62 protein-coding genes, 7 tRNA genes and 7 pseudogenes (1 of these 76 only partly in view) are annotated in these 56,855 nt (G+C 40.7%); 14 read left to right on the plus strand and 62 right to left on the minus strand.

Annotation, left to right across the window (positions count from 1 at the left end):
* Positions 1-55: 55 nt before the first annotated feature.
* Together V6D44_RS17135 and V6D44_RS17140 are read left to right on the plus strand one after the other, a co-directional pair.
* Positions 56-919 carry a DMT family transporter gene (locus V6D44_RS17135; RefSeq protein ID WP_253268849.1) on the plus strand — a complete coding sequence of 288 codons (864 nt, stop codon included), beginning with the start codon at positions 56-58 and terminating at the stop codon, positions 917-919.
* Between the two features lie 297 nt (positions 920-1,216).
* Complete coding sequence (locus V6D44_RS17140; protein ID WP_253268848.1) at positions 1,217-1,891, plus strand: hypothetical protein; 675 nt, start codon at positions 1,217-1,219, stop codon at positions 1,889-1,891.
* A gap of 530 nt (positions 1,892-2,421) precedes the next feature.
* Here V6D44_RS17140 and V6D44_RS17145 read toward each other — a convergent pair.
* The 9 genes and pseudogenes from V6D44_RS17145 to V6D44_RS17185 form a co-directional block, all read right to left on the minus strand.
* Positions 2,422-3,204 (minus strand): sulfite exporter TauE/SafE family protein, encoded by a 783-nt coding sequence (locus tag V6D44_RS17145; protein ID WP_333516765.1) that lies wholly within the window; start codon positions 3,202-3,204, stop codon positions 2,422-2,424.
* A 61-nt stretch (positions 3,205-3,265) separates the two neighbouring features.
* Positions 3,266-3,493: a sulfurtransferase TusA family protein gene (locus V6D44_RS17150; RefSeq protein WP_087993542.1), complete on the minus strand. Its 228-nt coding sequence runs from the start codon at positions 3,491-3,493 to the stop codon at positions 3,266-3,268.
* Between the two features lie 35 nt (positions 3,494-3,528).
* Positions 3,529-4,660, minus strand: a pseudogene (locus tag V6D44_RS17155) (MBL fold metallo-hydrolase); the annotation flags it as partial.
* 15 nt (positions 4,661-4,675) lie between these two features.
* Positions 4,676-5,233, minus strand: a complete 558-nt coding sequence (locus V6D44_RS17160) for a sulfurtransferase TusA family protein (RefSeq protein WP_087993541.1) — start codon at positions 5,231-5,233, stop codon at positions 4,676-4,678.
* Between the two features lie 78 nt (positions 5,234-5,311).
* On the minus strand, positions 5,312-5,680 hold the full coding sequence (locus V6D44_RS17165) for a rhodanese-like domain-containing protein (protein WP_087993540.1): 369 nt from the start codon (positions 5,678-5,680) through the stop codon (positions 5,312-5,314).
* 24 nt (positions 5,681-5,704) lie between these two features.
* Positions 5,705-6,187, minus strand: a complete 483-nt coding sequence (locus tag V6D44_RS17170; protein WP_087993539.1) for a DsrE/DsrF/DrsH-like family protein — start codon at positions 6,185-6,187, stop codon at positions 5,705-5,707.
* Between the two features lie 158 nt (positions 6,188-6,345).
* A complete protein-coding gene (locus tag V6D44_RS17175) occupies positions 6,346-6,606 on the minus strand; it encodes a metal-sensitive transcriptional regulator (protein WP_087993538.1) in 261 nt (86 codons plus the stop codon).
* 567 nt (positions 6,607-7,173) lie between these two features.
* Positions 7,174-7,593, minus strand: coding sequence for a universal stress protein (locus V6D44_RS17180; RefSeq protein ID WP_087993919.1), 420 nt, complete (start codon positions 7,591-7,593; stop codon positions 7,174-7,176).
* 17 nt (positions 7,594-7,610) lie between these two features.
* Entirely contained in the window at positions 7,611-9,077 is a 1,467-nt protein-coding gene (locus V6D44_RS17185; protein WP_087993918.1) for a SulP family inorganic anion transporter, read from the minus strand.
* A 218-nt stretch (positions 9,078-9,295) separates the two neighbouring features.
* Here V6D44_RS17185 and V6D44_RS17190 point away from each other — a divergent pair, with 218 nt between their 5' ends.
* Positions 9,296-9,856 (plus strand): recombinase family protein, encoded by a 561-nt coding sequence (locus V6D44_RS17190; protein WP_253268844.1) that lies wholly within the window; start codon positions 9,296-9,298, stop codon positions 9,854-9,856.
* 163 nt (positions 9,857-10,019) lie between these two features.
* On the opposite strand, the gene V6D44_RS17195 is transcribed toward V6D44_RS17190, so the two are convergent.
* A complete protein-coding gene (locus V6D44_RS17195; RefSeq protein ID WP_087993916.1) occupies positions 10,020-10,562 on the minus strand; it encodes a cupin domain-containing protein in 543 nt (180 codons plus the stop codon).
* 172 nt (positions 10,563-10,734) lie between these two features.
* A pseudogene (locus V6D44_RS17200) lies at positions 10,735-11,114 on the minus strand (hypothetical protein).
* A gap of 868 nt (positions 11,115-11,982) precedes the next feature.
* On the opposite strand from V6D44_RS17200, the gene V6D44_RS17205 reads away from it, so the two are divergent.
* A complete protein-coding gene (locus V6D44_RS17205; RefSeq protein ID WP_087993914.1) occupies positions 11,983-12,444 on the plus strand; it encodes a CarD family transcriptional regulator in 462 nt (153 codons plus the stop codon).
* 914 nt (positions 12,445-13,358) lie between these two features.
* On the opposite strand, the gene cspC is transcribed toward V6D44_RS17205, so the two are convergent.
* Entirely contained in the window at positions 13,359-13,559 is a 201-nt protein-coding gene (gene cspC, locus V6D44_RS17210; protein WP_087993913.1) for a cold shock protein CspC, read from the minus strand.
* A gap of 793 nt (positions 13,560-14,352) precedes the next feature.
* On the opposite strand from cspC, the gene V6D44_RS17215 reads away from it, so the two are divergent.
* Entirely contained in the window at positions 14,353-15,381 is a 1,029-nt protein-coding gene (locus V6D44_RS17215) for a fatty acid desaturase (RefSeq protein WP_253268843.1), read from the plus strand.
* Between the two features lie 495 nt (positions 15,382-15,876).
* On the opposite strand, the gene V6D44_RS17220 is transcribed toward V6D44_RS17215, so the two are convergent.
* Genes V6D44_RS17220 through V6D44_RS17230 form a run of 3 tightly spaced genes read right to left on the minus strand, consistent with a single transcriptional unit; the run spans position 15,877 to position 17,511 of the window.
* Positions 15,877-16,494 (minus strand): FMN-binding negative transcriptional regulator, encoded by a 618-nt coding sequence (locus V6D44_RS17220; protein WP_253268842.1) that lies wholly within the window; start codon positions 16,492-16,494, stop codon positions 15,877-15,879.
* Positions 16,495-16,514: 20 nt separating this feature from the next.
* Positions 16,515-17,033, minus strand: coding sequence for a GNAT family N-acetyltransferase (locus tag V6D44_RS17225; protein WP_087993910.1), 519 nt, complete (start codon positions 17,031-17,033; stop codon positions 16,515-16,517).
* Positions 17,034-17,058: 25 nt separating this feature from the next.
* On the minus strand, positions 17,059-17,511 hold the full coding sequence (locus tag V6D44_RS17230) for a MarR family winged helix-turn-helix transcriptional regulator (RefSeq protein WP_087993909.1): 453 nt from the start codon (positions 17,509-17,511) through the stop codon (positions 17,059-17,061).
* A gap of 117 nt (positions 17,512-17,628) precedes the next feature.
* On the opposite strand from V6D44_RS17230, the gene V6D44_RS17235 reads away from it, so the two are divergent.
* A complete protein-coding gene (locus V6D44_RS17235) occupies positions 17,629-18,273 on the plus strand; it encodes a YczE/YyaS/YitT family protein (protein ID WP_333516766.1) in 645 nt (214 codons plus the stop codon).
* Between the two features lie 745 nt (positions 18,274-19,018).
* The gene (locus tag V6D44_RS17240; RefSeq protein ID WP_087993907.1) at positions 19,019-19,468 is read left to right on the plus strand and encodes a hypothetical protein; all 450 of its coding nucleotides are present in this window, start codon (positions 19,019-19,021) and stop codon (positions 19,466-19,468) included.
* A 665-nt stretch (positions 19,469-20,133) separates the two neighbouring features.
* Here the strand turns inward: V6D44_RS17240 and V6D44_RS17245 are convergent.
* From V6D44_RS17245 to V6D44_RS17270, 6 genes are all read right to left on the minus strand, one after another.
* Positions 20,134-20,814: an ABC transporter ATP-binding protein gene (locus V6D44_RS17245; RefSeq protein ID WP_253268840.1), complete on the minus strand. Its 681-nt coding sequence runs from the start codon at positions 20,812-20,814 to the stop codon at positions 20,134-20,136.
* Positions 20,811-21,914: an ABC transporter permease gene (locus tag V6D44_RS17250; RefSeq protein WP_253268839.1), complete on the minus strand. Its 1,104-nt coding sequence runs from the start codon at positions 21,912-21,914 to the stop codon at positions 20,811-20,813. Before V6D44_RS17250 ends, V6D44_RS17245 begins: the two co-directional genes overlap by 4 nt.
* A 100-nt stretch (positions 21,915-22,014) precedes the next feature.
* Positions 22,015-23,394, minus strand: a complete 1,380-nt coding sequence (locus V6D44_RS17255) for a HAMP domain-containing sensor histidine kinase (protein ID WP_087992945.1) — start codon at positions 23,392-23,394, stop codon at positions 22,015-22,017.
* Positions 23,391-24,065 carry a response regulator transcription factor gene (locus V6D44_RS17260; protein WP_087992946.1) on the minus strand — a complete coding sequence of 225 codons (675 nt, stop codon included), beginning with the start codon at positions 24,063-24,065 and terminating at the stop codon, positions 23,391-23,393. The genes V6D44_RS17255 and V6D44_RS17260 overlap by 4 nt, the downstream gene beginning before the upstream one ends.
* 305 nt (positions 24,066-24,370) lie before the next feature.
* Complete coding sequence (locus V6D44_RS17265) at positions 24,371-24,499, minus strand: hypothetical protein (protein ID WP_277986995.1); 129 nt, start codon at positions 24,497-24,499, stop codon at positions 24,371-24,373.
* Between the two features lie 178 nt (positions 24,500-24,677).
* Positions 24,678-24,959, minus strand: a complete 282-nt coding sequence (locus V6D44_RS17270) for a hypothetical protein (protein ID WP_087992947.1) — start codon at positions 24,957-24,959, stop codon at positions 24,678-24,680.
* Between the two features lie 126 nt (positions 24,960-25,085).
* Here V6D44_RS17270 and V6D44_RS17275 point away from each other — a divergent pair, with 126 nt between their 5' ends.
* Positions 25,086-25,322, plus strand: coding sequence for a hypothetical protein (locus V6D44_RS17275; protein WP_087992948.1), 237 nt, complete (start codon positions 25,086-25,088; stop codon positions 25,320-25,322).
* Between the two features lie 100 nt (positions 25,323-25,422).
* Here V6D44_RS17275 and V6D44_RS17280 read toward each other — a convergent pair.
* A pseudogene (locus tag V6D44_RS17280) lies at positions 25,423-25,687 on the minus strand (hypothetical protein).
* A gap of 265 nt (positions 25,688-25,952) precedes the next feature.
* A pseudogene (locus V6D44_RS17285) lies at positions 25,953-26,042 on the minus strand (Replication initiation factor); the annotation flags it as partial.
* Between V6D44_RS17285 and V6D44_RS21180 the strand changes: the two are divergent.
* A pseudogene (locus tag V6D44_RS21180) lies at positions 26,043-26,120 on the plus strand (hypothetical protein); the annotation flags it as partial.
* Positions 26,121-26,372: 252 nt separating this feature from the next.
* On the opposite strand, the pseudogene V6D44_RS17290 reads toward V6D44_RS21180, so the two are convergent.
* The 11 genes and pseudogenes from V6D44_RS17290 to V6D44_RS17340 form a co-directional block, all read right to left on the minus strand.
* A pseudogene (locus V6D44_RS17290) lies at positions 26,373-26,780 on the minus strand (response regulator aspartate phosphatase); the annotation flags it as partial.
* Between the two features lie 232 nt (positions 26,781-27,012).
* Positions 27,013-28,050, minus strand: a complete 1,038-nt coding sequence (locus V6D44_RS17295; RefSeq protein WP_333516767.1) for a flavin-containing monooxygenase — start codon at positions 28,048-28,050, stop codon at positions 27,013-27,015.
* A gap of 130 nt (positions 28,051-28,180) precedes the next feature.
* Entirely contained in the window at positions 28,181-29,128 is a 948-nt protein-coding gene (gene czcD / locus V6D44_RS17300; RefSeq protein ID WP_087992950.1) for a CDF family zinc transporter CzcD, read from the minus strand.
* A gap of 474 nt (positions 29,129-29,602) precedes the next feature.
* Positions 29,603-29,686: transfer RNA gene (locus tag V6D44_RS17305), tRNA-Leu, on the minus strand.
* 80 nt (positions 29,687-29,766) lie between these two features.
* A tRNA-Leu gene (locus V6D44_RS17310) sits at positions 29,767-29,848 on the minus strand.
* Between the two features lie 11 nt (positions 29,849-29,859).
* Positions 29,860-29,935: transfer RNA gene (locus V6D44_RS17315), tRNA-Lys, on the minus strand.
* Positions 29,936-29,962: 27 nt separating this feature from the next.
* Positions 29,963-30,037: transfer RNA gene (locus tag V6D44_RS17320), tRNA-Gln, on the minus strand.
* 12 nt (positions 30,038-30,049) lie between these two features.
* Positions 30,050-30,121: transfer RNA gene (locus V6D44_RS17325), tRNA-Glu, on the minus strand.
* A 29-nt stretch (positions 30,122-30,150) separates the two neighbouring features.
* A tRNA-Ser gene (locus V6D44_RS17330) sits at positions 30,151-30,241 on the minus strand.
* 4 nt (positions 30,242-30,245) lie between these two features.
* Positions 30,246-30,320, minus strand: a tRNA-Asn gene (locus tag V6D44_RS17335).
* Between the two features lie 123 nt (positions 30,321-30,443).
* Complete coding sequence (locus tag V6D44_RS17340) at positions 30,444-30,896, minus strand: SprT family protein (protein WP_087992951.1); 453 nt, start codon at positions 30,894-30,896, stop codon at positions 30,444-30,446.
* A gap of 103 nt (positions 30,897-30,999) precedes the next feature.
* On the opposite strand from V6D44_RS17340, the gene cmpA reads away from it, so the two are divergent.
* Positions 31,000-31,113, plus strand: coding sequence for a cortex morphogenetic protein CmpA (gene cmpA, locus V6D44_RS17345; RefSeq protein WP_003225207.1), 114 nt, complete (start codon positions 31,000-31,002; stop codon positions 31,111-31,113).
* 9 nt (positions 31,114-31,122) lie between these two features.
* Here the strand turns inward: cmpA and V6D44_RS17350 are convergent, their stop codons facing one another.
* From V6D44_RS17350 to acpS, 17 genes and pseudogenes are all read right to left on the minus strand, one after another.
* Complete coding sequence (locus V6D44_RS17350) at positions 31,123-33,282, minus strand: Tex family protein (RefSeq protein WP_253268835.1); 2,160 nt, start codon at positions 33,280-33,282, stop codon at positions 31,123-31,125.
* Positions 33,283-33,375: 93 nt separating this feature from the next.
* Positions 33,376-33,819 carry a MarR family winged helix-turn-helix transcriptional regulator gene (locus tag V6D44_RS17355; protein WP_087992953.1) on the minus strand — a complete coding sequence of 148 codons (444 nt, stop codon included), beginning with the start codon at positions 33,817-33,819 and terminating at the stop codon, positions 33,376-33,378.
* Positions 33,803-34,242: pseudogene (locus V6D44_RS17360) on the minus strand (EVE domain-containing protein). The gene V6D44_RS17355 and the pseudogene V6D44_RS17360 overlap by 17 nt, the downstream one beginning before the upstream one ends.
* The gene (locus tag V6D44_RS17365) at positions 34,239-34,664 is read right to left on the minus strand and encodes a hypothetical protein (protein WP_038954149.1); all 426 of its coding nucleotides are present in this window, start codon (positions 34,662-34,664) and stop codon (positions 34,239-34,241) included. The pseudogene V6D44_RS17360 and the gene V6D44_RS17365 overlap by 4 nt, the downstream one beginning before the upstream one ends.
* A 111-nt stretch (positions 34,665-34,775) precedes the next feature.
* Positions 34,776-35,375 (minus strand): phosphoserine phosphatase RsbX, encoded by a 600-nt coding sequence (gene rsbX, locus V6D44_RS17370; RefSeq protein WP_087992954.1) that lies wholly within the window; start codon positions 35,373-35,375, stop codon positions 34,776-34,778.
* Positions 35,375-36,163 (minus strand): RNA polymerase sigma factor SigB, encoded by a 789-nt coding sequence (gene sigB / locus V6D44_RS17375; RefSeq protein ID WP_087992955.1) that lies wholly within the window; start codon positions 36,161-36,163, stop codon positions 35,375-35,377. The genes rsbX and sigB overlap by 1 nt, the downstream gene beginning before the upstream one ends.
* Entirely contained in the window at positions 36,129-36,611 is a 483-nt protein-coding gene (gene rsbW, locus V6D44_RS17380) for an anti-sigma B factor RsbW (RefSeq protein ID WP_024714444.1), read from the minus strand. The genes sigB and rsbW overlap by 35 nt, the downstream gene beginning before the upstream one ends.
* Positions 36,608-36,937 carry an anti-sigma factor antagonist RsbV gene (rsbV, locus tag V6D44_RS17385; protein WP_087992956.1) on the minus strand — a complete coding sequence of 110 codons (330 nt, stop codon included), beginning with the start codon at positions 36,935-36,937 and terminating at the stop codon, positions 36,608-36,610. Before rsbV ends, rsbW begins: the two co-directional genes overlap by 4 nt.
* Positions 36,938-36,998: 61 nt before the next feature.
* Positions 36,999-38,006, minus strand: a complete 1,008-nt coding sequence (gene rsbU, locus V6D44_RS17390; RefSeq protein WP_087992957.1) for a phosphoserine phosphatase RsbU — start codon at positions 38,004-38,006, stop codon at positions 36,999-37,001.
* 11 nt (positions 38,007-38,017) lie between these two features.
* The gene (rsbT, locus tag V6D44_RS17395) at positions 38,018-38,419 is read right to left on the minus strand and encodes a serine/threonine-protein kinase RsbT (RefSeq protein ID WP_003240352.1); all 402 of its coding nucleotides are present in this window, start codon (positions 38,417-38,419) and stop codon (positions 38,018-38,020) included.
* 3 nt (positions 38,420-38,422) lie between these two features.
* A complete protein-coding gene (gene rsbS / locus V6D44_RS17400) occupies positions 38,423-38,788 on the minus strand; it encodes an RsbT antagonist protein RsbS (RefSeq protein WP_003225190.1) in 366 nt (121 codons plus the stop codon).
* 3 nt (positions 38,789-38,791) lie between these two features.
* A complete protein-coding gene (gene rsbRA / locus V6D44_RS17405) occupies positions 38,792-39,616 on the minus strand; it encodes an RsbT co-antagonist protein RsbRA (RefSeq protein WP_087992958.1) in 825 nt (274 codons plus the stop codon).
* A 113-nt stretch (positions 39,617-39,729) separates the two neighbouring features.
* The gene (gene ndoA, locus V6D44_RS17410) at positions 39,730-40,080 is read right to left on the minus strand and encodes a type II toxin-antitoxin system endoribonuclease NdoA (protein ID WP_003156187.1); all 351 of its coding nucleotides are present in this window, start codon (positions 40,078-40,080) and stop codon (positions 39,730-39,732) included.
* Between the two features lie 4 nt (positions 40,081-40,084).
* Complete coding sequence (gene endB, locus V6D44_RS17415) at positions 40,085-40,366, minus strand: type II toxin-antitoxin system antitoxin EndoAI (RefSeq protein WP_003225183.1); 282 nt, start codon at positions 40,364-40,366, stop codon at positions 40,085-40,087.
* Positions 40,367-40,483: 117 nt separating this feature from the next.
* Entirely contained in the window at positions 40,484-41,653 is a 1,170-nt protein-coding gene (alr, locus tag V6D44_RS17420) for an alanine racemase (RefSeq protein WP_333516768.1), read from the minus strand.
* 114 nt (positions 41,654-41,767) lie between these two features.
* Positions 41,768-42,784 carry a LolA family protein gene (locus V6D44_RS17425; protein WP_087992960.1) on the minus strand — a complete coding sequence of 339 codons (1,017 nt, stop codon included), beginning with the start codon at positions 42,782-42,784 and terminating at the stop codon, positions 41,768-41,770.
* Positions 42,785-42,948: 164 nt separating this feature from the next.
* A complete protein-coding gene (gene acpS / locus V6D44_RS17430) occupies positions 42,949-43,314 on the minus strand; it encodes a holo-ACP synthase (RefSeq protein ID WP_087992961.1) in 366 nt (121 codons plus the stop codon).
* 94 nt (positions 43,315-43,408) lie between these two features.
* On the opposite strand from acpS, the gene V6D44_RS17435 reads away from it, so the two are divergent.
* Complete coding sequence (locus tag V6D44_RS17435) at positions 43,409-44,008, plus strand: rhomboid family intramembrane serine protease (RefSeq protein WP_087992962.1); 600 nt, start codon at positions 43,409-43,411, stop codon at positions 44,006-44,008.
* Here V6D44_RS17435 and V6D44_RS17440 read toward each other — a convergent pair.
* The 5 genes from V6D44_RS17440 to V6D44_RS17460 all read right to left on the minus strand — a co-directional run bounded on the left by V6D44_RS17440 (position 44,005) and on the right by V6D44_RS17460 (position 50,540).
* Positions 44,005-45,486, minus strand: a complete 1,482-nt coding sequence (locus tag V6D44_RS17440; protein WP_087992963.1) for a PH domain-containing protein — start codon at positions 45,484-45,486, stop codon at positions 44,005-44,007. The two genes, V6D44_RS17435 and V6D44_RS17440, sit on opposite strands and share 4 nt — an antisense overlap.
* On the minus strand, positions 45,476-45,955 hold the full coding sequence (locus V6D44_RS17445) for a PH domain-containing protein (RefSeq protein ID WP_087992964.1): 480 nt from the start codon (positions 45,953-45,955) through the stop codon (positions 45,476-45,478). Before V6D44_RS17445 ends, V6D44_RS17440 begins: the two co-directional genes overlap by 11 nt.
* 171 nt (positions 45,956-46,126) lie before the next feature.
* Positions 46,127-47,611: a degradosome RNA helicase CshA gene (gene cshA, locus V6D44_RS17450; RefSeq protein WP_141113424.1), complete on the minus strand. Its 1,485-nt coding sequence runs from the start codon at positions 47,609-47,611 to the stop codon at positions 46,127-46,129.
* A gap of 399 nt (positions 47,612-48,010) precedes the next feature.
* Entirely contained in the window at positions 48,011-49,384 is a 1,374-nt protein-coding gene (locus tag V6D44_RS17455; protein ID WP_087992965.1) for a UDP-N-acetylmuramoyl-tripeptide--D-alanyl-D-alanine ligase, read from the minus strand.
* Between the two features lie 70 nt (positions 49,385-49,454).
* Complete coding sequence (locus V6D44_RS17460) at positions 49,455-50,540, minus strand: D-alanine--D-alanine ligase (protein WP_087992966.1); 1,086 nt, start codon at positions 50,538-50,540, stop codon at positions 49,455-49,457.
* Between the two features lie 153 nt (positions 50,541-50,693).
* Here V6D44_RS17460 and V6D44_RS17465 point away from each other — a divergent pair, with 153 nt between their 5' ends.
* Entirely contained in the window at positions 50,694-51,014 is a 321-nt protein-coding gene (locus V6D44_RS17465) for a thioredoxin family protein (RefSeq protein ID WP_087992967.1), read from the plus strand.
* A gap of 14 nt (positions 51,015-51,028) precedes the next feature.
* Here V6D44_RS17465 and V6D44_RS17470 read toward each other — a convergent pair whose 3' ends face one another.
* Entirely contained in the window at positions 51,029-51,901 is an 873-nt protein-coding gene (locus V6D44_RS17470; protein WP_087992968.1) for a cation diffusion facilitator family transporter, read from the minus strand.
* A gap of 245 nt (positions 51,902-52,146) precedes the next feature.
* Here V6D44_RS17470 and V6D44_RS17475 point away from each other — a divergent pair, with 245 nt between their 5' ends.
* Both V6D44_RS17475 and fbpB read left to right on the plus strand, forming a co-directional pair.
* Positions 52,147-52,311, plus strand: coding sequence for a Fur-regulated basic protein FbpA (locus tag V6D44_RS17475; RefSeq protein WP_087992969.1), 165 nt, complete (start codon positions 52,147-52,149; stop codon positions 52,309-52,311).
* On the plus strand, positions 52,265-52,444 hold the full coding sequence (gene fbpB / locus V6D44_RS17480; protein ID WP_087992970.1) for a Fur-regulated basic protein FbpB: 180 nt from the start codon (positions 52,265-52,267) through the stop codon (positions 52,442-52,444). The genes V6D44_RS17475 and fbpB overlap by 47 nt, the downstream gene beginning before the upstream one ends.
* A 28-nt stretch (positions 52,445-52,472) precedes the next feature.
* Here the strand turns inward: fbpB and V6D44_RS17485 are convergent, their stop codons facing one another.
* From V6D44_RS17485 to V6D44_RS17505, 5 genes are all read right to left on the minus strand, one after another.
* Positions 52,473-53,615 carry an acyl-CoA dehydrogenase family protein gene (locus V6D44_RS17485; protein WP_087992971.1) on the minus strand — a complete coding sequence of 381 codons (1,143 nt, stop codon included), beginning with the start codon at positions 53,613-53,615 and terminating at the stop codon, positions 52,473-52,475.
* A gap of 131 nt (positions 53,616-53,746) precedes the next feature.
* On the minus strand, positions 53,747-54,082 hold the full coding sequence (locus V6D44_RS17490; protein ID WP_019257527.1) for a hypothetical protein: 336 nt from the start codon (positions 54,080-54,082) through the stop codon (positions 53,747-53,749).
* A gap of 94 nt (positions 54,083-54,176) precedes the next feature.
* Positions 54,177-54,944, minus strand: a complete 768-nt coding sequence (locus V6D44_RS17495) for an ABC transporter permease (protein WP_087992972.1) — start codon at positions 54,942-54,944, stop codon at positions 54,177-54,179.
* A complete protein-coding gene (locus V6D44_RS17500) occupies positions 54,937-55,863 on the minus strand; it encodes an ABC transporter ATP-binding protein (protein ID WP_087992973.1) in 927 nt (308 codons plus the stop codon). Before V6D44_RS17500 ends, V6D44_RS17495 begins: the two co-directional genes overlap by 8 nt.
* A gap of 91 nt (positions 55,864-55,954) precedes the next feature.
* Positions 55,955-56,855, minus strand: partial view of a dicarboxylate/amino acid:cation symporter gene (locus V6D44_RS17505; protein WP_087992974.1) — the 3' portion only. It continues 338 nt past the right edge of the window; the window shows 901 of its 1,239 coding nt (coding positions 339-1,239); its start codon lies off the right edge, out of view; the stop codon is at positions 55,955-55,957.

The raw sequence follows: 56,855 nt of genomic DNA on the forward strand, positions 1-56,855 counted from the left end.
GAAAATTCAGATTAACAGTTAAAGAATGAAAAGAATCCTATTTGGAGTGATTATAATGAACAAAACAACAAATGGCTGGATAAATGGTTTTATAGGCGTCCTTATTTTCAGCGGCTCACTGCCAGCAACCCGCTTGGCTGTGGCGTACTTCACCCCATTGTTCCTCACCGTATGCCGCGCTGCGATAGCTGGTGTATTGGCTGGAGGCCTCCTTCTCATCTTTCGGCAACAGCATCCTGCCAAAAGCGACATCATTTCATTATTGGTGGTAGCGTTCGGCGTGGTGATCGGGTTCCCATTGCTGACAGCTTTGGCGCTTCAGTATGTCACCTCCGCACATGCCATTGTCTTCCTTGGGCTTCTTCCGCTTGCGACAGCGGTCTTCGGCGTACTCCGCGGAGGTGAACGTCCCCGGCCAGTCTTCTGGATGTTCTCAGCGGCTGGCAGCTTACTAGTAGCAGGCTTCGCCCTATTCCAGGGAGGTGGATCATCCCCGCTTGGAGACGCGTACATGCTGGCTTCTATCATCGTATGCGGGCTTGGTTATGCAGAAGGCGCTAGGCTTTCTCGACGTCTGGGGAACTGGCAGGTGATCTCTTGGGCACTCGTTCTGTCGCTTCCTCTTATGCTGCCTTTGTCGTTCTTTTTTACACCGGACTCATGGTCGAGCATCGGGGTACCAGCGCTGCTCAGTCTTGCCTATGTATCCTTATTCAGCATGCTGATCGGCTTCGTCTTCTGGTATCGAGGTCTCGCCCAAGGCGGAATTGCGGCGGTTGGGCAGTTGCAGCTTCTTCAGCCATTCTTTGGACTGCTGCTTGCCTCAGTGATTCTGCACGAGAAAGTAGGCTGGGCACTCGTGGCAGTGAATATCGCCGTTATCATGTGCGTGGCTGCTGCTCGGCGATTTGCAAAGTAAGGCGAGGTAAACATCAAAAGTACCAAGAGTTTGCTGTCCTCGATATTTTTCATGCGGCCGGAGAACTCGAAGCTGTTCTTCATTTGCCACTTCCAAAGATACGTTTTTTCTCTATTGCGCTCATAGATTGAAAACCTGAAGAAAAAGGGGCAAAAGTTCTTAAGAATTCTTAAGTACGAAGCTAACCATAAATCTCTTTTCAAACAAATTTCAAACGATCATATCTATTGTATGGTAATATTTAGATCCATGACTTTTACATGAAGATGAAACCTAGTTGATGAGAGGAATGAAAGAATGAGGAAACTCGGAAAGATATTTTACTGCAATGCCGCCTTCCTGCTGCTCGCCTTATTGCTTGCTGGGTGCGCGGGCAGTAAGAACGTAGAATCAAAACAAACTTCAAATGATGATACTGCTATACAAACTGACGAAGATCATAATGATAATGAAGACAGCAACAAAATAAGCAAAGATGAATCAGAGCCAACAACGGGATTAGAAGAATCCGCAACAGTTGAATCAGATGACACCTCTTCAGAAAAAGCAAAAAATGAGGAGAAAGGCAAAGAAGACGATGTATTGGCAGCGTATTCTTCTGAGAAAATCGAATATGCCCGTGTTTGGCTGCAGCTTGGACCTAATCAAGAGATAGATGAATTGAATGTTCGGCACATTTCGGCTGGCGAACCCATCAATCCTAATGATGACACCAGTGCCAGCTACCCAGAAGATGTGATCCAGTTAGCTGGTTCTCGATTAGTGGATGGATCAGTCACTTACCATGGTAACGGAGATGGCACGATTCATGTATACAATGTCCCTTTACGCTGGGATTCCGCTGATGATTTAGATCAAGGCGTAATGCGGGAAGTGACTGAGAATATCATTAAAAATAAAAAAACAGTGTACGTCGATACAGGAGACGATGCAAAAATCAAACGACTCATTGACATCATGGTGATTCATTAATCAGTTATCGCCAAACTTTTTGCACCTGAGTTCCTTTCTATAAATAATGGCTTTTAAGGAAAAAAGTATGATATATTCATATTGAACAAAGTTTGGAGTGTGATCACTTGCTAAAAAATCTACCTATTCTATTAGCTCTCCTATCAGTTGGAAACATTCTAAATGTGGTGAGCAATACCATTGAATTATCCGGTGCTTTTCATTGGATCATATTATTACTGGGTGTGGCATTAGTATTTTATAGCGCCGTATGTCTAGTGGCATACACTATTAATCAAAAGAAACATCTCACAGTAAGTGAATGATTCTTTAGAAAAACAAGCATTTCACATGATGCTTGTTTTTCTTTTACATGTAGCAGTTTGTCAGACTCATACCTCCACATCTAAGAGGTTAAACACGGTTAAATTTTTGCATTCACGTAAACAGTATAGGGTATAATCATTATTCTTTTGAGCAACATCACAGTAATAATCGCCTTCCGCCATTTGTTCGCTTGGGCCTTATTCAAAAGATTGACGCTCAACATTTTATCCCCAAAGGAACCCTATCCAGATTTTAATGGCTGTCGCTGATATTAATAGCGCTAAAATCCATTGCAGGAATTTTGTATTTACCTTTTGTCCAACTTTTGCGCCAATAGGAGAAGCAATTAAACTAGCGATCATAAGAACCAAAGCTGGTACAAAAAGCACCTGTCCTGTGATTACCTTTCCAACTGTTGCGCCAATAGATGATAGAAATGTAACCGCAAGAGATGAAGCGACGGTGATTCTTACAGGAATATTTAAAATTGATAACATAATAGGAACGAGGACAAAGGCGCCGCCAGCTCCTAAAATACCTGATACCCCGCCAATGATAAAGGCTAAGGATGAAGCTAACCATTTATGAAATATGACTTCTTCGCCTTCCCTATGTTCTTGTCCTTTTTTAGGTATAAACATTAATATAACAGCTATAATAGCCAAAATACCGTATACGAAGTTCATTCCTTGTTCAGATATACGATGAGAAAAGTAACTCCCCAAAACACTCCCTATCAGGATGCTGCTTCCCATGTAAATGATTATTGCTTTATTTAAAAAACCACTCTTACGATAAGCCCAAACACCGCCAAGTGTCGCAAAGAAGACTTGAATCGCTCCTATCCCTGAAACTTCATGAGCGGTTAATGACATCACTCCCACTAAAGAAGGAATGTACAATAGCATTGGATAATTAACAACAGATCCGCCAATACCAATCATTCCGGAAATAAAGGCACCAATAAACCCTATAATGAAAAGCGTGATCATAAAGGCAATATCCATTCGGGTTTCCTCCTTTTCAAAGAAAAAGGGTATCTGTTTATTCGATACCCTTTCACATTCATTAGCCTTTTTGAATCCAGAATTTAAGTACATCGCCTTCTTCAGTATGCTCTAAAAGGTCATGCCCGCCGGATTTAGACCAAGCTGCCAGATCACTTTTAGCTCCCTTATCTGTTACATGCACTTCTAATATTTGACCTGAATCCAGTTCATTCATCGCTTTCTTCGTTCTGACGATTGGCATAGGGCATGCCAGTCCTTTTGCGTCTAATACTTTAGCTGATTTCATGTTCATCTCTCTCCTCTTTTAATAGAATGGTTGTGTTACCGAATTGCACAACGGTTTGGCCCAATCTCCATTTCACGCTGTTTTTCTTCATCTGGATTGATTTTCCCCATATTTGTTTCGCGAATCTCTTGATATGCATTTGGCTGCGGAGGCAAATGATTTGTCACTAGGTGTCTAAATTCTGTTTCATCCGCAATGTTCAAACCATGATTCTCGGTAAATAATGTACTTAATTTTTTACCTACACTTCCATCCTCATTTAACTCATCAATGATCATAAAGTGTGCCGGTAATACGATTAAATCCTTTGATAACGCTTTGTAACGGTTATAAAGCGTTTTTCTTAAATCTCCTACCCAATCTTCTGCCATACCGGCTAAATCCGGTCTGCCGATTGAATCGATAAACAAGATATCACCTGAAAGGAGATACCGATCATCTATAATGAAAGAAGTGGAGCCAATTGTATGCCCAGGAGAATAAATTGGTTGAATTCTAATCGTTGTTTTTCCAATGACAACGTCATTTCCTTCTTCCAACGGCTGATAATCGAATACCACTTCTTCAGCATCTTTAGGCGGTAACCAGTAGGTTGCTTTTGTTTTTTCGGCAATCACTCTGCCGCCTGAAATATGGTCTGCGTGAAGGTGTGTATCAAATACGTGGGTAATCGCCGCACCCTTTTCCTTTGCAAAATCCATAAAGACACCCGCCATACGTGTCGCATCAATAATCGCCGCTTCACCATTGGAAATCACCATGTATGACAGACAGCCTTTGCCGATTCTCACAAACTGATACATCTCACCGCCGTCTTTTAAATCGCCGACTTTTACCGGCTCTAAATGCTCGCTCCACGCTTTCATACCACCTTTAAGATACGATACAGAAAGACCGGCTTCTGAAAGCATCTCGGATACCATTACAGATGAACCTTCTTTTGCGCATACGACTAGCACTTCTTTATCGGAAGGAATTTCCCCTAAGATATCTTCCACGCCATCTAAAAGGTCGAAATAAGGCACATTCAAATGTTCAAAATCATGTCCTTCAATTTTCCAATCGCTAAAATCATTTTCATTACGCACATCAAGAATGTATAAAGGTTCTTTGTTAAAAATTTTTTGTGACACTTCTTTTGCGGTAGTTGCCTGTACAGTCATGTTTAAATCCCTCCTTTAATTACTCTGTTTTCCCTGTCCAATCACGCATACCGGGGACAACGTTGATTACCTTTTTAAAACCTTGTTTTTTCATCGTTTGGGCTGCCATTTCACTTCTTCTTCCTGAATGGCAAATGATATAAATTTCATCATCTTTATTTAACTCGCTAGAGCGTTTTTCCACTTCACCAAGAGGGATATGCACAACACCCGGAATATGGGCTTCTTCATACTCCTCCACCTCCCGAACATCTAAAATGTGAAGAGGCTCGTCACTTTCTACTTTCTGTTTGAAAGTGTCTAATGAAATGTCCGGAATGGAAGATGCGTTCTCTGATGCAGGCTCGCCTCCTCTGCGAAGAAAATGGCGAAATAGATCTCCCTCTGTTTCAGTACCTAGATATTGATGACCTGTGCTTTTTGCCCATGCTTGCAAATCTGCCGTAAAGCCTTTGTCTGTTGCTTGAATTTCTAATACTTCACCAGCTTTTAAATCCTTCATTTTCTTCTTCGTTTTGACGATAGGCATCGGACATGCTAAACCTTTAGCATCTAATACAACATTTGCTTGTATCATGTTATTTCCTCCTTTTATCTAATAGGGGTAGGGGTATATGATCCGTCAAAAAAAGAGATCTTCTTCCTTTCACCGACATTAATGCCATGCATTCATGCCGCCTTTTACATTTGTAACACTTTTAAATCCTTGTTTTTTCAATACCTTACTCGCCTTCATACTTCTCATGCCGCTTTGGCAAATAACGAAAATCTCCCTGTCTTTTGAAAGTTGATTTGTTTGTTGAGGCAGTATTGACAAGGGAATATTCTTAAAACCTTTAATATGCTTTGTACGAAACTCAAAAGGTGTTCTGACATCTATAAACTGTTTCCCTTGACTTTTCAGCTCTGATTTTAAAACTGTCGTTGTCATTTGTTTCACACCTTTTACTGGTGAAACATTCCGAATCAATATCCATAGAAAAAACAAAATGAGTATGGTATAGATGATGACTCTGCTATCCATCGGATTCGATTCACCTCTCTTCAATTAAATAAATAAGTTAACAGCACCTTCTTCAGCATCAGCTAAATAAGCTGCTACACCAGCATAGTCGATATCATCTAATAGTTCTTTTTCCTGCAAACCAAGCAGATCCATTGTCATCGTACAAGCTACGAGCTTTACACCTTGTTCTTGAGCCATCTCAATTAACTGAGGCAATGTTAGCGCATTATGCTTTTTCATCACATTTTTGATCATTTTAGGGCCCATACCTGCAAAGTTCATTTTAGATAAGCCCATCTTATCAGCGCCTCGAGGCATCATTTTTCCAAACATGTTTTCAAGAAATCCTTTTTTTACAGGGACCAGCTCTTCTTTACGTAAAGCGTTTAATCCCCAAAACGTATGGAAGATGGTCACTTCATGGTCATAGGCGGCTGCACCATTTGCAATAATGTAAGCTGCCATCGCTTTATCATAATCCCCGCTGAATAAGACAATCGTTGTGCGTTTTGTTTGTTCTGTCATGTTTATCCTCCTAAACCCCCAATTACCCATAGGGGTATATCGAAAGCAAAATTTTTTAAAAGTTAAGGCTATAATTCAATCAATTGAATACCGGTAGGGGTATATTATAACACATATAAAAATTCGTCAACCTTAAAAATGATAGGTTGATGAATTTTTTATCGGCTCTTCACCAGTAAGTCGACTGCTTCTTTTACTAAATTGGATGTGTCTTCTCCCTGATCCAAGCTTTCACGAATACAAAGTTCAAGATTTGTGCCAACAATAACACCTAATGCTCTATCAATTGCATTGCGTGAGGCTGCCAATTGAGTCACAACTTCTCTGCAGTCTTTTCCTTGCTCCATCATCGTCAATACACCTTTAATTTGCCCTTCTATCCGGCGTAAGCGATTTTTAACCTTTTGATCATACTCCATATCGTTGAAATCCTTTCTTTCATTAATTTTTGCAATTCATAACTGTTCACATGAATACCTTCTTTAGAAAACACACTCCCACATTTAATTCTGCCTTATCATAAACTATTATGTGTATTTTATCACGCGGAATCTCTAAATAAAAACGTTTTAGATACGCATATGGAATGTTTAAAATAAAATCATTTTGAAAAATTGGTTACATCGTTAAAATGACGATATCTAATATGGTCACATCCATGGCTACTAATTCTTCTTTATTGAGACAAAAATACCTGCAGAATAATAACGTCTAGACATGGCATAGATCAATATCAAAATAAGCAGGAATGCGACAGCCAAGTAAGAAATTTATTTACAGCGCCTTTTTAACTGCTTCTTATTTATGAACCAATAATATACCCCCGTAGGTATAAAGTCAAGTGCGTGAAAATTAGATTTCGGATCGTTTTGATACGAAGTGCTGTTTTGAGACTGTAAATAAAACCACCTATCACTTTTGCCCAGCTAAATTAACAACAGTAAAAAAACAAGCCGATTTTATATAAAATCGGCTTGTTCCATCCATCACTTTACAATCAGCACAGGACAATTTACTCGCTTAGCCACTTTATGGCTTACACTGCCCAGCACCATCTCCTGCAGCGAATTCAATCCCCTGCTGCCTACTACGAGCATATCAAATTGATTTTCATTTGCATAAGCAACAATGGCCGGTCCTGGTTCTCCGTGTTTCATCATTACATCATGCCGGACACCAGCTTGCTCAAATTTTTCTAAAATCGGCTCTAACTTTTTACACCTTTCCATTTCTAACTCTGCAGAACTCGCAGTATGAAGCACTTCGGTTTTCGTTTTTGAATAATCTTTAACAAAAATGATTTCCACTCTTGCATCAGGCACCAGTTTCGCTATACGAATTGCATGTTCTGCTGACCGAATGGAATGATCTGATCCATCAGCTGCCAACAAAATATTTTGATACATACCCCTTCACCTTCCCCTTAGTGGCTTGACGGCTGTGCGTTAGGATGATTGTAAGTAGCCAGCTTTTCAATCAAATGTTGGCTTGATTCGTTTAAGCCAACCAATGTAACATCTGCATGATTTTCTTTGAATTTCAAAACAACCTTATCCACTGCGGCAACACCAGAATCATCCCAAATATGCGCCTCTGAAAAGTTCATCACAACACGCTCTTTTACATCTTCATATGAAAATGAATTCACAAAATCTTGAACAGAAGCAAAGAACACTTGGCCCTTAATGTCATAAACAGCCTCTTTCTCAGAAACAGAAGACAAATCCACCTTTACTCGTGAAATTTTAGAAGCGAAGAAAATAGCACTTAACAGGACACCTACGATTACGCCAATGGATAAGTTATCTGTTGCCACTACAGTAATTACTGTGACAACCATGACAACAGAATCAGTGAACGGAACTTTTTTAAGGGTCCGGATTGAAGACCAATCGAATGTTCCAATTGAAACCATAATCATAACGCCAACCAATGCAGGCATAGGAACTTGAACAACCCATTCACCCAAAACGAGTATTAAAAACATGAGGAACATACCAGCCGTAAAGGTTGACAGTCTCCCTCTCCCTCCAGACTTTACGTTAATAACAGATTGACCGATCATGGCACACCCTGCCATACCGCCGAAAAATCCGGCAACGATATTGGCAATCCCTTGCCCTCGGCTTTCCCTGTTTTTATTACTATCTGTGTCAGTCATGTCATCAACAATGGAAGACGTCAGCAGCGACTCAAGCAGACCAACGACAGCTAGAGCAATAGAAGTCGGGAAGATAATTGACAGCGTCTCAAAGTTTAATGGAACATCGGGAATCAAAAAGTTCGGCAAAGCTTGTTTGATTGTTCCTAAATCTCCAACTGTTTGAACATTAAAGTGACCCCAAATAGAAATGACCGTGAGAAATACAATTGCTATTAAAGGACTTGGAACAGCTTTTGTAATAAACGGGAACAAATAAATGATGACTAAGGTTATGCCGACAAACACATATGTCAGACCGGATATTCCAACAAAATGAGGAACTTGTGCCATGAAAATTAAAATGGCCAGCGCATTAACAAAACCTACCATGACCGATCGAGGTACAAATTTCATTAATCGCGCCACTTTCAGAACCCCAAATATGATTTGGATGATACCCGTCAGGATCGTAGCAGCAAACAGATACTGTAATCCGTGATCCTTTACCAGCGTTCCCATTAACAACGCCATAGCCCCTGTAGCCGCAGAAATCATCGCAGGCCTTCCGCCCGCAAAAGAAATCACCACCGCAATACAAAATGAGGCATACAATCCCACCATCGGGTCAACACCTGCAATAATAGAAAAACCAATGGCTTCAGGAATTAGTGCCAAAGCAACGACAATCCCGGCTAATAAGTCCCCTCTTATATTTGAGAACCACTCTATATTTAATTTTTTTAACATAAAATACAGTACACCTCTTTATGATTATTTTTTGTTGACTTCTAACTCTCATAGAAGCCAGGGTCGTTTGTAACTATTTAGAATGTAACAAACAAGAATTCAAATGTCTACAATTTTTCGTTCCAAAATAGATCTTTTTTGGAACTGACGGCGCATTCTGCGCTATCCATCTTATTTTGTTATAATGAAATATACAAAATTCATCAGGAGTTGATGATTTGATTTTTGGATATGCGCGTCCGTTTAGTCAAGATCAGGATGTAACAAAACAGATAACTGCACTTAAAGGGTTCAACTGTGAAAAAATATATATTGAACAAACAAATTCAGCAAAAAACAGACCAGAATTTGAGTCATTATGCAACAGTTTAAATACCGGAGATACCGTAATCATTTATAAGTTATACAGCATTGCGGACTCTACAAAAAACCTAATCGATATCATAGATTTTTTCAAAAGGAAACAAATCCACTTTATTTCAATATTAGACAAAGTGGACACCACAAAGAAAAACGGTTCCATATTCTTCGATTTTTTAGAAAGAGTCGGCAAATTTCAATTTGACATGATTAGTGAAAACACAAAGCTTGGAATTCAAGAGGCGAAATTAAAGGGGAAAAATACAGGACGTCCGAGAAAACCAGACCATAATGTCCGGCGCGCGATGGAAATGTATCAAAGCAAAACGTATACCATTCAGCAAATTACCAAAGAGACGGGCATCAGTAAAACAACACTGTACCGTTATTTAGATAATTGGAATGATTTTGATTCATAATAAACACGAATAAAAAACATACCGCTATTTTGGGTATGTTTTTTATTCGTGATTCATTCCCTCTCAAAAATGATCCACATAAACAACGCCGGAAATGGTCTGTGTTAAAACCGGAAAAGATAAATGTTGGGAAATATCTTGTGAAACAGTCTCATTAACCCGCTCAATTTTTGTATGAATTGTTCTCCTTTTCCGCAGCTTCTGCATCCGCTTTAGTCACATGGACCGTGCCAAATGGATGGTTAGGCGGGGCATAAATGGAGTATAGTTTTAGCGGCGTATTGCCTGTATTGATCAGGTTGTGCCATGTGCCGGCAGGTATGACGATGGCTGAATCATCATAGACATTTCGCTGAAAGTTTACCTGATCTTTACTCTTGCCCATTTTAACGATCCCGCGGCCTTGCTCAATCCGCAAAAATTGATCGAGGTTAGAATGCATTTCCAAACCGATATCTTCTCCAATATCAATACTCATGACAGTAACTTGCAGGTGCGCTCCTGTCCATAGCGCAGTACGGAACGTATTGTTTTGTTTTGTTGCTTTATTGATATTAATAACAAATGGTTTCGGCCCATAATCTGTCAAGTGAAGGTTTTGGCCTGCGTTTTCATGCTTCATTTTATATGGATTCATCCAATAAACCGACCTTCCACCGCAGCACACATAATAAGGGTATTGATGTGTAACAGGTATATAATACATTTTCAGATCCCCACATTTTTTTATTTTATGATATTACCCTATGCGTTTGTTGTGGGAATGTGCCACTTACATAACTTCTTAATAAAGAAAAGCTGTTGTATTGGTCACCTTATTTGAAAAACCCATGATTTCAAGCATTTGAGTTCTTCACTACACTCATTTACCATAAAAGTTATAATTTAACTTCTCTATTGCGATCAATGAATAAGGTTACTACAACACTAGCTATACTAACGAACGTTCCTGCAATAGAAACAAGAATTGTCCAAAAGCCATCGGGAATAAGAAAGCCGATTGGGATTAGCCCCATAAAAGTCAAAACGATAAAACATTGGTATACTGCAGATATGATTCTTACAACACAAGGTTGCCAAAAAAGGACATGGCTAATGGAGGGATGAATAAAAATACAACGATCCCAATTGATATCATTAAAATAATAGGCTCATCAAATGAAATGACATGCTCTCCAGGTGAATTTTCAGCAGCCACTAGCATTACAACTATAGACATTATCAGTGTAAGTAAAACCAGAAAAAACCTTTTAAACAACATTATGACTCCTTTTTTAAAATGTACCTATAACGGGTCCTTTCCATAACCATTTTATGTGATTCAATAAAGAATATGCAGTTTTAACACAGCCGCCACAAGCACTATTTATCATTAAGACATAACAGATACCAGTGGTAACTAACCACATAAAATGTCGTATTTATAGCGGCTTAGCTGTGGTATACCCTTCTTTTTTTGCTGAGATGATGAAATTACCTTCCTCCTTTTTTACCAATTATGATAAAACCTTTATCTAACAGCTTATCAAATATATAGAAATTAAACAATTTTGTATTCTAACTCCCCTGTAATTGTATGATCACTTCCTTCATCATAAGTATCATCTTCATTAATTGAATAGATAGGTATTCCCGTCATTTCAACTACCGCTTAAATATCTCAATTTCATTTTGCCTACTAACATTTCTTTGTTCCGGTTATAGGACAAAAAATACCAAGGGTCTACAATCGTTGGTATCGTTGGTGCGGCCGAGAGGACTTGAACCCCACGGATGATTCACCCACTGAGCCCTCCTCAACATATCACTGATTATGAAAGGATTGTTTTCGTTACACTCTCTATCTTCCATATTCATCATTTCTATAAAAAAAATTGATGGCAAGTCATGAATTCCTATAGGGGATTTAATAACTCAAACTGATTTACTGTAAATTAGTCGGCTTTCAGGATATACACGGACCAATAGACCTCGTTCCCTATTGTTTTGATGTTGTTTGTGCTCGATCTGATTTTTTCAAAAAGTTATTGACAATAAAAAAATAATCATGTTATTATTGAATATTTGATATTACACCTCCATATATGGTAACCTTAAGAAAGGTACCATATATGGAGGTGTATGATATGTTTCAAATTGGCGATCACATTGTTTATCCAATGCACGGCGCAGGTATAATTGAAGCCATAGAAGAAAAAGATTTTTTAGATGAAAAACAACAGTATTATGTCATCAAAATGTCAATCAGTAATATGACAGTTATGATTCCAGCGCGTAAACTATTGAGTTCAAGTATACGACCAGTTACTGATATACTTGCATTAAAACACATTCTACACATTTTTCAGCATGGAGAATCAGATAGGCTACTGCCGTGGAAACAAAGGTATCAAGTAAACACGAACAAAATAAAAACAGGTGAAATACTAGAAGGTGCTGAAGTTGTACGTGATTTAAGGCGTATGAAGAAAGAAAAAGCACTTAATACAAGCGAAAAAAAAATGTTGGATCATGCACAAGAATTTTTGATTAGTGAACTGGAAGTCATTAAAGGAATCACTGAAAACCAAATAAAAAGTTTCTGTTAATATTAATTATTGATCATGTATTTCATTCTGAAAAATATCCTGAATTTTTTGATGATATTATGATTACAAGTAAAGTAAATCATTTCAAATATGTTCAACTTCTTCAACTTACTTTTGGAACATGAACCTCTTTTGTTATTCCTATCATCTATTCCCTTTTTATTATATAAATTTTTCTGCGAACATTTGAAGAAAAAAACGAAATAGTCTTGATTTTTTCAATCCTGATTCACACTGCCACGGACAAGGAGCCGCAAAGATGGAAGAAAGGGAGGGCTTTCATTGTTTTAGGATCTTAGTGATTATTTCTAGGTTTCCCCTCACGAGTTGGTAACATCTAAATATATGGTCAACAATAAAAAATGAAGAAATTTTTTGAAATAAAACAATAAGAGGGTGTGGAGATACGAAACGTATGCCTGCACAAGAATTAAAAAAGCGAAAAAGGGTTGCTTCTATTGTGGAATTCTTGTAGTAGTTGGACCCAGCTGTTATTTTAGCTAATCAAGAGTTCTTAAAAATTGCCGAATGAACGAAGAAAAGGATGATTCTTTACGAGAAGGGATGGTCCTTTTTGTTTACTTTTCGTAATAATAGGATAAACATACATTTCATTTGATCCTGATGAATTTAAAGGAAGAAGAGTGTCGGGATTATCATCGGTACTTCGTTTAGCGTGACGCTTTTGGCAGATGGCACAACACATTTACGCTGGCTTTTTGTTCGTATTGGAAAAGAAAATACATTCCACATATTGTAAATCGAGTATGTTATACTGTAAAAAAACCTTTGAAGCTTTAAATCTTTTTCTATTACCTTGTACCATCTCCCTACTCGAACGTTGAGTGGGTTTTTTTGAGAACATAAAAAAACAGGCCCTATTTAAAGAACCTGTTTGTATAAACGATTGAAGATTAAGCTTTTTGAACGTTAGCAGCTTGAGCTCCACGAGCACCTTGCTCAACGTCAAACGTTACTTTTTCACCTTCGTCTAAAGATTTGAATCCGTCACTTTGGATTGCAGAGAAGTGTACGAATACATCGTCTCCGTTTTCACGTTCGATGAAGCCAAAACCTTTTTCTGCATTAAACCATTTTACTGTACCTTGTTCCATTATTGTTGCCTCCTAGTGTGTTACCACACAGTATATACTATCCTTGCCCATAGTATCATCAAGACGAAAAGTTAATATTCATACTATCCTTTACACCGAACAAAAATAATTCTTCTTTATCATAACACGAAACGGAAATCATTCCAAATTAATATTTTCGTTTTATTCATTATTATTTCTTAAATGTATGGAATCCAGTACAGCAGCAGTAAAAAAACAGAAAATGCCAATCATACTGCACCAATTTTTTAATATGTCTAAGAGGTCTATTCCTAACTATGGTTTGAAAACACCGTGAAAATGAATCACGAGTGTCTTCAAGCCTTTTCTTTGCTCTTTAGCACTTCATTATTGATTATTAAAGATTTCTATCAAAAGCTCAGCTGTTTCTTGCCCAAATGGAGCAGGGCTGTTCACTGGTAGAGCTTTGTTCTGCAGATTTCCAAAGCCTTTATCCTTCTGTCTCTCTTTTTGACACTTATCAATCCATCCAAATTTTCTCTACTATTTCCTCAAACACTCCATGTTCACAGGCTCAATAAACCGATCGCCATAGGGAAGCAGGGAGAGAGTTTGGCCAGATAAATAGCCGGGTATACTCTTCATATCCTTTTGTATCCCGGTTGGCTCTGCTAATAAAGATTTAACTGAACTTGAAACATTTTGATTTCCAATAATTTCACAAATAATTGGGAAAGATACCTTCATATATGGAGTATGACGCTGGGTCTTCAAAGGCAATAAAACATTTTCTATACTCAGAAGATCATCAGGGAAGGGGAACCTTTTAAAAATGAATGAAAAAAACCTCAGGACTTTGAGAAAACTGGTCACACCTTATGAAAAGTCCGATTTACAAAAAAGTATTTGTCAAATCATGAACACATTGGTACCATTTTTCCTGTTATGGTGTTTGGCATATAAGAGCTTGTCGATTTCTTATTTTCTTACATTAGCGATTTCTGTCGTTGCTGCAGGTTTTTTAGTGAGAACATTCATCATCTTTCATGATTGCTGCCACTATTCCTTTTTTAAGAACAGAAAGGCGAATCGAATCCTTGGAACAATCACAGGAATTCTAACTCTGCATCCTTTTGATCATTGGGCACACGACCATTCTGTCCATCATGCGACAAGCAGCAACCTGGACAAACGCGGGACAGGCGATATTTGGGTACTGACCGTTGAGGAATATAAGGAAGCCTCAACTAAGACAAAAATCATGTACCGTTTGTACAGAAATCCGTTTGTTATGTTTGTGGTTGGGCCGCTTTACGTCTTCGGGATTACCAATCGTTTTAATCGTAAAGGGGCCAAACGTAAAGAACGGCTGAATACGTATGTAACGAACCTGGGGATCGTCACTTTGGCAGCACTTTTATGTTGGGTTATTGGCTGGCAAAACTTCCTTCTGGTTCAGGCGCCAATTTTTCTGATATCGGGATCTCTCGGCATTTGGATGTTTTATATTCAGCATACGTTTGAGGACTCTTATTTTGAAGAAGATGAGCATTGGGAATATGTAAAAGCAGCAGTTGAAGGAAGTTCTTATTATAAGCTACCAAAAGTCATGCAATGGCTAACAGGCAATATCGGTTTCCATCATGTTCACCATTTAAGCCCGAGAGTGCCAAACTATAAGCTTGAAAAAGCGCATAACAACGCTGAACCATTGCAAAACGTTCCGACCATTACACTGGCAACAAGTCTTAAGTCGTTAAAGTTCCGCCTATGGGATGAAGAAAGCAAAAAATTTGTCGGTTTTAGCCACTTAAAAAAAGCTTCTAAAAACCAAGTATCACCGCGGCTAGGAGCGGATTAAATAAATCCCCGTAACCGATGATAAGGGGCAGTGTATCTTGCAGAATAAAAGTGCAGTCTCGCGCAACGGTTTTGTGCAGAGGCCAGCACTTTTTTAGTGCCCAATACACTTACAGACTCCACAATCGTATTCCGCCCAAAAAATAATACCAAAGGTGGTTAAACCCTTGATATTATTGGGATGCGGCCGAGAGGACTTGAACCTCCATGGGTTATTAACCCACTAGGATCTCAATAAAGTGAAAGCTTATTATCAGTTACAAAAGCCCGTCATTTCAAGCATTTGAATTCATTTATTACATGTATTTTCATCGTTTTATATTCATTTTGGGCATAAAATGGGCACTGTTTTTAGGCTGTAAGCACACTGATTAATTCAAAGTTCGCATCCCAATCTAATGAAAGAAAGAGCAATGAATAGAAGCTGCAAACATAACTGCTCCAGTTCCATTCTTTAATTCTCGAATCTAAAGGTTTAATAAAAGTGGGCTTATATTTAGTTTTTTAATCTCTTTTCCATCTGTTCTGCCATTTGTTTCGAATTTGGATTTCCTTCATTTTGCAATTGATCAATGATATTCATATAATCCATTTCACTTCGGTTCTGACTTAATTTATATGCAGCCTGAATGTCATCCACCTTAATCTTAAAACCGACAATCGCTTTCAGTTGTCTTTCTAAGAGTTCAGGGGAAAGTTTATCCCATAAAATTGGATTTTCTCGATGTTTTTCGTATTTTTCCATCATTGTTGTTAATTCTTCTATTAATTCATCTCTCTCTAAAATACTTGCTTGACCGTATATATGGACGGCTTGATAATTCCATGTCGGAACATCTTCATGCCCGTACCAAGAAGAAGAAATGTAAGCGTGTGTTCCCTGAAACATAACAAGCACATCTTCACAGGTTTCAAATGTTCTCCACTGCCGATTTCCATAAGCGATATGCCCAGTGATATAGTAATCATCACCTTTTTTATTTAACCCCAAAGGCAAATGCGTGGCAATTGGTTTCCCTTGTTCTGTCGTGACGATCGTGCCAAAAGAGTTTTTTTGAACGAAATCCCAAATTTCATCAACATTTGAGACCTTAAAATATTTTGGAATATACATAATCATCCTCCTTCCAAAAATTATATAAGTGTTTTAGCCATTATAAAGTCCGTTTGTTTTTCATGCCCCATATAAAAAGAATGGGCTCCAGTTTGAACAAACCCCATTTTCTTATAAAAAGCAATAGCATTTTCGTTTTTTTCCCATACGCCCAGCCAGATTTTCTTTTTATTCAGTTCCTTCGCAATTTCCATAGCTTTATTCAACAGATATTTACCAAGTCCATGTTTTTGAAATTTGTTCTTGATATAAATCCTCTCGATTTCAAGTGATTCATCACCCATTTTTTCAGTCTGGGCATCATTGGTATTGACCTTTAAATATCCAGCGACTTCATTATTAAAATATACAAAAAAGAAGCGCGAAGAAATATTGGATAATTCTTTTTCTAATTGTTTTAAGTTAAAAGCCTTTTCCAGATAGGCATTCATATTTTCGGGCGAATTCTGATCCTTAAATGTCTCATTAAATGTTTCATAACTAATGTCTTGAAGTTTGCCCAAGTCTTCAAGTGTGCACTTTTTTATATTGATAGTCATTTAAATATGTCACTCCTTTATAACATCAATAATTTCTCTTGTTCCCTTTTTTTACAAAATCCCAATCTTTTTCTATATTTTTTCTTACTCTTTGAAGAAAATTGAAAATGGTCTCCGCTTCTCTTTCAGAAAATCCCTCTAAAGCGACACGATTCGAATGATCATTTTCTCTTTTTATAAAAGGAAATACCTCATTCCCTTTTTCCGTCGGAAAGAGTTTTTTTATTTTTTTGTTATGTTCATCATCTTTCTTTTCAATAAAGCCCTTCATTTCAAGTTTTTTTATTGCACGAGCTGCGGTTGTTCGGTCTACTTTAATCATCTCAGCTAACTTTTCTTGAATGATTCCCGGGTTTTCACATATTCGGACAAGGTACAAATACTGCCCTTTTGTCAGGTCATGTTCTTTAAATTCGATATTGCTTATAGAATCCAATGCTCGTGCAATCATTCCAATTTCACGAAGAATATCCTTCATCATTAAACTCCTTACGTATGTGTTTTTGTTGTATTTGCAATAAAAATAGCGTACATTAAATATAACTCATCTTTGTTGTATTTACAACAAAAAATAAAGATAAAGAGGTCGAGTAAAGTGAAATATGTTTTTTATGTATTAGGAATTTTAATCTTAACCCTTGGTATTTCTTTCACGATTCAATCAGATCTTGGAGCTTCCCCTTTTGACGCACTTTTGGTGGGACTGTCCATAAATGTGGGGCTTACTGTGGGAAGTTGGGAAGTCATCATAGCTCTTATATTAATATGTTGTAATTCATTTTTAAAAAGACAAAAACCTGAAATTTCGGGGTTGTTAACGGCCTTTATAACGGGTATGGGGATTGATATATGGCTTTTTTTATCGCACTTTTCTGTAACACCTGAAACTTTGCACAGCAAAATTGTTTGTTTTGCAATTGGCTTAGTTGTTATAGGATTGGGAACCGCAACATATTTACACACAAAATTCGCCCCGATTCCTGTTGACCTGCTAACATTAATCATAAAAGAATTAACGAAAACCAATATATTTTTTTCGAGAACATTCATTTACCTCGTCTTCTTGATAATGGCGTTTATTTTGAATGGACCAATTGGCGTTGGAACTATACTAACCGTTTGTTTAGGTGGGTTAATTCTTAATTACTTCATGCCCTTTACTGAAAAAGTGTTGGATCGCATACTAACAAACTCCAGTACATCACCAAATGATGGTCAAGATAAAAAGCATTCCATATAGAAGGTAATTTAAGTAAGTGGGCACAAGAGGTAAAAACAGATGAATATGAAAAATACCAAGGTCGTCAAAACCCTTGGTATCATTGATGCGGCCGAGAGGACTCGAACCTCCACGGGGTTTGCCCCCACTAGGTCCTCGACATAGTGAAAACGTATCATGTATTACATAAACCTTATAAATAAAGCATTCTTTATCTTCATTTCCACCTATTTTCTTCTTTTTCATGAATTTTGAGCAAAAATTGGGCACTACTTTTTTTAAAAATCACTAAAATATTAGCTTTAAATAATTCCAGCTAAGACCTAAGAAACCACTAACAAGAGAAGTAATGTGGTCTCGCCCACTGGGTGCGATAGTTTTTTCTTTTGGTAGTATCTTGACTTGTCCGATTTTGTAATTCAGTTTAGATAGACAGAGATAAAAAAGAGTACGTATTAATCTTGAATAGCACAAAAAACACTACCCTTTTCGTTACTTTAGAGAAAGGATAGTGTTTTTTCGTTTTGCGGGTATCGGGAAAATCTCTGCTAATAGCAATACCTCAATAAGAAGATCGCAATTTCCACTTACCAAGCTATATCAAGGCTTACTTGTCTGATTTGGGATGTTTGGGGTACAAAAGTTTGAGTTACAAACATTATTGTCCAAAAAATCATTTACTGTAATTATTTTACATGGTATTATTTGTATTATGCATGCGAAGTATGCATGTATAATAAATTAAATTAAAAAGGAGTGCTTGATCGTGAATCTTAAGTCCATTTTCAAAGGAGTAACATCGACTCTGATAGCTGGTGTAATTGTTGGAACTTGTGCTATACCTGCTTTTGCGGAGTCGACTACAAGTGTATCGTCGAAAAATTATGCAGTTACAAGTGGAGAATTCAAAGCTCTAGACAGGGAGGTTTCAGATGGCTCTGTTGATCAATCAAGCTGGAGTCGGACGTTCGAATTAGATGAGAACGACGGGGCACAAGTAAACTTCTGGGCTTCAAATAACGGGAGTAATGACATAAAAATATCAATTGATGGAATAGTCTCAAGAACTCTCGCACCAGGCGAGCAAGGCAACATTTCTGCTGAGGTTGAAAATGGTTGGTTTGGTTGGACATACAATTACACATTTACAGCTTCACCAACGGCTCAAGGTGGTAGTGTTAAGATGAACTATCGTATTGCTCAAAGAAATAATTAACGAATTACGGAAAGGTAATCACTCATTACCTTTCCGTAATTTCATCATTTTTTAGTTTTTTAAAAGATTCCTTACTTTCTATACTTTGGAGATAAATTCACTCCAGGTTTTTCATCTTCTCTTTTTCTAAAAATAAAAGGTTTTGTATTAAACCCTATATGATGCAAATCAAACCCATTAGTAATTACTTTTCTCTAATTTTCTACTCCTGCTTTTCCTGCTCTTTTCCCCTCAACCTTATGAAATCTTATCATGTCCTATATTTAAGGGTTATACAGCTCTTATTATCATTATTTACACCTTTTTTGATGTTTTTCATATTTTCTGGGCAGTAAAGAAACCTTGACCACTCGCCAAGATAAGTAAAATAAAAAACGAAGGCATCAATAAAGTGGAAGCTTATTATCAGTTATATAAGCCTGTTATTTCAAGCATTTGAAGTCATTCATTACACTCATTTACACCATTTTATATTCATTTTGGGCACAAAATGGGCACTGTTTTTAGTCTGCAAATAAACAACCATTAGATAAAAATTTAGAATCTTGCACATGTCACCAATGTTATATTCACTAGAATAAAAATGTACCAACACCCCTTGTTGATATGGGGATAAACTAAAACCGAATCCCTTATAAAAGAGATTCGGTTATCTTTACAGAGTCTTATGTTAGTTCTGAAAGTTTACCGTCATCGATATACACAACACGGTCGCATAAATCTAACATTCTTTTATCATGAGTAACCATTACAGCAGCTTTTTCTCTAGATTTCACTTCATCTGCTAACATTTTTACAATTGTACGGCCGCGCTCTGAGTCAAGACTCGCTGTCGGCTCATCAGCAAGAATGATCTCCGGGTCATTCATCCAAGCCCGAGCAATGGCAACACGTTGACGTTCTCCCCCGGATAAACTTTGCGGATAACTATTCATACGATGCTTTAATCCAAGTCTTTGAAGAAGATCAATTGCTCTTTGTTCTGCTTTGTTATTAGAACTTCCCGCTAGCTTCGAAATAAGCAATAACTGGTCACGAACCGTTAAATAAGGGATTAAATTAGATGACTGAAATACAAATCCGATTTTTTTTAATCTAATGCGATTCATCTTTTTTTCCGTTACTTGACTGATATCACTTCCATCAATCATAATGCGGCCTCTTGTTGGAGAAAGCAACGCTCCGGCAATTGAGAGAAACGTACTTTTACCAGAACCGGATGGCCCGACAACTGCAACAAATTCTCCGGCTTTCACTTCAAGAGACACTTGATCAAGAACTTTTACAGACGATTCGCCGTCACCGAACACTTTATCAACATGGTCAAGAATCAATTTTTGACTCATTGTGCTGCACTTCCAATCGCTTCAATAGCGTCAATTTTTGTAACTTTATATAGAGATATTAACGATCCAATCACTGAAACAGCCAGAAAAAGACCTGAAGAACCTAAAACTAATTTCGGTGTAAGGTCAAATGGCATGCTGCTTGGTAAAATAGCCGCCACACCATATGTTAGTACTATACTGATTACAAGACTGATAAATGTTAATAATAAAACTTGGAATACAATATTGCGCGCTATATAACCGGTCGTTGCACCAATAGCCTTTAATACCCCGAATTGATTGATTTTCTGTATGGTCATAACATAGAAGAATACGGCTAACACAAAAGCTGCAATAATAAATAGAAAAACAATCATCATGATAAGCGAGCCTTGCTCCTCAGAGTATCCAGGAATACTCTTGAGAGCCTCACTTTTATCAATTAAATCAACCCCTGCTACATTCTTATCAATTTGCTCTGCAGCATCTTGACTTGTCTTTAAAGCGATTGCGTTAAAAAACAATTGTTTATTAGCAGAAAGTTTATGAATTTCTCCCCACTCTTTGAAATTGATGTGGATCACAGGTGTGTGGCTAAATGATTCTCCTTTTGAGAACCCCACAATCTCAAACGTTTTACCGGAGAACTGCTCTTTTATATAGTCCCCCAATTTCAATCCATCTTCTTTTAGCGAACTATCTGCAACGATTTCATTTGTGGTCTTGTTGTTAATCATACGGCCATCGATAACATCAGGAGCCAAAAATCCTTTCATATCTACGGCAAAAAATGTGGCATCAATCTTTTTAGAAGACCCTTTCTGAGTAAATGTGGTCATCTGTATTCCTAAAGGTGCAGCTGATTCATTGTTGGTGTAGTCTTGAATGACTTTCAGTTTGTCCTCAGACAATATTGAACGGACCAAGCGATGATCTGCTTCTTTTTGAATCACAAGATAGTCTGTATCCATCTTTTGAATTGAAGAAGCATTATCAGAAGCTAGTCCTTTTGCAAGTCCAGAAACAAAAAGAACAAGCCAGGCGATAAGAACCATGATGAACCCAATTAAAAAATAACGCAACTTAGCATATTTAAGTTCTCGTAAAGCAAGAAACACCGTCTTTTCCTCCAATCAATATCATTTATCCTTAACAGCTTTTTTTGCCTGAGATAAATATAGATTGGGAATATGAACAGAACATGAACGGGAAATTACATTACTTTTTAGGCAGGCAAATATGAAAAGCGGTTCCTTTCCCTAGTTGGCTTTCAACATGGATTTGACCATTATGCAGCTCAATAATTTTCTTAGTAATGGCAAGTCCTAAACCGCTGCTGGCTTCTTTACGGTTCCTAGCCTTATCTGCTTTATAAAAGCGGTTGAATATATGAGGTAAGTCATTTTGTGAAATACCAATACCTGTATCCTTGATCTCAATGTAATATTCATTTTCTTTTTTTATCAGTTTTATGGAAATTACCCCGCCTTTTTCAGTGAATTTGATACTATTTACAAGCAAGTTAGTCCAAACTTGATGGAGCAATTGCTCATCCGCATAAATGAGAGCAGAAGGGAGCTCCATTTCCACAGTTAAATCTTTTTCACGCCAGTTCCATTCAATCATAAATAACACTTGTTTCATTTGAGCAGCGACATCAAAGGTATTTTTACTCAATATTTCCTTCTCTTTATCTAAGGATGCTAGTGTTAGTAATTGCTTACTTAACTGTGACATGCGCCGGCTCTCATTTTCGATGATAGACAAGTAATGCTGACGCTGTTCTTTAGATAATTTCTTAGATTGCAATGTCTGTGAAAAGCCTTGTATAGAAGCAAGCGGTGATTGAATTTCATGTGAAACGTTAGAAACAAATTCTTGGCGCATAGCTTCCAGTTGCTCTAAACTTTTTGCCATTTGCGAAAAATGGTCGGCCAATTCACCAATTTCATCACGCAATTTTACGTTTAATTGAATATCATATTTTCCTTTAGCGATTTGTTTTGTAGCTTGAGTTAATGTAATGATTGGCTTAACAATATAACGGGTACTGATCAAAACAAAAAGAATGCTGATTAAAATGGTGAGAAGAAGAATCAATGCAAAAAAGGTTCGTAGTTCCCCAAATTGGAGCTCCGTATTAGGACGGAAAAAAAGGGCATATTGATGTCCTTTGTCCGTGATTGGAACTCCGATCGTATTGAGCAGTGCATTGTCAAAAAAACCTGTAATAAAGCCTTTAGAAGAAAACTGAGAAATACCGTGATATATGTGACCATCTAAAACGGATTGAATCACTTGATCACTTAAATCTTTTTCTCTGAAAGATCCGCCAAAAAAAGAGCTGTGGCCATGTTCATTGACTAAATAAATTTGGTAACCTAAATCACCGATATTCGTTAAATAGTCGTCAAGGTTAACATTAGGGTTGTTTTCATAAAATGTCTTTACATCTTCGGCCATGCGGGTTAATTTTTTGTCATTATAAGGTTTAAGGTTATATTGGTAATATGCATTGGAAATAAAAAAAGCAGCCACACTGCTGAAAATCATCACAACAATAGTGGTAATAACAATTTTTAAATAGAGTGTCCTCACTTTTGTTCCACCACCAATTTATAACCAATACCGCGAATCGTTTTAATATGAAAATCATCAGTAACAGAAAAACGACTGCGCAGCCGTTTAATATGAACATCAACTGTTCGATCATCTCCGTCAAAGTCGGCTCCCCAAATCAAATGGATTAATTCTTCCCGTGTAAAAATTCTGTCTGGGTAGCTTGCAAGCTGTGACAATAGTTCAAACTCTTTCATCGGCAGCATCAGCAATTTATCGTTACAATGCACTTCATAGCTTTTCCGGTCTATGACAGTATGATTAAGGCGGATTTTTTCTGAATTCACCATTTTATAACGACGAAGTAAGGCTTTTATGCGAAACATCAATTCTTTCGGCTCGAAAGGTTTAGTCAGATAGTCATCCGTTCCGGCAGAAAACCCTTTTTCTTTATCCATGAGCTGGTCTTTAGCAGTCAGCATAATAACAGGAAAATCATAATATTTTCTAATTTCTTCACAGAGCTGAAAACCGTCCTTATGAGGCATCATGACGTCGACCACAGCTAAATGAACTTGCTTTGTTGCAAGAATGGAAGAGGCTTCTTCACCATCGAAAGCTTCAAAGACACCAAAGCCCTCGACTTGAAGATAATGTCTAAGTAATTCAAGAATATGTTCATCATCATCCACAATGAGTATATTTATCATTTTAAAGACCCCTATCAAGTACATTTTGTCTCTAGTCCATTTATATAATAAAAAGTATAACTGAATAATCTTCCATGACACTTGTTTTAGATTAACATATCCATCATAACCTTCAACTGACAGTCAGTAAAACAAAGCTTTTAATTAATTGTAAATCAAGGGATCGTTAAAAGTATGAATACCAAGGGTGACAATTATTCACAGAAACAAAAGGCCGTTATTTAAAGTCATCATTTATAGCACAAAATGAGCAAAAGTTCAGTAATCCATCAAATAAAAAAAGGAAGGTCTAATTACCTTCCTCTTTATGCACCAACTCGATCTGCGGCAATGTTGAAACCACCATTTGGAGTACTGTTTTTATCTACAGAATGAATAAATGTTAAGATGCTACTTAACACCATTACTGTCAATAGAATTCGGCTGATCTTCATTTATAATCTCTCCTTTCTTTATTTTTGTCTCGCCCCAATACTAATACTCTGTTGTTCGGTTAATAACTTAATACCAATAACTAAGACTAGCGTTACTATACAAGCTATGTTTATCCATTTCCACCAAGACATTTGTAAAACTCCCTCTAACTTGATTTACATTTCCAACACTCCCTTCTTATATAATTTGCTTTGTTTTTTCTAGGAATAATAAAAAGGATGCTATACGATGTAACACCCTTTTTATGCTTTGATTCTCAATATAAACTTTTAAGCTAGTCATTCGACCGTCCGGCAAATATCTTGTTTTATAGAATGTGTAACGATATTCAGCAAACCCTCTTATTCGTTCGCCTTCGACAACCAACATGCAATCTCTGCTTAAACTTCTCACAAAAACTAAAGAGGGGATACCCACATTAAAACCTAAGCTTTTGAATCGTTTGTCTGCAGCCCACACCGCACATTTTCACTCCACCTTATGTCATCTGTACTTTAACTATTTCTTAAAAATTGTTGAAATAAATAGTATATTTTAACTTTGATGGTATAATTAAAGAAAATTTTATATTACTGGAGTGATAGCTTGAATAAATCAACTTTGAAAGGAATTATAAGCACCGTTATAGGGGCAATGCTAATTAACTTTTTATTTTTTTGGAAACAAACTGACGGCATATTTGATTTTATAATCTGGCTCGGTTCTTCCGCCATTCTAGGCTATATAATTTTTGCACCTTTTACTATGTCAAAGAAAGAAATGAAAAACTTTGAAGAAAAAGTCGACAAATGGCTTGAAGATGACGATAGCGTTAAAAACTAACAAGTAAATTAAGACCATTTAAGCATTAAGAGTCTCTTTAACTAGGGATTCTTTTTTTTGAACATTAGTACTGGCAACAGACACCGCACATTTTCCCCATTTATCGGTAGTAGCTAATCCCTTCAAACTCCACAGTCCTTTCATCTGTCTCAGCGTCTTCATCCTCCAGAATGTTGAATGTGGCTTGAAGTTAGCATTTACGTTATCTATAACTGCAAAAGTTTGGACTATGACTCTTTGAGCAACATCACTGTAAAAAACATCTTCCATCATTTTTTCAATCAGTTCCTCGGCAATCTCTAAACAGCCAAGAGACTCCAAATTATTTTCCGTCGGGCCTTATTCAACAGATTAATGTTAAACATCTTATCCCTTCGATTTAAGTTCTTGGTTTTCATCCAAACCCACCAACGAAAGCCCGTTGGATTGCTGTTTATCAAGCCCCCTATTCCTCCGAATCATCGGGGGAATCCCTCGCCTGTAGGCAGGAACAAACGGTTGTTTGTTCAATGCCAAGAGGGTTTTGGTGGCGCTGAATATGTCAACTCCTTACCCTCACTTCGTTCTGGTACCGTTGACCCAAACGTTTAATCGCATCACCTGTGTTTATAAAGATTTAACAGATTGTTTTTAAACGACCATGTCAGCAACATCAGCAATAAACACATCTAACATTTTCTTATGTTTGTCCGCCAGTTCAGCTTCTGCAATCATATCTGAACAACAATTGATGTTTATGGACACCTATATCCAAACAAGCAAAAGGAAATGGCTGATAAATTAGATGACTTACTTTAGGTAAGTGGGCAGTAGATCATTTAAAAATAAACACAAAAAAATACCAAGGGCGTCAAAACCCTTGGTATCATTGATGCGGCCGAGAGGACTTGAACCTCCACGGGTTATTCACCCACTAGGCCCTCAACATATTAAATCCTTATCATTGGTTATGAAAGCTTGTTTTCATTACACTCCGTATCTTCTCTGTGTACCATTTCTATATGTTTATACGAATTTTGGTTAAAAAATGGTGAGTCAAAACATAATGATATCAATCTGCCCATTTGGTATTTTCATTCTTTGAGTCCCTATTCGATAGGCACTTATCGCCGTAGTTAATTCTTTACGCCTAAACTCGTACATACCCTTAAAAAAGTAAAAATAATATTCCAACATGCCAGTTAATTGCCCTTGCTTCTCAATTTCTTTTATAGTCTCATAAGCATTATTGAGATCTTCTATTTCCTTAGATTTCATATAACTCAGCATTATCTTGTGCCTAAATTTAATATAACAAGGCATCTTGGTTTTCTTCCATGTTTAGTAATTCTTTCTCTACTTCTATTTTTATAATCTCTATTTACTCAATTTGATCATCTTTTATTGATGTATACCAATCATTTAACTTTGACTATGTCGTACGGAATTTTATACTTTATCTAAGAAAACACCCCGCAAGAAATTCCCTCATCCTTACACAAATTGTTCTAATTTTCACATTAATTGTATTATATCAGAATATCCTTTATTTCACAAAGATGAATTGTATAAAAAGGCTCATTACATCTATTCCTTTGCGGTTTTTTTGCGGTTACAGAGATACTTTTGCGACTTGACACAATAACCTAACCAAACTTATTCACACAAAAAATAGAGCAGTAAACATGTGAGTTACTGCTCTCTACTTAGTTTATTCACCGTTAATTTGTTTTACAATGTATTCAGCATCATTTCCTACGCCTTGAAGCAACGCTGAGCCTCGCCTATGCTGCCAAGGCAAACCTATAAAGTACAATCCCTCTACAGGTGAAACACCTCTATGATGTATGATTCGACCTTCTTTATCCAAAACATCTTTTATTTTTATCCAGCTAAGGGGATTACTAAAACCAGTAGCCCAAATAATATTGTTTACTTCTAATGAAGATGAATCTTTAAAAATGATTTCATTTTGCTTTCCAGCTATGACTCTTGTTTTTAAGATGATCTCCTTCTGTTTTATTGCATGTTTTAATTCATATCCAAATATAGGATCTCCTTTTTTTTGAATGAATTTTGCTAATATCGATGTATTACTTGCACTTAAAATTCCTAATTTATCAAACCACCAAAAGATACTTTTTTTTCTAACCAATAAAGGTAAATAAACCAATTTGTCACTACACGCTAAATATGTAACTCTTTCTTTAGATAATTCAACAGCTATCTGAGCACCACTATTCCCCCCACCAACTACTAGTACATTTCCAGGTACCAATTGTTTTGAATTCTTATATTGTGACGAGTGTAATTGATTAATATTATTGGCTAAATCCTTTGATATTGACGGAATATTAGGGGTATGAAAAGGACCGGTAGCAATTATAAGATTCTTTGTTTGATATTCTTCTCCATTTGTTTTTATTAAGAAATGATTCTTTAATTTCAGGACACTTATTACTTCTGTCCGTAATTGGATTGGAATGTCAAATCGTTCAACATATTTCTTTAGATAAGCAACAATTTCATTTTTTGAAGGAAAGCTATGCTTTTCACCTTCAAGGTGCATTCCAGGCAAAGAGCTATACATTCGAGAAGTAAACAAAACCAATGAGTCATACCGATCTTTCCAGCTTTCCCCCACCTCATAACTTTTATCCAAAATGATAAACTTTTGATTGGACTGCTTAAGATAATATCCAATTGAAATTCCTGCTTGACCAGCTCCGATTACTATATTGTCGTACATATTAATCCCCCCACCAATTTTACTTATATGAGTGATAGACTAACGATAGCTAGAATGCCTCTTAATTATTAGTAGAGATAAATCTGACTAATGTTAGTTTATCTCCTCAATGTAAAACAGATGAAAAATTTTAATGTTGATGGTGGTCATGCTGCTTCTCAATTGTGGCCTGACAAAGGATCGCATTGTCGTGATTATGTGCTTCGGTTTCCATTTGAATGGTTACGTGCGTAATGCCTTTATGCTCAAGCTCATGTTCAATTTTGCGTAAAATATTTTCACTTTCTGAAATCGTCAGTTGATCGTCAACAACTGCGTGGCAAGAAAGAGCATTCAATCCACTTGTGATAGACCATATGTGTAAATCATGAATGTTTTGAATTCCCTCTGTCTCTTCAATTGTACGAATGATGTCGGTGACATCGATATTTTCTGGAGTTCCTTCCATTAATATGTGAATGGAATCTTTAGTGACATTGTAACCGCTTCTTAGAACAAGAATAGCCACAATTATACTAGCCAATGGGTCTGCCCAGCCCCATCCAAAGAAGATGATAAGTAGGGCAGCTAAAATGGCACCTACAGAGCCGAGCATATCGCTTATTACATGTAAATAAGCTCCTCTTATGTTCAGATTATTCTCTGTATCTCCACCACTCATCATAATCCAAGCGACCAATATATTCACAACTAACCCGATAATACTAATCGTAAGCATGCCGGTTGTTGCTACTTCTGGTGGATTAGAGAAACGTTCGATTGCTTCATAAATGATATAAAGAGAAATAAGAATTAATGCAACACCGTTTATCACAGCTGCAAGAATCTCAAATCGCTTATAGCCAAATGTCTTATTGTGATTCGCCTTTTTTCCAGCTAATGTAAAAGCAATCAGGGCAACCATTAATGAGATTGAATCACTCAGCATATGGCCTGCATCTGATAAAAGCGCAAGACTATTTGTTAAAAATCCACCTATGGCTTCTATAATCATATAACCTGTAATAATGATAAAAGAGATCAATAAAACCTTTTTATTGGCTCCTGCAGTATGATTGTGGCTATGATTTTGCCCCATATAAATCTCCTCCTTAACGAAAGTTTATTGATACATATGTATGTATTATTTCAAATCTGTTATTGAACAATCTAACGTGATGCAATAAACATTTATATATATGATCATGTGTTCATATATAAATATATATACCCTTTACTGAAATGTCAAATATTTTATAAAAATCCCGATTATGTCTTTTAATCTTACCCATATAGGTTCACAAGAATTCACCTTACGAATACCATCTGAATGAACTTTTTGAGGTTCGATGATCTGATATTACGATTGTTATTGATAATAGGTTGATTCTCTACTTTTGTAAGTTGATGGTTTGAAGGAAACGTGAAGTTTAAAGGAATTAACTACTACTATTAAGGGGTGGTGTCTACTGTAGATGACTAACTCCAAATAAGTGGGCAGTTTGTGGACAGTAACAAATTTGAAAATAAGCACAAAAAAATACCAAAGGTCTACAACCCTTGGTATCATTGATGCGGCCGAGAGGACTTGAACCTCCACGGGTTATTCACCCACTAGGCCCTCAACCTAGCGCGTCTGCCATTCCGCCACGACCGCGTGATCATTAAATTGTTTGTGCTGGTTTATTAGGCTCTTAACCTAGCAAAACCGATTTTGCGTGCACTTTGTAATTAAAGTGCGGGTGAAGGGACTCGAACCCCCACGTCGTAAGACACTAGATCCTAAGTCTAGCGCGTCTGCCAATTCCGCCACACCCGCAAAAAGACAAATGGTGAGCCATGAAGGACTCGAACCTTCGACCCTCTGATTAAAAGTCAGATGCTCTACCAACTGAGCTAATGGCTCTTGCTATTAAATTTCAAAAAATAAAAATGGCTGGGCTAGCTGGATTCGAACCAACGCATGACGGAGTCAAAGTCCGTTGCCTTACCGCTTGGCTATAGCCCAACGAAAATGGAATGACCCGTACGGGATTCGAACCCGTGTTACCGCCGTGAAAGGGCGGTGTCTTAACCGCTTGACCAACGGGCCGATGGTTGAGAACTTATATCGAAATCTGATGGCGGAGAAGGAGGGATTTGAACCCTCGCGCCGCTTACGCGACCTACACCCTTAGCAGGGGCGCCTCTTCAGCCACTTGAGTACTTCTCCAATATGGCTCCACAGGCAGGATTCGAACCTGCGACCGATCGGTTAACAGCCGATAGCTCTACCACTGAGCTACTGTGGAATAATAAGACAAGACTTATTGTATCAGCCTTGATTTGCAGTGTCAAGAGGTATATGTTTTTTGTCTATCTCTCGTGACGACTTTTATAATGTACCATAGGCTTGCCATATCCGTCAACCTTTTTCACGAAAAAAATCTTTTTATTTTTCCGTGGCATTTTCCGCACCTGTATCTGTCAGGGTTCATGGCACGCTTCTTTATATACTGTTGGCCGCAGGCCGTACAGATATACCTATAAGTTTTTTTGTTTTCTGTTTTTTTCTTTAAAGGCGTACAGAACCTTGGCGCGTTGACCTGCTGCAGCAGCACTCGAAAATCTCTGTCTCTGTGCTTGTACCCTTTTCCTTCTAGGTGAAGATGGTAATGGCAAAGCTCGTGCTTGATGATGCCGATCAGTTCCTCCCTGCCATGTTCAATCAAATATTTCCTGTTCAATTCAATGTTATGAGAGGTTAACAGGTACCTTCCCCCCGTCGTTTTCAGCCTGTCATTAAAAAGCGCCTGATGGCGGAACGGCTTGTTAAAATACGTTTCAGAAATATCCTCTGTCAGCTTTTGAAGCTCTTTGTTATCCATGGCGCACCTCACTTAAAAAACATTGAACGGGACAATTCACCGTTCGCATACAATATGGTAATCACCGTCCCTCTTATGATAAAAGCTGAGGAGGAATGAGCCTATGCCAAATTGGCTGAAAAAGCAGATGCAAAAAGCGTTCCTTGAAAAAGATAATTACCAAATTAAACTGCTGAATCAATGCTGGTATTTCTATAGGAAAAAACACTGCTCGTAAGCAGTGCTTTTATTTTACCATAGACAGTGACACTCTGCCTTTTTGTACATCGACACCGTCAACCCAAACCGTCACGATGTCACCGACGGATACAACATCAAGCGGATGCTTGACGAATTGATTGCTGAGTTTTGAAATGTGCACAAGCCCGTCCTGTTTGACTCCGATATCAACAAACGCTCCGAAGTCCACTACATTGCGCACGGTGCCCTGCAGCTCCATCCCTTCTTTCAGATCCTCCAGCTGAAGAACGTCTGTTTTCAGCAGAGGCTTAGGCACCTCATCACGCGGATCACGTTCAGGTCTTGTCAGCTGTTCACAAATGTCTTTCAGCGTAATTTCACCGATTCCCAGTTCCTTTGCTGTTTCAGAAAGCTCAAGTTTGTTGATTTTATCCTTCAATTCCGCCGTACCGATCTGCTCTGTTGAAAGACCGAACTTTTTCAAAAGCGTTTTTGTTTCTTTATAGCTTTCCGGGTGGATGCCTGTTCTGTCCAGAGGCTCTGTCCCTTCCTGCACTCTTAAAAAGCCGATACATTGTTCATAGGTTTTTGCGCCGAGCCTTGGAATATCCTTCAGTTCTTTTCGATTCGAAAATTTACCGAGCTCTTCCCGCTTTTTAACGATGTTGCCCGCTACGGATTTCGATAATCCCGCTACATATTGAAGCAGCGCGGCGGAAGCTGTGTTGACATTTACTCCTACCTGGTTTACGACTGTCTCGACAACAAAGCGCAGGGATTCATTTAAGCGTTTTTGGCTGACGTCATGCTGATACTGCCCCACTCCTACAGATTTCGGATCAATTTTGACGAGTTCCGCAAGCGGATCTTGAAGTCTCCGTGCGATGGATACTGCACTGCGTTCCTCGACCTGAAGCTCAGGAAATTCTTCTCTGGCAAGCTCAGATGCCGAGTATACGCTTGCCCCCGCTTCATTGACAATCACATAATAAATATCACGCGGCGTGTCCTTCAGCACATCCACAATGAATTGCTCTGTCTCCCTGGAGGCCGTGCCGTTTCCAATCGCCACCATTTCCACTTGATACTCTTCAAGAATCGCTTTCACTTTCTCATGGGCTTCTTTCGTTTTGTTGACTGGCGCATGCGGGTAGATGACATCAATTTTCAAGACTTTCCCTGTCTCATCTGACACAGCAAGCTTACAGCCCGTACGGAAGGCTGGGTCAACACCGAGAACGGTTTTGCCTTTCATCGGCGGCTGAAGCAGAAGCTTTCTCAGGTTCTCAGAGAAAATATGAATCGCCTGTTCATCCGCTTTTTCCGACAGCTCTTTTCTGATTTCACGTTCAATAGCAGGCTGAATCAGTCTTTTGTAGCTGTCTTCAATCGTTTCCTGCAAGATTTCTTTTACAGACGTTGAACGGTTTTTGATGATTTGCTTTTCTAAGTAAGCCTTAATGTGATCTGCTGGCGGTTCGATAGACACCTTTAAAATGTCTTCTTTTTCGCCGCGGTTCATGGCAAGCACTCTGTGCGGAACGACCTTTGCGATTGGCTCTTCATACTCGTAGTACATTTCGTACACGTTTTTTTCATCTGTGTCTGCTGATTTTCCGGCAGCTGACTTGATCGTTCCTTTTTTAAAGGTTTCCTGGCGAATCCATTTTCTGAAATTCGGTTCGTCTGAGATTTGTTCCGCAATAATGTGCTTGGCGCCTTCAATGGCTTCTTCTCTGGTGAACACTTCTTTTTCTTCGCTGATATATTGGTCTGCTGTTTCTGCAAGGCGGTCATCTTGCGGAAGGGTCATAATATAGTCGGCAAGCGGCTCAAGGCCTTTGCTTTTGGCGACTGTCGCTTTCGTTTTGCGCTTTTGTTTATACGGACGGTAGAGGTCTTCTACTTCCTGAAGTTTTACGGATTGGTCAATTTTACGTTTTAATTCATCTGTTAGTTTATCCTGCTCGGCGATTAGCCTGATCACCTCTTCTTTTCGCTGATTCAGGTTTTGTATGTATTGCCATCGTTCAGAAATGGTCTGAATCTGAACCTCGTCCATTGAACCCGTCTGCTCTTTTCGATATCTGGCGATGAACGGAACTGTGTTGCCGTCCTCAAGCAGGCGGATGACGCTTTCAACATGTTTTTGTGATAAACCTATTTCTTTCGCAATTTGCTGTTTCAAAAGGGCTGACGTTTCCATGTAACCATAGCCTCCAATTTTGTCGTTCTTACTCTAGTGTATCAAAAACAGAAAAAAACACATAAAAAAAGACAGCTGCCGCTGCCCGTATTTTTATTCATTTTTCAAGAGTTCCTGTAAGCCGCTTAGAAAGTTCTCTTTTATCATGGCTGCTTCAAAAAAAGATTGGTCAATCCGCTCGACAATCGGCAGAGCAGAGGTTACTCTTTCCTCTCCTGTTTCTGTTAATGACAGAAGAACTTCCCTTTTATCCTGAGGATTTTTGCTTCTTTGGATAAATCCCTTTTTCTCAAGCGTCCGCACAACCTCTGATACCATCATGATATTGGTCTGGCTGAAGCCTGCGAGTTTTTTTTGCGTGACGGTTTCTCCATGAGCAATCATATACTTGCATGAGGTCAGGAGAACAAATTGAACGTGGGTAAGGTCATGCTCAGCCAATGCTTTCCCTATTTTCCGCTGCCAGCTTTGTGTGACCTGCCATAATAAAAAACCTGGACTTGTGTTCGGTCCGCTAAATTCAGAGTGCCATTTCACTTATATTACTCCCATCGCTTGTGATATTGTCAAAAAATCATTTTTGCTGATTTCAAAGTGCCCTCTTCGAAATAAAAGCCCGAGATGATTTGTTTCCTGAACAAATTCCAACTGAGATTTAATATCGTAAAAACCTATTTTTTCACACGGAAAGTAATCAATGTCTAACCGGTATGGGATAAAGTCCGGAGCCATTTGATATTGATAGACGTTTCCGCTCTTCACTTTTCCGATAGCGGTAAAACATCGCAGCAGCCTGCCGTCCGGATATGCATCTCGCGGAGAATAATAAATAAGCCAATCATTCTCTTTCATCCTGGCAAGAGGCGCTTTTTTACCGTGGCATACTTGGGCAAATCCGCCGGCGGTCCCTTTTAAAACATGCTGCTCTGACACGACGCCAACCCAATATTTTGTGTTCATTTTAGCATTCCTTTGCAAAGACGGACAAGGCAGTTGACTGACTCTGGGATGTCTTTAGACAGTTCCTGCCCGATTTTTTCTCCCCATTTTTTTGCTTCTGCGCCTTCCAATACAACCCCATGCGTGATGTTTAGACCCTCTTGTCGCTTTTGCAGTACATGATAAAATTCCATTTTTACATTTGTATTCGGAAGGTGGGATATGACAGAAAATGATTGATGCTTCTCCACATGTTCAAGCCAAAATGGAACTGTATTTCCTCGCAAAAGCAATGCTCCTTCCGTTTCATTTTGAAACGGCCCTTTCAGAGAAGCTGATGTGATGCCCGCATCCCACTGTTTCCAGGATTCTGGGTGCTGATAATATTTCCAGATTTCTTCTGGTGCCGCATCTGATATTGCAGTGTATTCATATTTCCACATTTGTAATCCCCCTAAATAATAAGTGCACTTATTAATTATAATAAGTGCACTTACTAATAGTCAATCACAAAAAAAAGAAGCCGGCTTTCCCAGCTTCTTTTTTCTACTCTTCTAGGACAGCTGCCCAAGAATATATGTCAGATCGTCTTTTCTTGATGTCGTGTACATTTTCAGTGAATTCGATATGTCTTCTACCGATTGGCCTTTTTTCAAATGGGAGCGGATATCGGGTACGTTGAGTCCATCTGTATGTATAATGAACTTAGAACCCTTTTCATAGGTAGCGGTGTGCGTTTTGTATTTTTGCGGCTTGCCTGATAAATAGCCTGAAATCGGCAGAGGATAAAAGCTTTCACCAGACGGGGAATGCAGGATAAAACGTACATTTCCGACGGAGCAGTACGTAAACTGCCTTTGTTCAAAGTTGATTTTTAAGATAGAAGCTGTCGCCCCTCTTTTGTTTCTCATCGCCTGATTACAGCGTTCGATAATGCTTTGTACGTCTTCGTTCGCATAGTTTTCCACTAAGTCTTTGATTGCTGAAGAAGATTCGTTGGCAAGCGATCCGCTTCCAAGTCCGTCAGCTACCGCGCAAATTAACTCCTTATCATCTGCTTTCATATAAAAGCTGTCGCCGCAAATCGATTTTCCTTCTTTATTCAGTTGGTATACAAGAGTTTGAATATGCTCGTTTTCTTCAACCTGGATCATTACATTAACTCCATCGAGGGATCTTCAGTCAAGGCCTCTCTGAGCTTCTTCACAGCTTTGCGCTGCAGACGCGAGACGTGCATTTGAGATATACCGAGAATGTCCCCAGTTTCTTTTTGGCTTTTGTTTTGAATATACGTAAGGTCTATGATTTGTTTTTCACGGTCTGAAAGGACATGAAGCACGCTTTGCAGCATCATTTGCTGGTTGACCCGCTCATATCCATCCTCCTGTGATCCGACGATATCAAGAATCGTGACGGTGCTTCCTTCCGCATCCGCTTCAATGCTGTGGTCAACGGATAAGGCTTGATAGCTTTTGCCCATTTCCATCGTTTCAAGAACCTCTTCTTCCGAAACATCGAGAAATTCGGCAATCTCTTCTACTTTCGGCGACCTTTGTGTTTCAGTCGTCAGCTGATCAACCGCCATTTTGATTCTTGGGCCCAATTCTTTGATTCGTCTCGGTACGTGAACGCTCCACGTCTTATCTCTGAGGAAACGTTTAATCTCACCGATGATCGTCGGTATCGCAAAAGCTTCAAACGATTTGCCGACCACCGGATCGTATCGCTTAATCGCTCCCAGCAGCCCGATCATGCCGACCTGGCGAAGATCCTCGTGGAAGCTTTTGCCTTTTGAATATTTTTTCGCAAGCATATCTACAAGATTTGTATATACCTGCACAAGCGTTTCTTGCGCCTGTTGATCTTGATTTGTTTGGTATTCGCTTATGAGCCGATCGACTTCATCCTTAGTTAGTTTCGTAGTTTTTGATGGTTGTGTCATGATCAACTCGCTCCCCATTTAAATACTTTGTCATCGCTACGGTGACGCCGGAGTTGTTCTGCACTCTGACTTCATCCATAAGCGTTTCCATTAAATATAGACCGAGCCCTCCTTCTGATAATTGATCAACTGTGTGCGAAGGTGTGTACGGTCCTAGATCCTGCTGCTTTTGATCGAAATCAAAGCTGTCTCCTTCATCCGCCACAATGACCTCTAAACGGTCTTCAAACACACCGAATCGGATTGACACTTCACCATTTTTGTCTTCTTTATAAGCATGCTGAACCGCATTCGTACACGCTTCACTGACTGCGATTTTCAGATCTTCAATTTCATCATACGTATAGCCCATTCTGCTCGCGACGCCTGACAGCGTCAGCCTTATAATCCCTACATATTCAGGCTGGGCCGGCACTTTCATTTCGATGTAATCAGCGTTATTCTTCATTGCACTCCACCTTCTGACTTTGCAGAAATATCAATGATGTCCTTCAAACCTGTAATCTCAAACAGACGAATCAGCCGGTCAGAAAGATTTTCAAGCTTCAGCGACCCGCCTTGTTTTTTCACTGTTTTAAAGATGCCTACAAAGACGCCGAGTCCGGTACTGTCCATGTAGCTGACATCTTTCAGGCAAATTTTTAAGTCAGCGCCTTGTTCTGCCAGAGGAACGAGCTTCTCTCTGAGCACCGGGGCTGAGTATACATCTATTTCTCCTGCAATGTTTACTTGTGTATCATTCTCGTTTTGCTTCACATCAATATTTATATTCATTCATATCACCTCAAATTATCCTTCAAATCATTAATTGTTGTATACCCCCGGCTGGCTGATGCTAAACCTTTCTTCGCAAAACAATTAACGTAAAATCATCGTGAAGCTGAAAGTCCTGCAATTTGAGGAGGCTGTCATAAATGTTTTTGACCATTTCCTGCGCAGAGGAACACATATGTTCCTCAATGAGTTTCTGCAAATCAGGACGCTCCAAGAAACCGTTTTCCGTTCTGCATTCTGTGACGCCGTCAGAAAATAAGACAATCATATCGCCCTTATCGAGATGCTGATCAAATTGTTTGTAGTCATAATCCTGCGAGATGCCGAGAACGAGCCCTTTGGCCTCTAAATCGTAAAACGTGTTGTCTTTTTGAGAATAATAGAATCCCGGTTCATGTCCCGCCGAAGCATATGTAAATTGATGCTTGTCCATATTGTAATTTGCATAAAGCATCGTAATAAACATACTGGCGTCAACGTTTTGTTCGACAACCCGGTTTAAATTTTTCAGCACCTGAGGAGGGTGTATGCCCGTTTCCGGCAAAGAGTCCATCGCGTATTTAATCATGGACATACAAAGAGCCGCCGGAATGCCTTTTCCGATCACATCCGCGATTGCGATATTAATGGATTCCTTGTCTTTGACAAAGTGGTAATAATCACCGCTCATCTGTTTAGCGGGCACACTGATGGCACCGATATCCAGCGCTTCTTCCTGCGGGATCTTTGTTCCGAGCAGCGTCTGCTGGACATTTGCCGCGATTTCAATTTCTGATTTAATTTCCTGCTGTATTCCCCTGAGGGTTTGATGCTCCTGATAAGCCATTCCATATCCAATCATGACTTCTATTAAAAAATCCAGCGAATGAAAAACATCTTCCGGGAGACTCGGATACAGCTCCTTCAGCACTTTTCGGTGAATGCTGATGATTTCTTCCGGAGGAATTTGATGCTCGATTGTTTTTCGGCTGAATTTTTGCGCTTGATATAAAGATGTTTCTGTTAATTCAGCTATATATCGACTAAGCAGCTGATGATACCGCTGCTCAATAACCTCCCTAAAATCCACTTTCTTACCTCCTACCGAAGCCATTTAATGGCTTGTATCTCTGTTCCTTCCCCCGATACGGAATTTAAACTGAATTCATCCATCAGCCTTTTGACACCAGGAAGTCCCGCTCCGAGTCCGCCAGACGTTGAAAATCCATCTTCCATGACTTTACGGATATCAGGAATTCCCGGCCCTTGGTCTTCCGCTATGATTTTCAGGCCCTTTTTTCCTCTGTCAGCGACCTGTTCAATACCAATCTGGCCTTTGCCGGCATACAAATAAATGTTCCTGGCTAATTCTGAAATAGCCGTTGTAATTCTAGCCTGGTCTACCGTGCCGAAACCCAGTTCTTTTGCAACATTTCGCCCCAGTTGTCTGGCGGCCACAATATCCCATTCTGTCATGATTTTTACACAGGATTGGTCGTTCATTCGCTATTCCCCCAATTCCCGCTTCAATGTCTCAAGCCCCTGCTCTAAGTCGAGCGCTGTTTCGATTTCCTCTAGCGCGATTCCAAGTTCAATCAGCGTCACTGCCACAGCGGGCTGAATGCCGGTCAAAACAACTTTGGCGCCCATTAGCTTAGACATTGTAATGACGTCGCCCAGCACTTTGGCGATAAATGAATCAATCATATCTACAGATGTCAGGTCAATCACGACTCCGTTGGCACCTGTTTCGTATATTTTATTTAATAAGTCTTCTTGAAAGGTTAATGCAGTTTGGTCATCAAGTTCCCATTGAATGGACACTAATAAGCAATTATACAGTTTCAAGATCGGGATTTTCGGATGTCTCAAATGTTATTCCCCCAATGAAACGATTTTTCGATCCGTCATTTCCAATGCTGTTTGAATTCCTTTTTGCAGGGTATTCTTAGTAATAACTTGTGATAAATCAATGCCCAGGTTGACAATGGTCTGAGCAATTTCCGGACGGATGCCGGCGAGCAGGCATTTCGCGCCAACAAGCCTTACCGCTTCAGACGCCTGAATAATATGATGGGCAACCATCGTGTCAACCACAGGAACACCTGTGATGTCAATCAGCACGACTTGTGACCGGTGTTTGACGACACCGTTAAGAAGATTTTCCATAATTCGTTTTGCACGTTCGGTATCTATTGTTCCGACCAGCGGCATCACGGTGATGTTTTCAAACACCGGGATAAGCGGCGCAGATAGCTCCTGCAGCGCAATTTTTTGCAAGGATACGGTTTTTTCCCACGAGATTGAGTATTGGTTGAAGATTTCTGTATTAATCGGGCTGAAAAAGCGGTCAAGCTGCCAGATTAATTCCGTACTCTCTTGATCTGGCAATCTCTTATCGTTCATCTTCGTGTAGAGACGCTTCCAGAATTCAGCAAGCGCCGTAGCCAGAAACTTCAAAGAAAGTCCAATTTGGACGGTTCTCAGCGCCAGTTCGCTGATCTGGCTTTCAGCCGCGCGGTCGTCCTTAACAGACTGCAGAAGAATGTCGATATATTCTTTAGATATATTTTCATACACTTGATCAGTCAGCTGGTATGATTCTTGCTCGCTTAATTCTCTTAGTGTGTCAGTCCACAGTTGGAGCAGTTCATTTTGATTCTCGGCAATGAACTGGTATACAGTCTGATTCGACATCAAATTCGCTTACCTCCCGATAAAAAACAACATATTTTTTGTTATTACACTATTATATCGTTTATGTTTTTTGAAAACAAAAAAAGTTGCTCTATTTGAGCAACCTGCACATATGTCTAAAAATCAATGAGTGCCAAACTGATTTGTAAGGCTTCATCAACCTTATCCATCATTTCATCATCCAGATGAGTAATCTTATCCGTTAACCTTTGCTTGTCAATCGTCCGAATTTGCTCCAGCAAAATAACGGAATCTCTTTCAAAACCGTAGCGTTTTGCATCAATTTCGACGTGGGTTGGTAATTTCGCCTTCTGTATTTGCGCTGTTATGGCTGCAACAATAGCAGTTGGGCTGAAGCGATTTCCGATGTCATTTTGGATCACTAAAACCGGGCGCACCCCGCCTTGTTCTGAGCCAACAACAGGAGATAAATCAGCAAAATAAACATCGCCGCGTTTCACAATCAAATGATTATCCTCCGCTGACTAAGCGCTCAACTGTCGTTTCAGCCTCGCACTCCGCAAAGTGAGCCTCAGAAGAAATATTCAGGTTGATTTTCGCCATTTCCATATAGCCGCGTCTCATCAAATCACGGTTGTGACGAGTTGTTCGTTCGCTGACATACGCTCTCACTGCTTGTGATATCAGTTCGTTTCTGCTTCGTTTCTCCCGCATCGCTACACCATCCAATTCAGCTACTAGGTTTTCGGGCAAGCTGATTTTCATTTCGGTTCTTGCGCTGGATTCAGACAAAAAACATACACCTCCACCAAACTTACGGATACGACTCTTTTATCCATCCAGTGATAATGATACCATTATTCACTCTTCAAGCAAAGCTGTTTTATGAATTCTCCATTATGAGATGAGCTATTTGCTTTTATTTTCCTGCACTAAAGGATTTCTTACTTCCATTATACTCCCATTTTCCAAAAACATACGGGGAACCCGGGAACTTATTGTACAAGACACCTCATAGTTAATGGTTTCGAGCCTGCCTGCAATTTCATCCATGGAAATATATTCATCTCCCTGCCGGCCTATTAATGTGGCTTTTGTGCCCGGCGGATATTCCTGATCCAGCTCCACCATAAATTGGTCCATGCAGATCCGGCCGGCGATCTTCAGCCGTTTTCCCTTCACAAGGATTTCGGTTCCTTCCAACTTTCGAAGCCAGCCATCCGCATAGCCGACAGGCACCGTCCCGATCCATGTATCTTTTTCCGCTGTGTATTCCGCTCCGTAGCTGACGCTCTCGCCTTTTCTGATCAGTTTGACATGCGACAGCGTTGAATGCAGGGTGAAAGCAGGGCGCAGCTCAAACGGTATTTCGTCCGTCATGTCGGCTGACGGACGGAGGCCGTACATGCCGATGCCGAATCTGACCGCGTTGAAAAAGCCTTTTTTCAGCCTGAGGCCGGCGGCGCTGTTCGCACAATGCACCATCAGTTTCTTGAGCGGCAGCGGAGCAATCAGTTCTTTAAAGCGCTCAAACTGCTTTAAAAAATAGCCTCTTTCTTTTTCATCCGCTGTCGCAAAATGGGTAAATACCCCTTTGCATTTTAAACGAGGGTTACGGTCAAGAATCGCCATGACGTGATGAACTTCTTCTTCTGTTTTTACGCCAAGCCTGTTCATCCCCGTATCGACCTTTAAATGAAAATGAAGAGAACCTTTTTTCATATGGCGGGCGGCTTCCTGAAGCCATTCAACAGAATAAGCTGTTATGGTCACGTCATATTCTGCCGCGATTGATACATACTCAGGGGGAACCGCGCCGAGCACCAAAATCGGCGCTTTCAAGCCCTTGTTGCGCAGTGAAATCGCTTCATCGAGAAAAGCCACTGCCAAGCATGAAGCACCTGCGTCAAGCGCCGCCTTCGCTGTTTCTGCATCGCCATGCCCGTAGGCGTTTGCTTTCACAACCGCCATTAGATGGACATGTTCGCCGATATGTTCTTTCATATTGCTGACATTTTCCTTTATCGCGGACAAGTCGATTTCCGCCCACGTATTTCTGTAAAAAGGTTTTGTGCTCATTATGACACTTCCTAGCTTTTATTCAATATTATTTACATATCATACTAAAATTAAAGGCCGAAGGGAAACGATGCAAGACGAAAAAAAGGCCAAATCGCGCTTGGCCTTTGGCGGTTATTTAGATGATTGTCCCTGCATGCTTTTCGCGACTGTCACCATTTCCTCTTTCGTAAGATCTTTAGATGAGAGAAGGTAATCTACGCCATCATACGTCCATGATAATGATGCATCCGACAAGGCGCCGATGGTGTAGCCGAGATTCACCGGTTCGCCGTTCAGCCTAACTGAGGAGGAAGCCTTGGCAATATGGGCTTTTTCCTGAATTAAGGTAAATGATTTTTCTCCTCCGTAGGTCATGATGATCCGCTTCCCGTCTTCAGTAGAGATATCTTTTTCTTCTAGCAGCTTTACGCCAAGCGGCAGTTCAAGCGGCGTTTTGACCGCGAATGTATCGGATGGCTTCGCGCTTGTGGCAACATCCATTTGGGAAAGGGTCATATTTTTCTTCTCGTCAAAGGATTCTTTGTCGAAATGTTTATTGAATTCGAAGCTGCTGAATTCTACTTTCACCATAACTTTTCGGTCAGTATCCATGACTTTGACAGATGACGGGCTCATATCTTTTTTGTTAAACGTGATTTCTTGCGTTGGCAGCATTTTGTTATGCTGATAGTTCGTTTTTGTTTCAAATACGTAGTTCTTTTCTTTCGCAGTGAAAACCGCATCTGAATCGTTTTGAACATCCTTTACGAGCGATTCAAACAGATAGACCTGGCTGCTGTTGTTCGGCCAGTCGCTTTGAAATCTGAAGCTCTTATTTAAAGACGGCGTGAGAACAAATACTCCGTTTTCATTTCGTAAAATGACTTGATTTTGGTCCTTTTTCGGATTTTCTAGATAAACCCTGTACAGAGACGGCTTTTTGTGCCAGATTTCCACATTGTATACTTGAGGCTCACTCCCTGTCTCGATGGTCATTTTCGCTTTTGCTTTGTACGAGGTATATTCTTTCGCCTTTTCATCTAACCCGGTCACAATATCTTGCTGTGTTTTTTGCCCGCAGGCAGAAAGAATAAGGACAGCAAGCAGTCCCGTTAAAAGCAAAACAAAGCTTTTTCTCACCTTTTTCAACCCCTTCTTCTCAATTGATGTAAAAGGAAGAAATCGCTTGTTTGACTTTAACGGTACGCTCGGTACACGTTAGGCAGAACGGATGCGTACCATAAAAGCCTCAAACAACTTGTCTCCCTTAATGCACTATCAAATATATGAGTGGGGCGCCCCTAATATGCAGACTAGCTTGACAACCTTTCAATCACCACCTGCGCGGCCGCGTATTCCTTTGTATGGGTGATTGATACGTGAACGGCGGCTTGGCTTAGTTTTGCGCAAATGATATAAGGCTTGCCATTTTGGTCTTTCTTAATTTCAATATCCTGAAAGCTAAGCTGCTTTCCTATACCGGTGCCAAACGCTTTCGAGAAAGCTTCTTTTGCCGCAAATCTGCCCGCGAGAAACTCGATTTTTCTTTTCTCTGAAAGCTCATCATATTGATCAAGCTCGTTTCGCGTCAAAATCCGCTCAGCAAATCGTTTCTGGCGGCCGGCCATAGAAGCGATCCGTTTAAGCTCGGTGATATCTAGTCCTATGCCGTATATCATGGGTGATAACCTCCTTTGCGTATGTACTATTTGAATGGTTTGTCTCATAAACGTGTTACTATAGAAATACCAAAATGAAGAAAAGGGGCTCGGAATGTTTATACGGACCGAAAATTTTCAAACGTTTATCAGGCTTTATCCCGTTGTCACCTTTATATTGGCTTTGCAAGCTGTTCTCTGGCTATTTTTTTCACTTCCTGTGCATTCAGTCGTGTTATGGAGAGATACCGTCACAGGCTATAATCTAGGCGTTGCAAACGGTGAATGGTGGCGGCTGATCACACCGGTTTTGCTGCACGCCGGTTTTACCCATCTGCTGTTTAATTCCATGTCGATCTTTTTATTTGCCCCGGCTTTGGAGCGTATGCTGGGAAAAGCGCGTTTCCTCCTTGTGTACGCCGGCTCCGGCATCATCGGCAATATCGGAACATATGTGACAGAGCCGCTTGATTACGTGCATGTCGGGGCTTCAGGCGCGATATTCGGGCTGTTCGGCGTGTATCTGTTTATGGTTCTTTTTCACAAAGAACTGATCGGGCAGGAGCACTCCAAAATGATTGTCACACTGCTCGCATTTGCCGTTCTGATGTCGTTTATCAACTCCAATATTAACATGATGGCCCATCTGTTTGGACTTTGCGGCGGGTTTCTTCTCTCCTTTTTATGTGTGCAAAAAAAAGAGCGGCGGTATTAACCGTCCGCTTTTTCATATGAGTACCAGTTCAAAATGAAGTCCGCATCCTTTTCACCTACATCCCTCACTGTTAATTCTTCCATATGGCTTGATGATTTTACCGCGGTAGAAATGGTATACAGGCGGCCTTTCTTTTGAAAATAGGATTGGCTGAATTTGCAAATCTGCATTCGTCTTTTCAGCACAATCGCGGTTGTTCTGCCGATAAATCTTGACGTCAGCTGAAGACGCTCCCCGTTGATCGTCCATGCTGCATCCTTATATGCGAGGTAGCCGAAGAACAATTCAATCGGCAGCAGCATGATCGACAGGTAGCCCCATGGCTGAAAAAAGATACATATTGGGATAATCAAAAAAAGTGAAAAAATGACGGAGCGGAACAAATATCGTTTCAACGCGCGCCGCGGCAGACGTCGGACGTTTTCTTCCAGCGTGTATTCCGGCGTAAATGTCTGAAGCATGTGCGGGAGCTTCTTTTTATGAATCATCGGAAAAAGAATCGTCAAAGCGCCTTCTTCTTTTTCCCGCTCGCCGCCGCCCGCGCTGACAATGGACACCGTCACATAGCCGAATAACTGGCGGATGATATTTTCTTTGATTTTAATGGCTTGTATTTTTCGGAGCGGGATCGTGACTTGATGTTTTTCGATAATCCCTCTTGAAATGACCAATTCCTGCTCTTTTTTTATAACTTGAAAGTTCGCGTATTTAAACATCATACCGGCGATGCTGAATATCCAGACGATAAATAAACCGATAAAAATGAGTACCGCATAAATGCCGATGCTGGCGTGCTGAAGGAAGGAGAATTTATCGAAAAACCAATCCATCGGCAGCACTTCATCAAGCTGAGAAATAAGCGCAAATACAGCGGAGATAATCACTCCGATTCCGCCGGAGGTAGAGGCGGCCATGAGCAACTCTTTCATGTTCATGCGATAGCGCTCTTGCGGCTCAACTTCCGGAGTCTGCTCCTGTTCTGCTTCCAGCAGCTCTTCATCGTGTTCGCTTTCGTGACTTTTTGCTTTTTTCTTAAAGACGGATTCCTTAATGCGTTCGGCTTCTTCAACAGAAATAGCCGACAGAACAGCTTCCGCCTCCTTGCCTCCGCCTGCCGTTTCAATTTGCAGCTTCACAAGCTTAAAGATTTGCTGTATCACGCCCGCGCTCGTATTCATCGTTTGAATCCGATCGATCGATATGTATCGCTTTTTCGTGACAAACAAGCCTTCTTCAATTCTGAATTCGTCATCTTCGATTCGATAGGTAAACCTTCTCCATTTGATGATGCTTGCGGCCACAAGCCAGATAAACAGCACACCAAGCGCAATAGCTCCGTAAAAACGGACCGTATGGTTTGAATTAACGATATACACAAAAAAGAATGGCAGAATGATATTTTTAATCGTTTGAATAATGGTATGGCATAAATTCAAAATGACTGCCGCCGGGTGCAGGCGTTTCGGTTCAGACATCATCTTCAGTCACCCTTGCCAGACGGGAAATAGAGTCTCTCAGTCGATCCGCTTCCTCCATCTCTAAAGCGGGGATCGAATGAACGGTCGCGGCCGTGGAAATTTTCACAGTTGCCAGGTTGTACTTTTTCAATAGCGGCCCTTGAGACGTATCGACGTGCTGAACCCTGACCATCGGGACAATCACACGCGTCACTACAAAAATACCTGACTGAATATCGATTTCATGTTCATGGACTTCATAGCGCCACACTTTATGACGGATCTTTGGAATGATAAAGACCGTCACAATCGAACCCAGCAGCCAAATCCCGCCGAGCACGCCGCTGATCGAGTACGGCCAATGAAAATAATAGCTTAACACTGCAACTGCTATGACGATAAGCAAGCAGACAGCGGATATGATGATCTCTTGAAGTCGCCAAACCTTTAATCCGTCTGGACTGATTTGGTTTTTAGGCTGCTCTCTCAAAATACCTACCTCCCGTTTTTTTATCTTTACTTATACGTCTCTTATACAGAAAGGTTTCATTCTTAAGCATACAGAGAAAAACAGCTTCCGTCAGCTCAAAGTTTGCTGAATACCAAGTCGTAAACATAAAAAAGCCCAAAACGACATGTTTTGGGCTTCTAATCGATAGAATTAGTAAGATTTTTTCTGGCGTCTGTCACCTGAAGAACGGCGATCGTTTGAACGCTTTTTGTCGTAGGAAGAACGGTTGTTGTTTTTCCCTTTTCCGCCGCGATAGCCGCCGCCTTGTCCATCTCTGCGTTTAGAAGAGCGCTGGTTCTTGTGGCGTTTGCCGACCATCGGCGCTTCGTCTGTTAAGCGAATCGGTGTGTTGTCCGGCTCTTTTGTAGACATCTTGATAGCCGCCGCAACCACTGTCACTGCATCATGATCTTCAAGCAGCTCAGCTGCCGCTGTCATGTAGAAGTTCAGGTTGTTTTCACTGATTGCCGTGCGAAGGCGTTCAACCGTAACCTGCTGCTGGCCTTCTAACGCTTCATCAAGTGTAGGCTCCTTCATGCGGTCCATTTTGCGTTTTGTTGTTTGTTCAATTGCGCGAAGCATGCTTTTCTCACGCGGTGTAATGAACGTCATCGCCATACCTGTTTTTCCTGCACGGCCTGTTCTTCCGATACGGTGAACATAGCTTTCAGGATCTTGAGGCACGTCGAAGTTGTACACGTGCGTAACACCAGAGATATCAAGTCCGCGAGCGGCAACATCAGTTGCAACAAGAACTTCGATTGCGCCTTCTTTAAATTTGCGAAGTGCAACCATACGTTTCGCCTGCGTTAAGTCACCGTGAATTCCTTCAGCCGCATATCCGCGAAGGTTCAAAGCTTCAGCCAGCTCATCGACACGGCGTTTTGTACGTCCGAAGACGATCGCAAGCTCAGGAGACTGAATGTCAAGAAGACGAGTCAGTGTATCGAATTTTTTACGCTCCTGCACTTCTAAATAGAACTGCTGAATGTTAGAAACCGTCATTTCTTTTGCTTTTACTTTCACGTGTTCCGGCTCAGTCATGAAGCGCTCCGCAATACGTTTGATCGGCGCTGGCATCGTAGCAGAAAACAGAAGTGTCTGATGCTCGCTCGGCACGTTTGAAAGAATAGATTCAATGTCGTCAATGAATCCCATGTTCAGCATTTCATCCGCTTCATCCATTACAACAGTGTTTACATTGTTTAAGCGAATTGTGCGGCGGTTAATGTGATCAAGAAGACGTCCAGGTGTTCCCACAATGATATGCGGGTTTTTCTTTAATGCCCGAATTTGTCGTCCAATATCCTGTCCGCCGTAAATAGGAAGAACCTTCGCACGCTTATCTTGTCCGATTTTATATAATTCTTCAGATACTTGAATGGCTAATTCACGGGTTGGCGCGATTACGATTGCTTGAATATTAGGAGACTCGGGGTTAATTTTTTCAACAAGGGGTATACCAAACGCTGCTGTTTTACCTGTACCTGTTTGCGCTTGTCCAATGACGTCTTTATTTGAAAGTCCGAGCGGTATCGTTTGTGCCTGAATCGGCGTTGCTTCTTCAAATCCCATACGGTTAATTGCTTTCATGAGATCAGAACTTAAATTAAAATCTTGAAACGTTATAGTCAAATTATTCAAACTCCTTCTAATTGCTGTGTCAGTAATGTCGTGATTTACCACCAAAAACTGCCCTTTCCACAAAAAGGACAGGTCCATACGTATACAAAGCCCGAATTACTTCTAAGTTTTATCTTACCATTACACTATTTGTTTTTCAATAAAATGAGAAGCAGATTGGCTTCTCGAATATGCCGGCTGCTGTTTCATCCGCTCCCAAATGTCCGGCGGGAGAACTTCGGGCAGGCGAATGAAAGTCCGGACAAATATTTTCGAATCGCAAAATAACCTGTATTTATTGTATCATAGCCGCAGCCAGCCAGACATACATTATTTCAGGCCGGCATACATTAGTGTTTGCACATCATTCTATTTTATGATGCAATATGCGTTTTTTTCGCAGGATTTTTTTTATGAAAGCGGGCTGTCTATTAAATCTTTAACGATTTCTTCAAGCTTCATACCTCTGGACGCTTTGAATAAAATCAAATCCCCTTTTGACGCGCTTTCCTTCACGGCTTGAAAAAGATCTTTTTTCTCGGTGAAGTGGCTGACGCGTTCTTTCTCAAAGTGGTTCAGTGCGCCTTCCGCAATAAAAGCGCCCAGCTTTCCGTACGTAAAGACGCGGTCGATTTTCTCAGGGCTGATGACTGCGCCGCACTCTTTATGGAATGTTTCTTCAAGATCACCGAGTTCAAGCATATCGCCGAGCACAAGCATTTTTTTTCCGTAGCCTTCAAGGCTTTCTGTCAATTGAATGGCAGCCTTCATTGAAGTCGGGCTGGCATTGTAAGCGTCATTGATAATCGAAATGCCGCTGTCTGTTTTGATGAGTTCGAGCCTCATGCCGGTTACCTTTAGTCCGCTCAGTCCTTTTGCCGCGTCATCAGCCGTGATGCCGAAATAAGCCCCCGCGGCGATCGCAGCCATAGCGTTCATGACATTGTGCTTGCCGAGTACCGGAATAAAAAACGATTTTTCCATCCCTTTAATTGTAAAATGGGTTCCCGCTTCACTCTGGCTGACATCCTGAAGCTGATAATCATTTTGCGCTCCCGATCCGTACGTTTTCGTTCGGCAGCTGTATGCTTTTTGAAGAAGCGGTTCATCCCCGATATAAATCAGCACTCCGTCTTCTTTAAGCCCGTTAATGATTTCAAGCTTCGCCTCTGCAATGCCCTCTCTTGAACCAAGATCTTGCATGTGGGATTCGCCGATATTTGTAATCACAGCCGCATCCGGGTTTGCCAGGCGGCTCAGGAGGTCAATTTCTCCTTTAGCGCTCATTCCCATCTCCAATACGGCGATCTCCGTATCTTCAGGCATGGATAAAACCGTCAGCGGCAAGCCGATGTGATTATTAAAGTTCCCTCCTGTTTTGTGAACACGGTACTGGGTTCCCAAGACGGCGTGAATCATATCTTTTGTTGTCGTTTTGCCATTGCTTCCGGTTACCCCGATGACACGCGTGCCAAGCTCCTGTAAATAAGCTTTTGCAAGTTGCTGAAGAGCGGAAAGGGTGTCGTCAACTAAGATGACAGCCTGTTCCTCGGGCGGATTTGGTTCTGACCGATCCCAAAGAACGGCCGCTACACCGGCGTCAAAAGCCTGCTGCACAAATGTGTGTCCGTTAAAATGTTCCCCTTTCAGCGGGATGAAAAGCTGATCTTGTTCCAGTTTCCTTGTATCAGTTGCCACTCCATGAATGACTGTTTGTTCGTATTGCGGATTTGTCAATGTGCCTTTGACCATCTCTGCCATATTTTTTATGGTTCGCTTAATCAAGTGCGGTCCCTCTCTTTCTTTTTGTATACGGGAAAAGACACTGCCCTCTTACCGGCAGTGTCCATCTTCATTAGAATGTATGCTTAATCAATTGTTTCTCAGCGTGGCGTTCTTTTGCAAGCTCCACAAGCTGTTCAATAAGGTCAGCGTATTCCACTCCCGCCTCTTTCCAGAGCAGCGGGAACATGCTGAAAGGAGTAAAGCCAGGCATTGTGTTAACTTCATTGATCAGAACTTCGCCGTCTGCAGTCAAGAAAAAGTCCGCTCTGACAAGTCCTGAACCATCGATCGCTTTAAACGCCTTAATTGCCATATCACTGATTTTTGCGTATTCCTCATCGGTCACGTTTGCCGGAATCACCAGATCAGTATCTCCATCCTCATATTTCGCTTTGTAATCGTAGAAATCTGTCTTCGGTGCGATTTCTCCCACAACAGAGCATTTAGGATCATCATTTCCAAGTACGCCGATTTCGATTTCTCGGCCATTAATTCCTTCTTCAACGACAACTTTTCGGTCATATTGGAATGCAAGCTCGAACGCTTTTTGCAATTCTTCACGGTTTCGGCATTTGCTGATTCCGACACTTGAGCCAAGGTTCGCCGGTTTTACAAAGCAAGGATAGCCTAATTCCTGTTCGACCTGCTCACAGCTTTCTTCCGGAGAACGAGTCCAGTCTTTCTTAAGGAAAGCTGCGTATTTAGCCTGAGCTAGGGCGGCTTGCGCGAATAGATGTTTCATCACGACTTTATCCATGCCTGCTGAGGAAGCAAGCACGCCGTTTCCAACATATGGAATATTCAACAGTTCGAGCATTCCTTGAATCGTACCGTCTTCTCCGTTCGGTCCGTGGAGGAGCGGGAATACGACGTCGATGGCTTCATTTTGCTGTGACGCTTCCTGCGGAAACATCTCCTGATTCAGGGCAGCTGGAGAAAAAGCACTGCCTCCTTGCTCAAATTGAAGCATTTTCACGTTTGAAACAGGCTCAGTTAAACGAGCGCCTCTTACCCATTCGCCTTTTTCAGTTATATAAATCGGATGTATATCAAACTTCTCAGTATTAAGCGCTTTGATTACAGCCAGAGCCGTCTGCAGTGAAACATTATGTTCAGCCGACTTTCCTCCGTACACTAATCCTAGACTTGTTTTCAATGGATACTCCCCCCACTACAATTCATCTTTACTATCTTATCACTTTCACGAGAAAATGATCTAATTATTTTTGGGCATGCTGATGCTGAATGCATTTGTATGTAATTCCTTTTTATTTTATATTAAAATGGCATTGAAAAGGAGATGTGACATATGAAAAAAATCACGACTAACGAACAATTTAATGAACTGATTCAATCTGATAAAGAAATTATTGTGAAGTTTTATGCAGATTGGTGCCCAGACTGCACACGCATGAATATGTTCATCGGCGATATTTTGGAAGAGTACAATCAAAACGATTGGTATGAGCTGAATAAGGACAAGCTTCCTGAGCCGGCTGAAAAATACCAAGTAATGGGCATTCCCAGCTTACTTATCTTCAAAAACGGTGAAAAAACAGCTCACCTTCACAGCGCCAATGCCAAAACGCCTGAAGAAGTGACTGAATTTTTATCTGAACATATAAGCTAATTCGTTAAACAGCCTTATTTTATGTCGTCGGGCTCTACATGAACATGAACATGAGTGACATCGTGTTCATGTTTTATTTTGTCTTCTACTTCATCCGCCACACCATGGCCTTCCTCTACTGTAAGCTTCGGATCAACCGTAATGACCATCTCAATATGAACTGTGCTGCCTAAATACCTCGCTTTCACATCTTTTAAACGATGTACATTCTCAATTCTGCCGACAGTCTGTTTGTAAGGCTCAAGATCTTTTAAGTGAAAGCCGTCTGTTAACGAATGTGAAGCGTCTTTAAAGATATCCCACGCCGTCTTGCAAATCACGATGCCGATGATAAAAGCTGTTACCGGATCGATCCACGGCAGCTGCAGCTGGGCTGACATCACACCTATAAACGCTCCGGCACTTACAAAGGCGTCTGACCTGCTGTCTTTTGCCGCCGCCATCAGAGCAGAGCTTTTAATGGATGCCGCCAGCCTTTTGTTATATAAATAGATGCCATACATAAACACAGCACTTCCTAACGCCGTCCATGCTGCAATAAGACTTGGCGTTTCCGTTGTTCCGTCCGCAATCGCTCTTCCTCCGCCAATTAACACTTCAATGCCGACAACCATCATTATAAAAGACGCAACGAGGGACGAAATCGTTTCAGCCCGATAATGGCCATATGGATGATCGTTGTCAGCCGGCCTTTGAGAAATACGCAATCCAATCAGTACCGCTACTGACGCTACAATATCTGTTCCATTATTTAATCCGTCTGCTCTCAGCGCTTCGGAGTGATAGAGAATCCCAACGACTAGCTTCACAACAGCAAGGATGACATATGCGAAAATATTGAGGAGCGCCCCTTTTTCTCCCTTTTTCAGATTTTTTGTCCGCTCCATTGAATATCAGCCTCCAATCTGTTACATAGTATGGTTCAAAACATAAAAAATAGCAGCAGCATTCAATGCACAGGAACATTTCGACAGCAATTATTGCCCGGGAAACATTTTGTCGATCTGTTGAATATTTGCAAATTGATGAAAGAATAGGACTGTTTTCACCTTTACAGGTTATTGGGGACATTGTATACTGTGGTTAATTGATAATGATTATCAATATCGTTTGATTGGAGGTTGGTGACACAATGACACCTCAGTCTGGAGAAATCAGAAAAAAACAGCTCATTCATCTGTTAATACAGAATGGTATATACAAAAAGTCCACGCGTCATTTATATGAATTGTCGCTGACAGAGTTAGAAAGTGAATACAAACATGTCAGGAGGGAACCAGAGCATGTCGAAGCGTAAAGTAAAAACCTACCAGCAGCTGATCCAGGAAAACAAAGAGGCGATTATGGGCAACCCAAAGCTGATGAATATCATTTATGACAGAATCGACCGCAAGCATCAAAAAAATCTGCAAGAGCAAAACAATACATAAAAAGAGCCGGGAAGGCTCTTTTTTTTCATCACTCAAACGCTTCTGAGGCCAGCTTTTGGATTACCGCATCATCCATCGGCGGGTTATGGAGGCCTGCGCGCGCATCACGATAATAGCGCTGAAGCGGGTTGGTTCGTTCTAGGCTTTTGGCACCGACAATTCTCATCGCTTTATCGACAACAGACAGCGCAGCATTTGTGACGATATGTTTCGCCGCACCGAGCTCGCTTCTCAAGTGAGGGCGGCGCTCCGGATCATCATACAATTGGGCGATATGGAAAAGAAAATGTCTGGCATTAGTCAGATCAAGCTCCATTTCGCCTGTTCTTTGCTGTACGGCCGGGACATTTTTGATCGGTCCCTTCAAACTGTTTGGAGAATACTCAGACGCAAATTGCACCGCATAGTCTCGCGCTGCTTGAGCAATGCCAAGATAAATCGCCGGGATGTGAAGCAGCCAGCCATTTGGCTTTGCTCCCCGAGGCCCTTGAAGCAATTCCACCAGTTTATCCTCATCAAGCGTTACCCCATTCAATACAAGGTCATGGCTTCCAGTAGCCCGCATCGCCATCATATCCCACGTTTCTTCAATCGACAATCCGGGATCATCTTTATGAATGAGAAACACGCCTGTTGATTGTTTTTCTTCAATCCATGCCGTGACTAAAAAATAATCCAGTGCTTGCGACATCGTCGTAAAGGTTTTTCTTCCGTTCACTGCCCATTTGCCATCCTTTTTGACGGCGTTTGTACCGGGGCGCCCTCCTCTTGTCGGGCTTCCGGTGTTCGCTTCTGTCGCCGCCCTGTTGATAACGGCTCCGTTTTGAACTTCCTTTGCAATAAACGCAAACACGTCTTTATCCCAGCTGTTGCCTTCTCCGAGCTCTCCGATTACGCTCATATGCCAGCCGATGCTTAGCGCTGCGGGAGCGTCTCCCCGTGCCAGCCGTTCTTGATACAGGAGCATATCGTAAACAGAAATGCCCCCTCCTCCATGAGATGCCGGCAATGTTAAAGCCGTATACCCAGCATCACGCAGTTTTTGTATTTTTTCTGCAGGAAACCGTCCCTGTTCGTCATCTTCAGCGGCCGTTTGCTGAAATTCATCCGCAATCCGTCCGATTCTCTCCATCCATTGCCGCTGTTGATCGTTTTGTATAAATAATGACATCCGGCAGCCCCCCAAGGTTTTAATTCCGATAAATTTAATATGTATTATAGATTTCCTGCCATTATTCCGCAACTGTTAACCTTTTTGTCGGGGATAAAAAAAATACGCCGTTCCGCAAGGGAACAGCGCGATTAGACAGGATTTGCATCCCGGTCTTGTTTCATGCCGAGATAAATCAGCATATATGTCAGGTACCCCATTGTCATCACCAAGCCGCCAAAGAAAAAGCTCGAGAAAATCGGCTCTTCAAAAGCGGTTACTGCCGCAAGCACAATCCAGCTTGCATACAGATAGATGATAAAATAACGGATGCCCGTCTTCATTTTATATATCATGTACAGCCCCGCGAGAGAAAACAATCCAAGCGCGAGTCTGAAATAAACAAGATGCTCAAACTGAAACATGAATGACACAAATGAGAATCCAAGCAGCAATACGATCGGTAAAGCGGTAATAAAGTTCCTCAATCGAGACACCTCCGTCAGTACCTTTAGTATAAACCAAAATATCAGCTGATATTGATTTACGTGATTTTTTTCACAAAAGTGTCATTCCTTGCCTTTATACCCGGACATCCCGTTTACAGAAGCACCACCAGCCAACCGCAATGAAAAATATGGCATGTATGACGATAATCCCCACTGAAAACAATGGCGTCATGCCTGAAAACAACACGGTCTGGCCGCTGCTGTATTGGGTAAAGTCAGTGTTCGCAAAAAGTAAAAAGCTGCCCCATTTGTTTTCAAACAGCTTCATGAGCTGGACAAGTGTACTCGCTCCATATAAAACGACAAAAGAAACGACGACAGCTACCGCGCTGTTGCGGAACAGCGAAGAACAAAGCAGCCCGAACAATCCCATCATTACGGCTTCAAGCCAGTTTGACCCGATCAGCTCCAAAGTGTTGATCAGCAATGCCTGTGATTCTGAAGTCACGGATGTGCCAAAAAAGATAAGACCGAATAATAATGCCAGAATGTAGTATGCCAAATACAAATAAAAGCTGGCCATCACAATTGTGATTAATTTTGACCAAAAAACCTTTTGACGTTTAACCGGACGAATGAGCAGAAATTTGATCGTCTTTTTATCAAACTCCATCGAAACAATTGTCGCTGCAATCACGATCGTTAACGCCTGCAGCAGGATGTTCAGGCTCGGTGTATACGAAAAATAGCCGATGAAGTTTTCATCTGTCCCGGCACTGATGACAATCCGTTTAATGATCAAAGCCATGAAAAATTGAAAGACCGCCATCAAGATAAGAGATATCAATGTGACCTTCCGATTAAAAAGTTTCATATGTTCATTCCAAACTAATTTAGACAAGCTCTTCTCCCTCCTCTTGATGGACAGTTGTCGCTTTTATGAATTCATCTTCCAGTGATTGCGTGTAAGGCATAACGGAAAATACATCCAGGCCTTGTCCGACAAGTGAGCGGTTCAGCTCCGGAATGTTTTCTTTTGCTACCTCAACAACAATCGCCCCGTCTTGCCGCTCAGCTTGATATTGATTGCTTGTCAGCCAATTGAGTGCTTTTTCTTCCGGCTGCACTTCAATGATTGCTTTTTCTGTTGTTTGATCTGTTCCATATAAGCTGACTTCCGCTTTGATCTCGCCTTTTTGAATAATAATGACACGGTCACACAGATCTTCAACCTCGCGCAATAAATGGGTGGCGAATAGGACTGCTGTCCCTTCCTTTTCCGCGAGCTCTTTAATATGATCGCGAAAATCCTTCATGCCAGCGGGGTCCAGACCGTTTGTCGGCTCATCTAAAATAAGAAGCTTCGGCCCGTGAAGGATCGCCTGCGCAATGCCAAGTCGCTGGCGCATGCCAAGGGAATAGGTTTTGACCTTATCATGAATCGCTGACGTCAGCCCGACACGTTCCACCACTTCATCAAGCCGTTCATCCGCTATTTTTTTGTGCATATTCGCAAAGTGCTTGAGGTTTTCCCAGCCTGTCAGGTACGGATAGAACTCTGGGTTTTCGACGATCGCCCCCACAGCTTCCATCGCTTGTTCAAACTCTGTATCATGCTGGAATCCGCTGATTGTCACACTTCCGCTGTTTTGTTTTAACAGCCCGACGATGATACGGATGAGTGTTGTTTTCCCTGAACCATTCGGGCCGAGCAGGCCGATGATTTCTCCCTCCATGACGTCCATGCTGATCTGTTTTAAAATCTGTTTAGACCCGATCTTTTTATCGAGGCCTTTAATATGTAAAATCGGCTCAGCCATAAAGCCTTCCTCCTTTTTCGGCAAAAAATAAACAGTGCCCAACAATTAGGCACTGTTTGTATTATAGCATTTGTTGCTTCCAAATGTTTGGTTAAACCGATAGAGTCGACGTTTGCTCAGGCTGTTTGTTCTTCTCTGTTTCTGTCACAATGACAGCGCAGGCCGCGTCTCCTGTTGTATTTACAACTGTACGAAGCATATCAAGCAGGCGGTCAATTCCAAGGATCAACCCGATTCCCTCAACAGGCAGACCGACAGATTGAAGCACCATAGCAAGCATAATCAAACCGACTCCCGGAACACCCGCGGTTCCGATACTTGCTAATACAGCCGTCAGTACGACCATCAGCAGCTGCGTGAGTGTCAGATCATGCCCGAATACCTGGGCAATGAAGACGGTGGCTACCCCTTGCATGATGGCTGTTCCGTCCATATTAATTGTAGCGCCCAGCGGCTGGACAAAGCTGCTGATCGGCTCAGGCACCTTTAGTTTTTTCTGTGCCACATCCATGGAAACCGGCAGAGTCGCATTGCTGCTGGAAGTACTGAACGCGACGACCATAACCTCTGAGAAATCTTTAAAGAACGTAATCGGATTTCTTTTGGCGATAAGCGCTACCGTAGATCCGTAGGTTACGACTGCATGTATCAATAATGCAATGGTTACTACAAGCATGTACAAGCCCATCGCTTTCATTGCACTGAACCCTTGGCTTCCCACGGCTGTCGCAATCAAACCGAATGTGCCATACGGAGCAAACTTCATGACCAGATTCACTAGGTACATCATCAATTCATTTCCTTGCTCAACAACTTTGAGAAGCATATCCGCTTTTTTACCGAGCATTGTAATCCCAAGCCCGACAAAAATGGCAAAAGCGATAATCTGCAGCATATTCCCCTCGGTCATCGCTTGAACAGGATTGGTCGGAATAATGTTTAACAGGGTGTCCGCAATACTTGGCGCTTTTTCAGCAGTGAATTCGGCAGAC

The sequence above is a fragment of the Bacillus sp. 0209A genome (assembly GCF_036765095.1).
Classification (GTDB): domain Bacteria; phylum Bacillota; class Bacilli; order Bacillales; family Bacillaceae; genus Bacillus; species Bacillus subtilis_G.

Excerpts from the sequence above, each read along its gene's own strand:
- V6D44_RS17135 (WP_253268849.1), top strand. The coding sequence starts at position 56 with ATGAACAAAACAACAAATGGCTGGATAAATGGTTTTATAGGCGTCCTT.
- V6D44_RS17140 (WP_253268848.1), top strand. The coding sequence starts at position 1,217 with ATGAGGAAACTCGGAAAGATATTTTACTGCAATGCCGCCTTCCTGCTG.
- V6D44_RS17145 (WP_333516765.1), bottom strand. The coding sequence starts at position 3,204 with ATGGATATTGCCTTTATGATCACGCTTTTCATTATAGGGTTTATTGGT.
- V6D44_RS17150 (WP_087993542.1), bottom strand. The coding sequence starts at position 3,493 with ATGAAATCAGCTAAAGTATTAGACGCAAAAGGACTGGCATGCCCTATG.
- V6D44_RS17160 (WP_087993541.1), bottom strand. The coding sequence starts at position 5,233 with ATGATACAAGCAAATGTTGTATTAGATGCTAAAGGTTTAGCATGTCCG.
- V6D44_RS17165 (WP_087993540.1), bottom strand. The coding sequence starts at position 5,680 with ATGGATAGCAGAGTCATCATCTATACCATACTCATTTTGTTTTTTCTA.
- V6D44_RS17170 (WP_087993539.1), bottom strand. The coding sequence starts at position 6,187 with ATGACAGAACAAACAAAACGCACAACGATTGTCTTATTCAGCGGGGAT.
- V6D44_RS17175 (WP_087993538.1), bottom strand. The coding sequence starts at position 6,606 with ATGGAGTATGATCAAAAGGTTAAAAATCGCTTACGCCGGATAGAAGGG.
- V6D44_RS17180 (WP_087993919.1), bottom strand. The coding sequence starts at position 7,593 with ATGTATCAAAATATTTTGTTGGCAGCTGATGGATCAGATCATTCCATT.
- V6D44_RS17185 (WP_087993918.1), bottom strand. The coding sequence starts at position 9,077 with ATGTTAAAAAAATTAAATATAGAGTGGTTCTCAAATATAAGAGGGGAC.
- V6D44_RS17195 (WP_087993916.1), bottom strand. The coding sequence starts at position 10,562 with ATGTATTATATACCTGTTACACATCAATACCCTTATTATGTGTGCTGC.
- V6D44_RS17205 (WP_087993914.1), top strand. The coding sequence starts at position 11,983 with ATGTTTCAAATTGGCGATCACATTGTTTATCCAATGCACGGCGCAGGT.
- cspC (WP_087993913.1), bottom strand. The coding sequence starts at position 13,559 with ATGGAACAAGGTACAGTAAAATGGTTTAATGCAGAAAAAGGTTTTGGC.
- V6D44_RS17215 (WP_253268843.1), top strand. The coding sequence starts at position 14,353 with ATGAATGAAAAAAACCTCAGGACTTTGAGAAAACTGGTCACACCTTAT.
- V6D44_RS17220 (WP_253268842.1), bottom strand. The coding sequence starts at position 16,494 with ATGTATATTCCAAAATATTTTAAGGTCTCAAATGTTGATGAAATTTGG.
- V6D44_RS17225 (WP_087993910.1), bottom strand. The coding sequence starts at position 17,033 with ATGACTATCAATATAAAAAAGTGCACACTTGAAGACTTGGGCAAACTT.
- V6D44_RS17230 (WP_087993909.1), bottom strand. The coding sequence starts at position 17,511 with ATGAAGGATATTCTTCGTGAAATTGGAATGATTGCACGAGCATTGGAT.
- V6D44_RS17245 (WP_253268840.1), bottom strand. The coding sequence starts at position 20,814 with ATGAGTCAAAAATTGATTCTTGACCATGTTGATAAAGTGTTCGGTGAC.
- V6D44_RS17260 (WP_087992946.1), bottom strand. The coding sequence starts at position 24,065 with ATGATAAATATACTCATTGTGGATGATGATGAACATATTCTTGAATTA.
- V6D44_RS17265 (WP_277986995.1), bottom strand. The coding sequence starts at position 24,499 with ATGAAGATCAGCCGAATTCTATTGACAGTAATGGTGTTAAGTAGCATC.
- V6D44_RS17295 (WP_333516767.1), bottom strand. The coding sequence starts at position 28,050 with ATGTACGACAATATAGTAATCGGAGCTGGTCAAGCAGGAATTTCAATT.
- czcD (WP_087992950.1), bottom strand. The coding sequence starts at position 29,128 with ATGGGGCAAAATCATAGCCACAATCATACTGCAGGAGCCAATAAAAAG.
- V6D44_RS17340 (WP_087992951.1), bottom strand. The coding sequence starts at position 30,896 with ATGGATAACAAAGAGCTTCAAAAGCTGACAGAGGATATTTCTGAAACG.
- cmpA (WP_003225207.1), top strand. The coding sequence starts at position 31,000 with ATGCCAAATTGGCTGAAAAAGCAGATGCAAAAAGCGTTCCTTGAAAAA.
- V6D44_RS17350 (WP_253268835.1), bottom strand. The coding sequence starts at position 33,282 with ATGGAAACGTCAGCCCTTTTGAAACAGCAAATTGCGAAAGAAATAGGT.
- V6D44_RS17365 (WP_038954149.1), bottom strand. The coding sequence starts at position 34,664 with ATGTGGAAATATGAATACACTGCAATATCAGATGCGGCACCAGAAGAA.
- rsbX (WP_087992954.1), bottom strand. The coding sequence starts at position 35,375 with ATGATCCAGGTTGAAGAAAACGAGCATATTCAAACTCTTGTATACCAA.
- sigB (WP_087992955.1), bottom strand. The coding sequence starts at position 36,163 with ATGACACAACCATCAAAAACTACGAAACTAACTAAGGATGAAGTCGAT.
- rsbW (WP_024714444.1), bottom strand. The coding sequence starts at position 36,611 with ATGAAGAATAACGCTGATTACATCGAAATGAAAGTGCCGGCCCAGCCT.
- rsbV (WP_087992956.1), bottom strand. The coding sequence starts at position 36,937 with ATGAATATAAATATTGATGTGAAGCAAAACGAGAATGATACACAAGTA.
- rsbT (WP_003240352.1), bottom strand. The coding sequence starts at position 38,419 with ATGAACGACCAATCCTGTGTAAAAATCATGACAGAATGGGATATTGTG.
- alr (WP_333516768.1), bottom strand. The coding sequence starts at position 41,653 with ATGAGCACAAAACCTTTTTACAGAAATACGTGGGCGGAAATCGACTTG.
- acpS (WP_087992961.1), bottom strand. The coding sequence starts at position 43,314 with ATGATATACGGCATAGGACTAGATATCACCGAGCTTAAACGGATCGCT.
- V6D44_RS17435 (WP_087992962.1), top strand. The coding sequence starts at position 43,409 with ATGTTTATACGGACCGAAAATTTTCAAACGTTTATCAGGCTTTATCCC.
- V6D44_RS17440 (WP_087992963.1), bottom strand. The coding sequence starts at position 45,486 with ATGATGTCTGAACCGAAACGCCTGCACCCGGCGGCAGTCATTTTGAAT.
- V6D44_RS17465 (WP_087992967.1), top strand. The coding sequence starts at position 50,694 with ATGAAAAAAATCACGACTAACGAACAATTTAATGAACTGATTCAATCT.
- V6D44_RS17470 (WP_087992968.1), bottom strand. The coding sequence starts at position 51,901 with ATGGAGCGGACAAAAAATCTGAAAAAGGGAGAAAAAGGGGCGCTCCTC.
- V6D44_RS17475 (WP_087992969.1), top strand. The coding sequence starts at position 52,147 with ATGACACCTCAGTCTGGAGAAATCAGAAAAAAACAGCTCATTCATCTG.
- V6D44_RS17485 (WP_087992971.1), bottom strand. The coding sequence starts at position 53,615 with ATGTCATTATTTATACAAAACGATCAACAGCGGCAATGGATGGAGAGA.
- V6D44_RS17500 (WP_087992973.1), bottom strand. The coding sequence starts at position 55,863 with ATGGCTGAGCCGATTTTACATATTAAAGGCCTCGATAAAAAGATCGGG.